This window comes from Cryobacterium sp. Y62 (assembly GCF_002929785.1).
In the GTDB taxonomy this organism is placed as follows: Bacteria; Actinomycetota; Actinomycetes; order Actinomycetales; family Microbacteriaceae; genus Cryobacterium.
Window position 1 is genome coordinate 1 of sequence record NZ_PJJK01000110.1, and the last position, 57,671, is coordinate 57,671.

Annotated in this window: 50 protein-coding genes (1 of these 50 running past the window's edge); 17 read left to right on the forward strand and 33 right to left on the reverse strand. The window is 63.9% G+C overall.

From position 1 onward, the window contains the following. Nucleotides 1-78: 78 nt before the first annotated feature. The 9 genes from CXY71_RS11575 to mvaD form a co-directional block, all read right to left on the reverse strand. On the reverse strand, nt 79-1,494 hold the full coding sequence (locus tag CXY71_RS11575) for a cysteine desulfurase (protein ID WP_104135764.1): 1,416 nt from the start codon (nt 1,492-1,494) through the stop codon (nt 79-81). Next, nucleotides 1,491-2,249 carry a metalloregulator ArsR/SmtB family transcription factor gene (locus tag CXY71_RS11580; protein ID WP_104135765.1) on the reverse strand — a complete coding sequence of 253 codons (759 nt, stop codon included), beginning with the start codon at nt 2,247-2,249 and terminating at the stop codon, nt 1,491-1,493. Before CXY71_RS11580 ends, CXY71_RS11575 begins: the two co-directional genes overlap by 4 nt. Nucleotides 2,250-2,310: 61 nt before the next feature. Next, complete coding sequence (locus CXY71_RS11585; protein WP_104135766.1) at nt 2,311-3,876, reverse strand: ABC transporter ATP-binding protein; 1,566 nt, start codon at nt 3,874-3,876, stop codon at nt 2,311-2,313. Continuing rightward, nucleotides 3,873-4,718: an ABC transporter permease gene (locus tag CXY71_RS11590; RefSeq protein ID WP_104135767.1), complete on the reverse strand. Its 846-nt coding sequence runs from the start codon at nt 4,716-4,718 to the stop codon at nt 3,873-3,875. The genes CXY71_RS11585 and CXY71_RS11590 overlap by 4 nt, the downstream gene beginning before the upstream one ends. Continuing rightward, nucleotides 4,715-5,680: an ABC transporter permease gene (locus CXY71_RS11595; RefSeq protein WP_233198278.1), complete on the reverse strand. Its 966-nt coding sequence runs from the start codon at nt 5,678-5,680 to the stop codon at nt 4,715-4,717. Before CXY71_RS11595 ends, CXY71_RS11590 begins: the two co-directional genes overlap by 4 nt. Further along, nucleotides 5,677-7,329: an ABC transporter substrate-binding protein gene (locus CXY71_RS11600; protein WP_104135768.1), complete on the reverse strand. Its 1,653-nt coding sequence runs from the start codon at nt 7,327-7,329 to the stop codon at nt 5,677-5,679. The genes CXY71_RS11595 and CXY71_RS11600 overlap by 4 nt, the downstream gene beginning before the upstream one ends. Nucleotides 7,330-7,448: 119 nt before the next feature. Continuing rightward, nucleotides 7,449-9,746 carry a hydroxymethylglutaryl-CoA reductase, degradative gene (locus CXY71_RS11605; RefSeq protein WP_104135769.1) on the reverse strand — a complete coding sequence of 766 codons (2,298 nt, stop codon included), beginning with the start codon at nt 9,744-9,746 and terminating at the stop codon, nt 7,449-7,451. After that, complete coding sequence (locus tag CXY71_RS11610) at nt 9,743-10,741, reverse strand: mevalonate kinase (RefSeq protein WP_146071735.1); 999 nt, start codon at nt 10,739-10,741, stop codon at nt 9,743-9,745. Before CXY71_RS11610 ends, CXY71_RS11605 begins: the two co-directional genes overlap by 4 nt. A gap of 1 nt (nt 10,742) precedes the next feature. Beyond that, nucleotides 10,743-11,735: a diphosphomevalonate decarboxylase gene (mvaD, locus tag CXY71_RS11615; protein WP_104135771.1), complete on the reverse strand. Its 993-nt coding sequence runs from the start codon at nt 11,733-11,735 to the stop codon at nt 10,743-10,745. Between the two features lie 150 nt (nt 11,736-11,885). Between mvaD and CXY71_RS11620 the strand changes: the two genes are divergently transcribed. Next, nucleotides 11,886-13,358, forward strand: a complete 1,473-nt coding sequence (locus CXY71_RS11620; RefSeq protein WP_104135772.1) for a hydroxymethylglutaryl-CoA synthase — start codon at nt 11,886-11,888, stop codon at nt 13,356-13,358. 42 nt (nt 13,359-13,400) lie between these two features. On the opposite strand, the gene CXY71_RS11625 is transcribed toward CXY71_RS11620, so the two are convergent. Beyond that, nucleotides 13,401-15,389: an aconitate hydratase gene (locus CXY71_RS11625; RefSeq protein ID WP_104135773.1), complete on the reverse strand. Its 1,989-nt coding sequence runs from the start codon at nt 15,387-15,389 to the stop codon at nt 13,401-13,403. Nucleotides 15,390-15,564: 175 nt separating this feature from the next. Between CXY71_RS11625 and CXY71_RS11630 the strand changes: the two genes are divergently transcribed. Continuing rightward, nucleotides 15,565-16,365, forward strand: a complete 801-nt coding sequence (locus CXY71_RS11630; protein WP_233198277.1) for an ABC transporter permease — start codon at nt 15,565-15,567, stop codon at nt 16,363-16,365. 14 nt (nt 16,366-16,379) lie between these two features. Then, nucleotides 16,380-17,138 carry an ABC transporter ATP-binding protein gene (locus tag CXY71_RS11635; RefSeq protein ID WP_199184291.1) on the forward strand — a complete coding sequence of 253 codons (759 nt, stop codon included), beginning with the start codon at nt 16,380-16,382 and terminating at the stop codon, nt 17,136-17,138. A gap of 12 nt (nt 17,139-17,150) precedes the next feature. Here CXY71_RS11635 and CXY71_RS11640 read toward each other — a convergent pair whose 3' ends face one another. Continuing rightward, a complete protein-coding gene (locus CXY71_RS11640; RefSeq protein WP_104135774.1) occupies nt 17,151-17,429 on the reverse strand; it encodes a helix-turn-helix domain-containing protein in 279 nt (92 codons plus the stop codon). Between the two features lie 174 nt (nt 17,430-17,603). Between CXY71_RS11640 and CXY71_RS11645 the strand changes: the two genes are divergently transcribed. Next, the gene (locus CXY71_RS11645; RefSeq protein ID WP_233198282.1) at nt 17,604-18,458 is read left to right on the forward strand and encodes a hypothetical protein; all 855 of its coding nucleotides are present in this window, start codon (nt 17,604-17,606) and stop codon (nt 18,456-18,458) included. A 174-nt stretch (nt 18,459-18,632) separates the two neighbouring features. Here CXY71_RS11645 and CXY71_RS11650 read toward each other — a convergent pair whose 3' ends face one another. The 5 genes from CXY71_RS11650 to CXY71_RS11670 all read right to left on the reverse strand — a co-directional run bounded on the left by CXY71_RS11650 (nt 18,633) and on the right by CXY71_RS11670 (nt 24,463). Further along, entirely contained in the window at nt 18,633-19,910 is a 1,278-nt protein-coding gene (locus CXY71_RS11650; protein ID WP_104135775.1) for a CDP-glycerol glycerophosphotransferase family protein, read from the reverse strand. 19 nt (nt 19,911-19,929) lie between these two features. Further along, on the reverse strand, nt 19,930-20,823 hold the full coding sequence (locus CXY71_RS11655; protein WP_104135776.1) for a glycosyltransferase family 2 protein: 894 nt from the start codon (nt 20,821-20,823) through the stop codon (nt 19,930-19,932). Beyond that, nucleotides 20,810-21,634, reverse strand: a complete 825-nt coding sequence (locus CXY71_RS11660) for a CDP-alcohol phosphatidyltransferase family protein (protein ID WP_104135777.1) — start codon at nt 21,632-21,634, stop codon at nt 20,810-20,812. Before CXY71_RS11660 ends, CXY71_RS11655 begins: the two co-directional genes overlap by 14 nt. Before the next feature lie 4 nt (nt 21,635-21,638). Further along, the gene (locus tag CXY71_RS11665; RefSeq protein ID WP_104135778.1) at nt 21,639-22,667 is read right to left on the reverse strand and encodes a glycosyltransferase family 2 protein; all 1,029 of its coding nucleotides are present in this window, start codon (nt 22,665-22,667) and stop codon (nt 21,639-21,641) included. A gap of 170 nt (nt 22,668-22,837) precedes the next feature. Next, complete coding sequence (locus CXY71_RS11670) at nt 22,838-24,463, reverse strand: S1C family serine protease (protein ID WP_104135779.1); 1,626 nt, start codon at nt 24,461-24,463, stop codon at nt 22,838-22,840. 117 nt (nt 24,464-24,580) lie between these two features. On the opposite strand from CXY71_RS11670, the gene CXY71_RS11675 reads away from it, so the two are divergent. Next, complete coding sequence (locus CXY71_RS11675) at nt 24,581-25,810, forward strand: aminotransferase class I/II-fold pyridoxal phosphate-dependent enzyme (protein ID WP_104135780.1); 1,230 nt, start codon at nt 24,581-24,583, stop codon at nt 25,808-25,810. 183 nt (nt 25,811-25,993) lie between these two features. On the opposite strand, the gene CXY71_RS11680 is transcribed toward CXY71_RS11675, so the two are convergent. After that, complete coding sequence (locus CXY71_RS11680) at nt 25,994-27,067, reverse strand: alkene reductase (protein WP_104135836.1); 1,074 nt, start codon at nt 27,065-27,067, stop codon at nt 25,994-25,996. A 338-nt stretch (nt 27,068-27,405) separates the two neighbouring features. Between CXY71_RS11680 and CXY71_RS11685 the strand changes: the two genes are divergently transcribed. Further along, complete coding sequence (locus CXY71_RS11685) at nt 27,406-28,443, forward strand: alpha/beta fold hydrolase (RefSeq protein ID WP_233204606.1); 1,038 nt, start codon at nt 27,406-27,408, stop codon at nt 28,441-28,443. 154 nt (nt 28,444-28,597) lie between these two features. Next, a complete protein-coding gene (locus CXY71_RS11690; protein ID WP_233204607.1) occupies nt 28,598-28,990 on the forward strand; it encodes an ATP-dependent DNA ligase in 393 nt (130 codons plus the stop codon). Here the strand turns inward: CXY71_RS11690 and CXY71_RS11695 are convergent. Next, nucleotides 28,977-29,915 carry a carbon-nitrogen hydrolase family protein gene (locus CXY71_RS11695; RefSeq protein ID WP_104135782.1) on the reverse strand — a complete coding sequence of 313 codons (939 nt, stop codon included), beginning with the start codon at nt 29,913-29,915 and terminating at the stop codon, nt 28,977-28,979. The genes CXY71_RS11690 and CXY71_RS11695 overlap by 14 nt on opposite strands. A 117-nt stretch (nt 29,916-30,032) precedes the next feature. On the opposite strand from CXY71_RS11695, the gene CXY71_RS11700 reads away from it, so the two are divergent. From CXY71_RS11700 to CXY71_RS11740, 9 genes are all read left to right on the forward strand, one after another. Continuing rightward, entirely contained in the window at nt 30,033-31,601 is a 1,569-nt protein-coding gene (locus CXY71_RS11700; RefSeq protein WP_146072813.1) for a glycosyltransferase family 39 protein, read from the forward strand. A 4-nt stretch (nt 31,602-31,605) separates the two neighbouring features. Next, nucleotides 31,606-32,373, forward strand: a complete 768-nt coding sequence (locus CXY71_RS11705; RefSeq protein ID WP_104135784.1) for a polyprenol monophosphomannose synthase — start codon at nt 31,606-31,608, stop codon at nt 32,371-32,373. Nucleotides 32,374-32,745: 372 nt separating this feature from the next. After that, a complete protein-coding gene (locus tag CXY71_RS11710; protein ID WP_104135837.1) occupies nt 32,746-33,405 on the forward strand; it encodes an NUDIX domain-containing protein in 660 nt (219 codons plus the stop codon). Between the two features lie 48 nt (nt 33,406-33,453). Further along, on the forward strand, nt 33,454-34,800 hold the full coding sequence (nadA, locus tag CXY71_RS11715) for a quinolinate synthase NadA (RefSeq protein WP_104135785.1): 1,347 nt from the start codon (nt 33,454-33,456) through the stop codon (nt 34,798-34,800). Nucleotide 34,801: 1 nt separating this feature from the next. Then, entirely contained in the window at nt 34,802-36,517 is a 1,716-nt protein-coding gene (nadB, locus tag CXY71_RS11720) for an L-aspartate oxidase (protein WP_104135786.1), read from the forward strand. Further along, complete coding sequence (nadC, locus tag CXY71_RS11725) at nt 36,511-37,389, forward strand: carboxylating nicotinate-nucleotide diphosphorylase (RefSeq protein ID WP_104135787.1); 879 nt, start codon at nt 36,511-36,513, stop codon at nt 37,387-37,389. Before nadB ends, nadC begins: the two co-directional genes overlap by 7 nt. Before the next feature lie 4 nt (nt 37,390-37,393). Beyond that, complete coding sequence (locus tag CXY71_RS11730; protein ID WP_104135788.1) at nt 37,394-38,536, forward strand: cysteine desulfurase family protein; 1,143 nt, start codon at nt 37,394-37,396, stop codon at nt 38,534-38,536. A 713-nt stretch (nt 38,537-39,249) separates the two neighbouring features. Next, complete coding sequence (locus CXY71_RS11735; RefSeq protein ID WP_104135789.1) at nt 39,250-40,470, forward strand: HNH endonuclease signature motif containing protein; 1,221 nt, start codon at nt 39,250-39,252, stop codon at nt 40,468-40,470. Between the two features lie 147 nt (nt 40,471-40,617). Further along, on the forward strand, nt 40,618-41,352 hold the full coding sequence (locus tag CXY71_RS11740) for a GntR family transcriptional regulator (RefSeq protein WP_104135790.1): 735 nt from the start codon (nt 40,618-40,620) through the stop codon (nt 41,350-41,352). Between the two features lie 5 nt (nt 41,353-41,357). Here CXY71_RS11740 and CXY71_RS11745 read toward each other — a convergent pair whose 3' ends face one another. From CXY71_RS11745 to CXY71_RS11775, 7 genes are all read right to left on the reverse strand, one after another. Then, nucleotides 41,358-42,155: an ATP-binding cassette domain-containing protein gene (locus CXY71_RS11745; protein ID WP_104135791.1), complete on the reverse strand. Its 798-nt coding sequence runs from the start codon at nt 42,153-42,155 to the stop codon at nt 41,358-41,360. After that, entirely contained in the window at nt 42,152-43,192 is a 1,041-nt protein-coding gene (locus CXY71_RS11750; RefSeq protein ID WP_104135792.1) for an ABC transporter permease, read from the reverse strand. Before CXY71_RS11750 ends, CXY71_RS11745 begins: the two co-directional genes overlap by 4 nt. Beyond that, entirely contained in the window at nt 43,189-44,148 is a 960-nt protein-coding gene (locus CXY71_RS11755) for a sugar ABC transporter substrate-binding protein (protein WP_104135793.1), read from the reverse strand. The genes CXY71_RS11750 and CXY71_RS11755 overlap by 4 nt, the downstream gene beginning before the upstream one ends. A gap of 141 nt (nt 44,149-44,289) precedes the next feature. Beyond that, on the reverse strand, nt 44,290-45,309 hold the full coding sequence (locus tag CXY71_RS11760) for a sugar phosphate isomerase/epimerase (RefSeq protein ID WP_104135794.1): 1,020 nt from the start codon (nt 45,307-45,309) through the stop codon (nt 44,290-44,292). A 106-nt stretch (nt 45,310-45,415) separates the two neighbouring features. Beyond that, nucleotides 45,416-46,186 carry an ATP-binding cassette domain-containing protein gene (locus tag CXY71_RS11765; RefSeq protein WP_104135795.1) on the reverse strand — a complete coding sequence of 257 codons (771 nt, stop codon included), beginning with the start codon at nt 46,184-46,186 and terminating at the stop codon, nt 45,416-45,418. After that, entirely contained in the window at nt 46,183-47,277 is a 1,095-nt protein-coding gene (locus tag CXY71_RS11770) for an ABC transporter permease (protein WP_104135796.1), read from the reverse strand. The genes CXY71_RS11765 and CXY71_RS11770 overlap by 4 nt, the downstream gene beginning before the upstream one ends. A 162-nt stretch (nt 47,278-47,439) precedes the next feature. Then, complete coding sequence (locus tag CXY71_RS11775; RefSeq protein ID WP_104135797.1) at nt 47,440-48,492, reverse strand: substrate-binding domain-containing protein; 1,053 nt, start codon at nt 48,490-48,492, stop codon at nt 47,440-47,442. Between the two features lie 276 nt (nt 48,493-48,768). Between CXY71_RS11775 and CXY71_RS11780 the strand changes: the two genes are divergently transcribed. Beyond that, nucleotides 48,769-49,794 (forward strand): LacI family DNA-binding transcriptional regulator, encoded by a 1,026-nt coding sequence (locus tag CXY71_RS11780; protein WP_158253071.1) that lies wholly within the window; start codon nt 48,769-48,771, stop codon nt 49,792-49,794. 9 nt (nt 49,795-49,803) lie between these two features. Here the strand turns inward: CXY71_RS11780 and CXY71_RS11785 are convergent, their stop codons facing one another. From CXY71_RS11785 to CXY71_RS11820, 8 genes are all read right to left on the reverse strand, one after another. Then, nucleotides 49,804-50,247 (reverse strand): flavodoxin domain-containing protein, encoded by a 444-nt coding sequence (locus CXY71_RS11785; protein ID WP_104135799.1) that lies wholly within the window; start codon nt 50,245-50,247, stop codon nt 49,804-49,806. 13 nt (nt 50,248-50,260) lie between these two features. Then, nucleotides 50,261-51,538: an FAD-dependent oxidoreductase gene (locus tag CXY71_RS11790; RefSeq protein WP_104135800.1), complete on the reverse strand. Its 1,278-nt coding sequence runs from the start codon at nt 51,536-51,538 to the stop codon at nt 50,261-50,263. Nucleotides 51,539-51,714: 176 nt separating this feature from the next. After that, entirely contained in the window at nt 51,715-52,458 is a 744-nt protein-coding gene (locus CXY71_RS11795) for a creatininase family protein (RefSeq protein WP_104135801.1), read from the reverse strand. Continuing rightward, the gene (locus CXY71_RS11800) at nt 52,455-53,429 is read right to left on the reverse strand and encodes an aldo/keto reductase (RefSeq protein WP_104135802.1); all 975 of its coding nucleotides are present in this window, start codon (nt 53,427-53,429) and stop codon (nt 52,455-52,457) included. Before CXY71_RS11800 ends, CXY71_RS11795 begins: the two co-directional genes overlap by 4 nt. Nucleotides 53,430-53,434: 5 nt before the next feature. Next, on the reverse strand, nt 53,435-54,817 hold the full coding sequence (locus tag CXY71_RS11805) for a cytochrome P450 (RefSeq protein ID WP_104135803.1): 1,383 nt from the start codon (nt 54,815-54,817) through the stop codon (nt 53,435-53,437). Nucleotides 54,818-54,857: 40 nt separating this feature from the next. Continuing rightward, nucleotides 54,858-55,682: an SDR family NAD(P)-dependent oxidoreductase gene (locus tag CXY71_RS11810; protein ID WP_104135804.1), complete on the reverse strand. Its 825-nt coding sequence runs from the start codon at nt 55,680-55,682 to the stop codon at nt 54,858-54,860. Nucleotides 55,683-55,798: 116 nt separating this feature from the next. Next, a complete protein-coding gene (locus CXY71_RS11815) occupies nt 55,799-56,662 on the reverse strand; it encodes a sugar phosphate isomerase/epimerase (RefSeq protein WP_104135805.1) in 864 nt (287 codons plus the stop codon). Between the two features lie 30 nt (nt 56,663-56,692). Continuing rightward, a protein-coding gene (locus CXY71_RS11820) for a Gfo/Idh/MocA family protein (protein WP_104135838.1) crosses the window boundary here: on the reverse strand, nt 56,693-57,671 show its 3' portion. 47 nt of this gene lie beyond the right edge of the window; the window shows 979 of its 1,026 coding nt (coding positions 48-1,026); the start codon falls outside the window, past its right edge; it ends in the stop codon at nt 56,693-56,695.

The following is a 57,671-nucleotide window of genomic DNA, read 5'->3' on the forward strand; positions in this document are numbered from 1 at the left end:
TATTCTTGGTTTGCTAATTCTCGGACCTCGTCAGAGATCCCCGTCGTGGTTGTGGGTGCACTCATCTACTTCTCCTTGTCAATTGGTACAGGTCGCGAGGTGTGCGGGCGCCACCCTAAAAATTTCGGGAACCTGATCGAGAGCACTCAGCAGCGCCTCCACCTCAGCCACCGTGTTGTAAGCCGCGAAGCTTGCTCGTGTCGTGGCCGCAACATCCATGCGCTGATGCAGAGGCCAGGCGCAATGGTGCCCAACCCGAACGGCGACCCCGGCATCATCAAGAATTTGGCCGACATCGTGCGCGTGCACACCATCTACTACGAAGGACACGACACCGGAACGCTCCCGGACATCGACCGGCCCGATGACAGTGACCCACGGGCGTTTCGCCAGGCCGGCCAGGAGCACCTCGGTGAGGGCGTGCTCATGCGAGCTCACCCGCTGCATTCCCAGTCGTCCCAGGTAGTCGCACGCAGCGGCCAGGCCAATGGCCTGCGCAACAACCGGTACACCAGCCTCGAAACGTTGCGGCGGAGCGGCGTAGGTCGAGCTTTCCATTCGCACGTGCTCAATCATTGAACCCCCGGTGAGAAAGGGGGGCATGGCTTCCAACAGGCCGTAGCGGCCCCAGAGAACGCCGACTCCCAGCGGACCAAACATTTTGTGTCCGCTGAAAGCTACGAAATCGACGTCGAGATCGATCACATCAATGGCCAGGTGCGGCACCGATTGGCTGGCGTCCAAGACGGTCAGAGCACCGACAGCCCGAGCCCGAGCCACGATGGCGGCGACGGGATTAATCGTTCCCAAAACGTTCGACACGTGAGTGAATGCCACCACCTTGGTCTGCCCGGTGATGACCGTCTCCAGATCGTCCAGTTCGAGTCGACCGCCGTCGGTGACACCAATCCAGCGCAGGGTGGCACCGGTGCGGCGGGCAAGTTCCTGCCATGGAATGAGATTGGCATGGTGTTCCATCTCTGTGATCACTATTTCGTCGCCGGCACCGAGGGCGAACCGCGCCGCAATATCCGTTTCAACGCCGTTCATAGCCCCCATAGCGACCGCATTGCTGAAGGAATACGCCACGAGGTTCAGTGCCTCTGTAGCATTCTTGGTGAACACCACCTCCCGAGTTTGTGCACCGATGAAATGTGCAACGCTCGCTCGCGCGGACTCGAAGGCGTCGGTAGCTTCCTCGGCCAGTTGATGGGCGCCACGGTGAACCGCAGCATTGTGCTGTTCATAAAACGCACGTTCGGCATTGAGTACCTGGCGCGGCTTTTGCGACGTCGCCCCTGAATCTAAATACACCAAGGGTTTACCGCCACGCACCAGGCGCGTGAGAATGGGAAAATCGGCACGAATGGCGGCCGATTCCGCGGCGGTGAATGCCCCACTCGCGCAAATGTCACGCTGGGTGTTTTCTACGCTAGTGATATCCGAGCTGGCGATTGCCTGCACTTCGGAAATTAACTCAGCATTGCTGCTCATGCAATAGACCCTTCACTCGCATTGTTTGTTGTGGACGTCGTCGGCCGGGCCAGTGCGTCGATGGGAATAAACGTCGTACAGACGTGCTGACCGGCGCCCAATGTTGTTCGTCGTTCAACCGGCACTCCAAGCAGTCGGGAGAATACTTCGGTCTCGGCATCGCAGAACACTGGGAACTCCGCTGCAACATGCAGAACTGGGCAATGCCCCTGACAGAGCTGCACGCCGGCCACGGGCAGGCCAGTTTCGCCCGGGCGAATTGACGCTGCAAAACCGTCAGCGCTCAGTGCCGACGCCAGTGCCTCTGCCCGGTCGCGCACATTATTGCCCGTCGAGGGTAGCTGTGTAGCATACCGTCGCTCAAGCGCTGCGCTGCGCTCACGGGCGAACTCAGCCACGGCATCCACACCGGTGTGTTCTGCGAGAAAACGCAAGGCTGCGGTAGCCACATCGGCGTAATCGCTACTCATCCCGGCATGACCGGCTTGAGAGAGAACGTACGCCCGAGCCGGCCGCCCACGACCACCTGCCACCACCGGTTCACGTTCCTCGATGGAACCTTCTGCGGCGAGCTGGTCGAGGTGGCGGCGTACCGCAGCGGGCGTTAGTCCCAGACGTGAGGCGAGGTCGGCAGCGGTCAGTGGTCCATCCGCGGCGAGCAGCTGCTGCACCCGGTCCCAGGTGCGGGCCTCATCATTGCGTCCGGGAGTTGACCCGTCTAGATTCGCAGTTCCACGGCGATGAGTGATTAACATGACATAAGCATGTCCTAATTCAGCGCGACTGGCAACTTGCGCGTAACTCTGGGTGTTCCGGCTACGCCGTGGCCTGCGCGGCGAGCAGCTCGCGGGTGAACGGATGCTGCGGCGCCAGAAATAGCTCCGCCGCCGGCCCCTGTTCCACGACAATGCCATTTTTCATCACGAGGATGTCGTGGCTGAGTGCGCGCACCGCCGCGAGGTCGTGTGAGATGAACACCATCGCCAGCCCCGTCGTTTGCTGCAGGGAGGCCAGCAGTCCCAGCACCTGGGTCTGTATAGGCGCATCCAGCGCCGACACTGGCTCGTCGCAGACCAGGAGCCTCGGCTGCCGGGCCAACGCCCTGGCGATCGCCACGCGCTGCCGCTGCCCGCCGGAGAGCTGATGCGCACGCCGCCCCAATAGGGAATCGTTCAGCGCCACCAGCTCCAGAAGCCGAGTCGCCTGCTCCCGGCGTTCGCGCCGCACGCTCCGCGAACCGTCGAGAGCAATCGCCTCAGAGAGAATCTGCAGCACGCTAGCCCGCGGGTCGAAGGCGCTCAGGGAATCCTGGTGAATGATCTGAATGCCACCGCGCCTCGCTCGCCGCCGCGATTCCGGTACCCGGCTCCAGGGTTCGCCGTTCAATAGAACATCGCCAGAGTCCGGGGTTTCGGTGCCCAACAGCATCCGTGCCACGGTACTCTTGCCCGACCCCGACTCGCCAACGATGCCAACGGTGTGGCCGGCACGCAGCTCGAATGAAACTCCGTTTACAGCGCGCAACGGTGCGCTTGCGGGGCCGTAGGTCTTGGTGAGATCTCGCGCGGCGAGCACCACTGGGGCGGCTTTCGGCGGAGCTGGTACCAGGCTCTGAGATATCGAGGCTAGAAGCTCGCGAGTATACGGATGCTGCGGTGCGGCGAACAGAGCGGCCGTAGGCTGCAACTCCACGAACCGTCCGTCTTTCATCACGGCAATGTCGTCGGCGAGCTTGCGGATAATTGCGAGGTCGTGGCTGATCAGCAGCAGCGCGATGCCCGACTCCTTCAGCTGGCGCAGCAGCAGCACAATCTGCGCCTGAACGGTGACGTCGAGGGCCGTGGTCGGTTCGTCAGCGATCAATGCGGCCGGCGAAGCCGCGAGGGCCGAGGCGATGAGTGCGCGCTGACGCAGGCCACCGGACAGTTCGTGCGGGTATTGTCGGGCGCGAAAAGCGGGCTCCGGCACAGCAACCTGCCCGAGCAATTGCAACACGCGGCGCGAACGATCGGCGCGACCGAGCCCGGGTTCGTGCACCGCGAGGGGCTCGGCCACCTCGGCGCCCACTCGGCGCAGTGGGTCAAGGGAGACTAGAGCGTCCTGGCTCACGAGGGCGACGCGGGCGCCGCGCAGACGTCGCCAAGCTGGTTCAGTCAAGTCCCGAGCGTCCACTCCTGCCACGGTCAGTTCCTCGGCGGTGACGCGTGCACCGGCCGGGGTGAGTCCAATCAGGCTGCGGCCGGTTATCGTCTTACCGGCACCGGACTCCCCCACTATGCCCAGGCACTTCCCGGCGGCAATGCTGAACGAGACGCCGTCGACCACGGCGGCCTTCGAGCCCGGCAGAACCACGCGCAGGTTGCGCACCGTGATGGCGCTCATCGCTGCCGCCCTGCGCTTCGGGCCTGCAGGTGTCGACCGAGGATGCTCGTCGACACCACGGTGGAGGTGATCACGAGCCCGGGGAATACGGCGATCCACCAGGCGCTTGCAAGAAAATTACGCCCCTCCGAGAGAATGAGTCCCCACTCCGGCGTTGGCGGCTTCGGCCCGAGGCCGAGAAAGCTCAGGCCGGCCGCGGCAGTGATGGCGGTGCCAACTCCCATGGTGGCCATGACCAGCAGCGGGCCGAGGGTGTTGGGCACGACATGACGCAGCACGGCCAGCGCTGGCGACACACCCAGCGTGCGCGCCGCCTCTACGTAGCCAGCACGCTTGATCACGAGCGTCTGCACCCGGGCGACGCGCGCGTAGGACGGGATCACCGCGAGAGCAACGGCCATCAGCAGGCTCGCCTCGCCCGGGCCGATGATCGCGATCACTATCAGGGCCAGCAGAAACTCCGGAAAGGCCATCACTATCTCGATCGCCCGGCTCAGCACACCGTCGCCCACCCGGCGCACGAGCCCAGCGCACGAGCCGATCGCGAGACCAGCAACGAGAGCGATAAGCGTGGCGCCGAAGCCAATAGCGAGCGAGTACCGCGAACCATAGATCACCCGTGCGAACACGTCGCGGCCGGCCTGATCTGTTCCAAACGGATGCCCCGGGCCGGGCGCCAGCAGCGCCTCGCCAATGTTCGTACGGAGTGGGTCAGCGGCGGTGAACACGCCCGGCAGAAGGGCCGACAGCACGAGAAGCAGGAGGAACCCGACGGCGGCCCAGACGGCCGGGGTGGGCATCCGCTTGATTCGACGTGATGGGGCGGCTGCGAGCAGGCTCATGCGTAGGCCTGCTCGGTCGCCAGGCGCGGATCGATGCGCTCGAAGACCAGGTCGACGAACAGGTTGACCATGGAGAAAGCCGCCGCGGCGAGCACGATAATGCCGAGCACCACGGGTACGTCGCGGTCGACGATGGCGTTCAGAGCAACGCGGCCGAGTCCGGGGCGGGCAAAGACAGTCTCGACCAGCACCGAGCCGCCGAGCAGGGATCCGACCATATATCCGGTGAGCGTGATGCTGCTGGCGGCAGCGTGGCGCAGGGTGTGGCGCAGCACGAGGCGGGTGTGGCTGGCACCACGAGCACGCACTGTGTCAACGAAGGGCAGCGCCTCCGCGTCGTCGAGGCCCTGCCGCAGCACCTGGCTGATGATGCCGGCCACCGGAATGGCGAGGGTCACTGCGGGCAGGATGAGAGCGCCGAACCCGGCCGTGGCGACGACCGGAAACCAGCCTAGGCCGAAACCGAAGACACTGATCAGCACGAGACCGATCCAGAAATTAGGCGACGAGACAGCGACCAGCTCGAGTAGGCCAGCCAGGGGCGCTGTGCGCCGACCGCGGCCAAGCAACGCCGACCCGAGCGCGAGCAAGAGGGCGAACACCAGGGCCAGGGACATCAGCTGCACGGTGGGCGGGAATTGTTGGCCGATCACGTCAGCGACGGGTTGCTGCCGGCGGTACGAGGTGCCGAGGTCGCCCTGCACGAGACGGCCGAGGTATCCGAGGTATTGCACGAGCAACGGATCGGCGAGCCCCCAGTCTTCGCGGATCTGGTCGCGCACCTGTGCCGAGACGCTCCCGAGCCCAATCAGTGCGTCTACCGGGTCACCAGGGATCAGCCGCAGCGCGAAGAACCCTACCGTGGCAGCGCCCCAGACTACGAGTACCATGCCGCCGAGCCGGCCGAACAGGCGAGCACCGGGTCGGTCGGCGCCGCGTACCTGCCCGTAGTGCAGGGTCACGGAGCGGTCGTGAGCGACGCCCCGTAGAAGAGGGGTTGTCCGTACAGGTCGAAGCTGAGGTTTTTGATGGCCGAGCTATAGGCGGTGATCGCCGAGGGTACGGTGATCGGAATCATGGCCACGTGGGTCGCATTCCACTGCTGTAGCTGCTGGTAGAGGACCTCGCGTCCGGCTGGGTCGCTCGTGGCGATAGCGTCGTCGAGCAACGAGTCGACAATCGGGTCTGCGGTCGATGAGCCGTTCTTGTAGCCGCCGCTGTGCAGATGGGCGCGCAGCACGTCGGCGTCAACGCTAGGAAAGCTCCAGTCTGATAGGTCATAGTCGCGCGCGTTAAAATCTTCGTAGTATTGGGCAACTTCGAGGTTATCCCGCACGATTTCGAAGCCGAGTTCGCGCAGGTCGGACTGCACGACGTCGCCCAGGCTTGCGTTCGCGTCGGAAACCGGGTTGTAGGCGAGCCAACGGGCGCTCAGCCTGGCACCATCTTTGGTTCGGTAGCCGTCAGCGTCGCGCTCGGTCCAGCCGGACGCATCGAGCAGGGCATTGGCCTGGTCTGGGTCGTACTGCCAGCTGTCTTCGAGGCTCGGGTCGTAGGAGTTCGGCGTTGCCGGAGAGAGGATGCTCCACGCGCGCGCGGCCTGCCCCTGGTAGATGCTCTCAACGGCCGGGCCGATGTCGATGCCGAGCGCAAAGGCCTGGCGAACGTTTTGGTCGGCGAACACGCCGTGCGCCTCGTTGAGAAACAGCGTGTATGGCAGACCAGGCATCGTCACGTTTTCGATGGTGAACTCGTCACCGATCTGGCCAACGGTGTTCGGAGCAATGTCGCTGGCGATCTGCGCTTCCCCACTCGTGAGTGCGCCGGTGCGTACCGACGATTCAGGCAGAATACGAAACTCAAGCGTGTCGATGGCCGGCGCGCCCTGGTGGGTGCTGCCTTCGGGTGCCCAGTTATAGTTTTGGTTCGCGGTGAAGACGATGCTCTGATCTGGCGTGTAGTCGCTCAGCACGTACGGGCCGGTGCCGACCGAGATGCCCGGTCCCCCGGCGGGGAGCTGGGCGGCATTCTCACGAAGCGTCGCGGGCGAGTAGAAGCCCAGCTTAGCGGTGCTCACGGCTTGCAAGAACGGGGCGTATGGCTGACTGAAATCGACCCGAACGGTGTACTCGTCAACGACCGTGGTGCCCGCATAGAAGCCGCCGGTTTCGGCGTAACCGATGAGGCTGGCGGCATCCGCTGACGCCGTTTCGGGAGCGACGACGTGCTCGAAGTTGACTTTGACGGCCTCGGCGTTGAAGGGCTCGCCGTCATGGAAGGTGACGTCATTGCGCAGGGTGAAGGTGTACTGCAGGCCGTCGTCGGAGATCTGCCACGATGTGGCGAGCCACGGCACGAACGAGCCGTCAGTCTTCTGGTAAACGAGCGAATCGAAGGAGTTGCGCATCACAAGGGCGGTGGCTTGAAAGGCCGACGAGTGGATGTCCATCTTGCCGCCGCTGAGCGTGCCACCGTTGATGGCGTAGGTCAGGGTACTGGAATCGGTCGTGGTGTTTTGCGCGGTGGCACTGCACCCCGTGACCACAGCGACGGTGGCAATGATGGCTGCTGCTGCGCGCAGCCAGGATGTTGAATGGGCGCGAGAGCGCATAACTGGGGTCTCTTTCTCCGGCGCGGATCAAACTGACAACTCAGTACACTGCCCATCTAACGTACCGTGCGGTACATAACGCAGTAGAGCGCCGGCCCCGACCGCCTCACGGCGATCCACTACCGGATCTCGGTCAGGTAGGTGGTGTAACCGGCTTGGTGCAAGGCTGTTCGGATCGGATCGGTACCGGCGGGTCCAGCCAGAGCGATCATCGCGCCGCCTCCTCCTCCCCCGGTCAGCTTCGCGCCGAGCGCACCGGCCCCGCGAGCGATGGCGACCATCTGTTCGAGCTCGGGGCCCGACACCTGCAGGGCATTGAGCAAACCCTGGTTGATGTTCATCAGCTCGCCTAGTTCGGCCAGGTCGCCGCGGCGCAGGGCGTCGGCTCCATCCACAACTAGGGAGTCAATCTGGTCGAAGATCGCGTTGTAGCGCCCGGGATTCTTCTGCCAGGCCGCGCGCACTGAGGCCACGGTGTGTGCGGTCAGCGCGTGCACGGCGCTAAGACCGATCACGATCGGGATCGGGTTGGGGGTGACGATGTCGCGGATTTCATGACCGCTCGCGGCATCCGTTTTTCGAAACAGGATGGGCCGACCGAACGTGGCGACGGTATTGTCGATGCCCGATGGTGTGCCGTGCACGATCTTTTCGCACTCAAAGGCCAGGCTCGACACCTGCTCATCACTGAGCCGAATTTCGAAGCAGTCGGCGGTCGCTCGGATCAGCGCGACGGCGAACGCGGCCGAGGCTCCCAAGCCGCTCGCTCGCGGCAGTTCGGAAAACACGCCGACTCGTACGCCGGATTGGGGCAGCCCGAGACGCGCGGCGATCAACGTGGCAACCCGATGGGAGACATCGGGGCTGATCGGTTCCTGCGCCGAACCATCCACGTTCCAGTCGGTGATGACCGGCACCTGACCCGGCTCGCCGCGAACGACTTCAGCGCGCACGGTGAGGCCGATGGGCGCGGCGATGGCGCGGCGGCCGTAGACCACGGAGTGCTCACCGAGCAGGATGATCTTTCCGTAGCCGACCTGCGCGTGGGCACCGAGCGGCGCACGCGCCGGGAGCACGGTCGTCGTTGCGGCCGGCATCGCTACGGCCGGGGGCACCAAGACGCACGTTGGCGGAACCTCGAGCTCGGCCAGAATTTGCCGTGCCTTCCACACTTTGATCTCGCCGTCGACGATGAGTCGCTCGACGACCTCGTCGAATCGCGCAGGGCTGGTGCCGGCGGCCACCGCGACCGCTCGGGCGTGCAGGCGCATGTGGCCGTGTTGGATCCCCGTGGTCGAGAGCGCTTTGAGCGCGGCCAGGTTTTGGGCCAGACCAACGGCCACCATCACCTCGGCTAGTTCTCGCGCCGATCCGACACCCAAAATAGTGTGGGCGATGCGCACGGCTGGGTTTGATTCCACCTGACCGCCGACCGTGCCGACCTTCAACGGCATCGTGAGTTCGCCGACCAGATCGCCGGCCGCGTTGGCGCTCCAGGTCGACAACGGTGCGTAGCGTTCTCCGCGGGCGGCGTAGGCGTGGGCGGCGGCCTCGATGGCGCGCCAGTCGTTGCCGGTCGCGATCGCGACGGCGTCGATGCCGTTCATGATGCCCTTGTTATGGGTGGTGGCACGAAAGGGATCCATGGTGGCGAATTCGCTGGCCAAGATAATCCCGTCGCGCACCCGCTCGCCGGGATAGTCCTCGGTTGCCAGCAGGGCCCGTGGGATGACCGCGTGGGCACGTACAAGGGCGTGGTCAGTCAAATTTGAGAGGATGCGCAGGAATACCCGACCGGAGCTGATCTGCTCGATCAGGGGTGCGATGCGTTCGCACATGGAGTTGACCAGGTTCGCGCCCATCGCATCACGGGTGTCCACGAGCAGATGCACGACCAGCAGCTCGCCGTTCTGCGCCGTCGCTCCGCGCAGGTACACCGCAACACCGCGCGCGCCGCCGCCGCGGGCGACCATGTTCGCGTGGCCGCTGTTGGCCAGCTGCAGAATTTTCTCAGTCTGGGCGAGCAGCGCGCGGCGCGCCTCTGCCGGGTCGGAAAGGTCAACGACCTGCACCTGACCGATTAGCAGCGGCTCGTCGGAGGTGCTGCTAAAACCCCCAGCTTGCCTCACCAGAATCGCCATGGAACTGACCGCAGCCACGACGGACGGCTCCTCCACCACCATGGGAATCAGATAGTCCCGACCGTTGATCTGAAAGTTCAGTCCGAGCCCCAGCGGCATCGAGAAGACGCCGATCACGTTTTCGGTGAGTCGATCAGCGGTCTCGGCGTCGAGCAGACCGATACCGGGCTGCAGCATTGCATAGTCGGCATCGTTCAATGTTCCGCGTTCGTGTAGCAGCTCCAGTCGTTCCTGCACCGACTTCTGATAGAACTTCGCGATGCGCGAGCCGCTCATGATTCGACTCCGGCTGCGCCGAATTCCAGCGCCACAACGGATGCCCCGGCGTTAGTCAGAGCCGATTCGAGTCGCTCGGCGGACTCGCCGCTCGCGCTGAAGGCGAGTCCGACGTCGCCGCCGCCGGCACCGGAGGTCTTGAACACGCCGCCCCCTCGTTGAGCTACCGCGCGCAGCTCCCGGTGTCGTTCGGTAACGATACCGGCCTCGGCATGGGCGTCGAGCAAAGCCAGCGCGGTGAAGTAGTCGTCGATCAGGCGCAGAAAGCTAGCGCGGTCGGCGAGTGCTGATTGCGCCATGTGCGCGAGCCGGGTCAGCCTGGCCAGGTCCTCATCGTGTTGCAGTGGATGCTCAGCACCAAAGTCGTTCACCCGGCCGACCAGGTCGGTTGTCGCCGACCCTTCACCGGTGACCACGGCCAGCATGGTGAGATCGTTCGGCCAGCGCAGCGCCACGGGTGATGCCCCGACGGTAAAGGAAAGCAGACCGCCATAGACACTCGCGGCGACATCTCCGCCGCTGCCCGTGCCGTTTTGAGTGGCCCGATGGGCTGACTGGGCTAGCGCAAAGAGCGCCGCGCGATCGAGGTGAAGCCTCGAAGCCTCGGCCAGGGCAGCCGTGAGCGCGCTGGCCACCGCCGCGCTCGACCCGAGTCCCAATTTGTGGCCGTCGCGCGTGAACTCAGCGCTGTCGATGCTGATCTCGAACGGACCGCCGCCGCTGGCTCGAGCGCGCACTGCCACTCGCACCGTGTCGAACAGGCGCAGGGTCGACCGGGTCTGGGCGTTGAGGGCGGCCGGCAGTTGCCCTTCATCGTCGAGGTCGAGGTGCTGGATACCAATGCTCGGGGCGTGCAGCCGCCAGGACCCGGCCGGTGCGACCGTGACGGTGACTCGGCGATCGACGGCCGACAGCAGCGCCGGTGCGCCCTGCAGAACCGCGTATTCACCGAGCAGAAACAGTTTTCCGGGTGCCGACGTCGCTGTGAATGTCACGTCAACCCAGCCGGTAGGCGTCGGGGCCGAGCGCGCTCTGGCGTACCTCGAGCACGCCAGTCACACTCAACAGTGCGGCGTGCACCCTGGACGCGTCGGTCGGCAGGCAGAGCACCTTCACCTGCGGTCCAGCGTCAATGGTGAAGTAGGCCGGCACGCCGTTCGCGCGCAGTTCGCGAACGGCGTGCATCGTCGCGACCGTCGCGGCATTCCAATAGATCAAAGCTGGCCGGGTGGTGAGCATCAGCGCGTGCAGCTTGAGGCAGTTATACTCGGCGAGTTCGCCGAGACGCACGAAGTCGCGAGCGGCGATCGCGGCCCGCATATCGGTGAGATCCCCAGGGGCCGTCGCCAGCCATGCCGGGTAGAAAGGCGAACTGACCGCGGTAGCGCCCATGCCGACGGTCGAATTGATCGGCTTCGCACCGTGCTCGGTGATAGCGACCATAATGGCGAGCGGCCAATCCGCGACAGGCAGCAACTGCTCGGCGTAGGAATCTGAGCCGTCGGCGACACTGCCTGCGTGCATCTCGGCGAAACCGCCGAAGATGGAACGGGCGGCCGAACCGGAACCGTGCCTGGCCAGGATGGACAGCTCCCGCGCGGTCGGCATGAGACCTGCCGCGCCGGTCGCGGCGACGGTAAGGGCGGCGAAACCGGACGCCGACGAGGCCAGCCCGGCTCCGGTCGGGAAATTATTCGCGGACTCCACGATCGCACACAAGGTCGCACCTCGGTAGTGACGCACCAGGTCGAGAACACGGCTGACCCCGGTAGCGTCGTGCTGGCGTCCGTTCAGCCATAACTCATCGGTCGCCAGCTGCGGCTGAAAGGTCACTCGGGTGTCGGTGTGGAGGGCGTCGAGGGTGATCGAGATCGACCCGACCGCCGGGGTGTTGAGAACGGCATCGTTCTTGCCCCAATATTTGACCAGCGCAATATTGCTATGTGCGCGGGCGCGGGCCGTAGCGCCGGCCTCAAGGGTCTGTGACACAGGACTGCTCCGATCGGTTCTGCCTCTATTTTAGCCGAGCCCCCGACGCCATCTGGCCGAATCGGGCCGCGCCCTGACTCGCAGCCTGGCCGACTAAAGTAATGTGACCGTCGCGGACCCGCAAACACCTGAAAAGTGAAGTAGACACAGTTGGCTCCTGGAATTAGTGGTTTCTCCCTGTACCTCCCGCCGTATCGCGTTCAGCTCGAATCGTGGTGCGAGTGGAATGACCAACCGTGGGAGAAATTCCGTTCGGTGGTCGGACGCAGTTTTCGCATGCGCGCACCCCGACAGAGTGTCTATACCTTCGCGGCCACCGCGGTCTGGCGGCTGATTCGGGACTACGACATCGACCCGACCCAGGTCGGGCTGCTCGCCCTCGGAACCGAATCAAGCACCGATAATTCGGCCGGTGCTGTCATCGTGAAGGGCATGGTCAATGAGGCCCTCGCTGCGGCCGGCTTACCCCTGTTGGCCAGAGACTGCGAAGTGCCGGAATTCAAGCAGGCCTGCCTCGGCGGCGTGTACGGCATAAAAGCTGCGCTGCGCTACTTGGCAACGGATGGTCGTGGTCGCCAGGCCATCGTCGTCTGCGCCGACATCGCCGAGTATGCGCGCGGTGGCAGCGGCGAGCCCACCCAGGGTGCGGGCGCCGTCGCCATGCTGCTGGAGAGCGATGCCCGGCTGCTGGAGGTGGACCTTACCGGGGCCGGCAGCGATTCCGACTATCGGGTGGCCGACTTTCGCAAACCGTTTGCCCGTTTTCGCAATCAGCCCGCGCGCGACGACGGCCAGCTGCAGGACCTGCCCATATTCAACGGGCATTACTCCACCAGCTGCTATATCGATGCCACCCACCACGCTATGACGGCGATGCTCGACAAACGCCCCGGCCGAAACCTTGACTATTTTCACGACATCGACGCGGTGTTCATGCACCGCCCGTATCACCAGATGCCCACCACCGGGTGGGTCATGGCCTATCTCTTCACCCTCGCGCATGACACCGACGGTCATGACGAGCTGCGCGCACTCGCCGCCGATGCCGGTGTCGACGCCGAACTCCTGATCGCCGAGCTGCTGGAGCCAACACCATTCGGCGTCATCGGTGCACAACTGGCCGAAAACACCGGCGACGTCTTTCCCCTGGCGCGCCGGGCGCGCAACCAACTGCGCAAAACTCCGCTCTGGAACACCCTCGTTCAAGAAAAGCTCGGACTTGGCTCCGAAGCCATGCGCGACCTCGGCAATCTCTACACCGCGGCCCTGCCGGCTTGGCTCGCCGCCGGCCTGCACCAGGCCCTGACCAGCGACCTCGACCTCGCCGATCAGGACTGGCTGGCCCTCGGCTATGGCAGTGGCGATGCGGCGGAGGCCCTACCGCTACGCGTCGTAACCGGCTGGCACGACGCGGCGGCGCGGATCAATTTCGACCGTGCGCTACTCGGAGCGGTCGATCTGAACGAAACACAATACATCGACGTGCACGCGGGACGCCTGATCGACATCGCCCCGCCCGCCCACGACGAGTTCGTGGTCGATCATGTCGGAACGTCGAACGGCCCTGACTTCTTCGACGATGGTGTCGAGTATTACCGCTACGTCGGTAGCCGCAGCGAGTAAACAGAACGGGGCCGATTAGAGCCAGCCCCGTTCCTCATACCGTTATTCGGCTGCGCCGATCAGCGGCTCGCCCTGCGCGTGCCGGGCGCGCAGCCAGGGGATCAGACCGCCGACCAGGAGCATCTCAATCTGGCGGGTGGAGAGTTCATGCCGCACCGCATAGGTCTCATTGCGGGTGGTATTGCGAACGAGAATCTCCGTGCCGTTGGTGAGCGCCTCCCGAATGCCATCCAGAACCAGAACGTCGTCACGCGCAATGCGATCGTGATCGGCGGCATCCGTGAATTGCAGCGCGAGTGCACCGAAGTTCGCGAGGTTCTGCCAATGAATGCGCGCAAACGAGACCGCCAGTACCACCCGCAGACCGAGGAACCGGGGCGTGATCGCGGCGTGCTCGCGGGATGATCCCTGCCCGTAGTTGGCGCCAGCGACAATCATGTGGCCGGTCGTGTCCCGGCTGAGGGCCGCGCGCGTCGGGTAGGTCGGGTCGACCTGGTCAAAGGTGAATTCGGCAAGCTTGGGCACGTTGCTGCGAAACGGCAAGACACGCGCACCGGCCGGAAGAATCTCATCCGTTGAGATATCGTCGCCGACGATCAGGGCAACGGGTGCCTCGATGCGCTCGGCGAGCGGGCCGAAGACCGGCAGGGACGAAATATTCTCGCCCTTGACCAGCTTGATGGTGAGCGATTCCTCCGCCGGCAGCGGCGCCTCGAGCATGGTCAGATTCACACTGGAGAATTCGGGCAGGACGATCTCGGGGTAGTCCATGCCGAACAGGTCGGCGAGGTCTCGCGGATCGGTTATTTTTCCGGTCAACGCGGCCGCAGCCCCGGTTTCCGGCGAGCAGAGGTAAACCGAGTCCTCCTGGGTGCCGGAGCGGCCCGGAAAGTTGCGCGGCATGGTGCGCAGGCTGATGCTGCCATTGGCAGGTGCCTGCCCCATGCCGATGCAGCCCATACAACCCGACTGGTGCAGCCGTGCTCCGGCCCCGATCAGGGCCAGGGTGGATCCCCTCTTGGTCAGGTCCTGGAGAATCTGACGCGAGCTCGGGTTGACGTCCAGGCTCAGTCCGGGGAAAGACTGTCGTCCCTTGGTTATCGCCGCAACGATCGCAAAGTCGCGCAGACCCGGGTTAGCGGATGACCCGATCACCACCTGCTCGACCGGCCGGCCGGCAACCTCGCTCACCGGAACGACATTGCCCGGAGAACTGGGCAGGGCGATCAACGGAACGATCGTGGCGAGGTCGATCTCCTCGGTCACATCGTAGGTAGCGTCCGCGTCGGCGAGCAGTTCAACGAAGTCGGCCTCGCGCGCTTCCGCGCGCAGAAAAGTGCGTACCTGATCGTCGGCCGGGAACACGGTCGAGGTGGCACCGAGCTCGGCACCCATATTCGCGATCACGTGGCGGTCCATGGCTGTTAGACCGGCCAGGCCCGGTCCGTAGTACTCGACGATGCGATTGACGCCGCCCTTAACACCGTGCCGACGGAGCATTTCGAGGATGACGTCCTTGGCGCTCGTCCACGGCGGAAGCTGGCCGGTCAGGCGCACACCCCAAATCTGAGGCATACGAATATAAAGCGGTTCACCGGCGATCGCAAGCGCCACCTCGGTGCCGCCGACGCCGATGGCGAGCATGCCGAGCGAACCGGCCGCCGGGGTGTGGCTGTCGGAGCCGACCATTGTCTTACCCGGAATACCGAAGCGCTGCATGTGGGTGGGGTGCGAGACCCCGTTACCGGCTTTGGAAAACCAGATACCGAAGCGCTGGCAGGCTGAGCGCAGAAAGTCATGGTCTTCGGCATTCTTACTATCCGCCTGAAGCAGGTTGTGGTCGACATATTGTACGGACACCTCCGTGCGGGCGTAATCCAGGCCGAGCGCCTCAAGCTCGAGCATGACCAGGGTGCCCGTTGCGTCCTGGGTGAGGGTCTGGTCGATCCGGATGCCGATTTCAGTACCCGGCACCATCTCCCCGACTACCAGGTGCGAGGCGATCAGTTTCTGAGCGACGTTGTACGCCATGTGGGCTCCTTTTCCGTGTGTGATCACCGCGTAGACGAACGTCTATCGACGCAGTGCGCGGATCTTCAATCTAAGCGATCACGAGACTGACGGCCACTATTTGGGCGTGATTGGGCCGGAGACAAGTAGCCCCGGCTGGCACGGGGCGAAGCCAGGCTCCCATACGATAGACGGCGTGAGTAGTTACGCGCTGGTGCGCCCCGAACAGCGCACGCCGACCGCCCGGTATCGGCATTCCCTCTGGCTGCTGACGCAGCGCGACCTGCGCGTTCGCTACTCCACCACGGTTCTCGGCTACTTCTGGTCTATTCTCGATCCGCTCGTCATGGCGGGCATCTACTGGTTCGTCTTCACCCAGGTATTTGACAAAAACGTCGGCAACGAGCCCTATATCGTGTTCCTCCTGGCCGCCCTGCTGCCCTGGATGTGGTTCAACGGAGCTGTCTCCGATTGCACGAGGGCATTTCTGCGCGAGGCTAAGCTCATCCGCTCCACCCGCATCCCCCGCACGATCTGGGTGAACCGCCTCGTGCTCTCCAAGGGCATCGAATTTCTCGCCTCGGTACCGGTACTCGTTCTGTTCGCCATTGTCTACGGCGCGCAACTGCACATCGACGCGCTGTTCTTTCCCCTCGCCATCGTGATTCAGGCCGCGCTGACCGCGGGCGTCGGCTTGCTCGTCGCACCGCTCGTCGTGTTCTTTCGCGACCTGGAACGGGCCGTCAAGCTCATCCTGCGATTTCTGTTCTACGCCTCCCCCATCATCTACAGCACCACCGACCTCCCGCCCGTACTGCATTTCTGGGCTGCTTTCAATCCACTGACCGGCATCTTCAGCCTCTACCGTTCAGCTTTTTTTCCGGAGCAACTCGACTGGTTCGCCGTTGCGATCAGCGTTGCCATGTCCTTGGTCTTCCTCGCCCTGGGGCTGCTGGTCTTCCGCCGCACCGAACGCGCCGTTTTGAAGGAGATCTAGTGGCCGTGGACCCAATGTCGCTCGGGGTGCTGCCGGTGATTTCGCTAGTGGATGTCGGCATCCGCTTTCGCAGGAATCGTCGCGGTCGTCGCAATTTCAAGGACCTCTTCGGTGCCAGAAACCGGCGCAGCCGTCCGGGCGAATTCTGGGCCCTGCAGCACGTGAGCTTCACTGTGCAGCCAGGGGAAGCCATCGGTGTCGTCGGCCGCAACGGCCAGGGCAAGTCCACCCTGCTCAAACTCGTCACCGGAGTCGTGCTTCCCGATACCGGAACGGTGCACGTGACCGAGGGCGTCGCACCGCTGATCGAGATCACCGGCGGATTCGTCGATGACCTCAGCGTGCGCGACAACGTCTACCTCACCGCTGGCCTGCACGGCATGACCCGCAAGCAGATCGCCGCACGCTTTGATGAGATCATTGAATTCGCCGAGATCGCCGACTTCATCGACACGCCGTACAAGCATTTATCGAGCGGGATGAAGGTGCGCATCGCTTTCGCCGTGATCTCCCGGTTGGAAGAACCCATTTTGCTGGTCGACGAGGTACTAGCCGTGGGCGATAAGGCCTTTCGGGAGAAGTGCTACCAGCGCATCGAAGAGCTTCTGGCCGGCGGCCGAACGCTGTTCATCGTGTCGCACAATGAGCGAGACCTGCATCGGTTCTGCACGCGCGGCCTCTACCTCGACCGAGGCGATCTCGTGCTCGATGCCCCGATCACCGACGTGCTTGAGCGCTACAACGCGGACTACGTCGTCAAGCCCAAGGCCTGACCATAACCATCCTCAGCGAAAGTTAATGGCCAGGTAAGCGTCACGGGTTGGCGGAAGCTGTTCGACCTCCAGGCCAATCACCAGCTCACTGAGTTCAAGTTGTAGAACGGCGGCGAGTCGAATGAGCGTGTACATCGTCGGGTTTCCGTAACCCCGATCAATCCGCGCATAATTCGACACGTTGAGTCCGGCGAGCAGGGCGACCGACTCCTGATTGAATCCAAGAGTCAGGCGTCGTTCGCGCAGACGGCGGCCAAGCAGTCTGGACGCTTCTGATTTCGGCTTGGGCATTCCTCAGTTGTAGCCGCCCACCCCGGTCTTGACTAGCGGCTGGACAATTGCCCAGACGTGGTATTTGATGTCGTGCCGGAGTCGACGCGCGGTACAGCGTGTGCCCGGGGGCACCACGTACACTCGACAAGATGGGCGAGGAGAGGGTGATCAATGGCCAGGAAAAGCACACCGATGCTGTCATCGACCGGCGGAAATCCGCAGGGCGGCGCTCTACCGACCGGGTTTGTAAAGGGTTTCGATCGGGTTCTGGCCATTCACCGGCCGGTCGTCCTGGCCCATATCCGCAGCATCCGTCGCCGTAATCCATACGCCTCGCCGGAGCAGATCGTGCGCATCCTGGAGAAGCGCTATCTGGCAGCAGTCACGGCCGGAGGTGCAGCAGTGGGCGCGACCGCCGTCATTCCCGGGGTCGGCACTGGCGTCACCCTCGCCCTGTCTGGCGTGGAGACCGCCGGCTTTCTCGAGGCGACGGCGCTGTTCACCCAGTCGGTCAGCGAGGTACACGGTATTGCCGTGGAGGATCCAGAGCGGGCTCGCGCCCTCGTCATGACCATGATGCTGGGCCGGGAGGGCAGTGATCTGGTACGCCAGCTCGCCGGGCAGATCACCGGTTCGGGCACGGCGCGCACCACCTACTGGGGCGAACTCATCACGAACAACCTCCCCCGGGCAGTTCTGGGCCCCCTGACCGACCGGCTCAAGAGCGCTTTTCTGCGTCAGTTCGCCACCCGTGGCAGCGCCAGCGTGCTCGGCAAAGTCCTCCCGTTTGGCATCGGAGCGGTCATCGGCGGTGTTGGTAATCACATTCTGGGCAATAAGGTCATGCACGCGTCACAGTTCGCTTTCGGCCCGCCGCCCACCGGGTTTCAGCCGGATCTGGAGCCACGAGTACGCGAGATCCGAGTGCGAGAAGCGCGCCGGGGCAAGTCGGTGGCGGCGGGACAGACCGAGCCTTGGGCATCCAATTCGAGGCCGACTGCCCCGCCGCAGTCGCTCGAATCGCGGTCCAACCCCGCACGGGACTAACGCGTCGGGCGTACTAACGCTGCTCGCGCAACCCCAAGCTGCTCGCGCGCGTGGCCTGCCCGGCGCGCGAGCCACAATCGGGTGCCCGTGCAGCACAGTACCAAGGCAGCACAGTACCCGCAGCACAGCGGCGCAAGCTCGCCCGAACGCGCAACGCCCGGTCAGAACCCGACGCTATAGCTCATCTTCGGGAATCGTGGCGGGATCGCGCACGATGGGCACATCGTAGTCGTGCACGGCGGCGAACCGATCCCATTCGTCCATGAGGTGCTGCACGGCCGCGTGCAGGCGGACCGTCGCAACGCCGGGGGCGGTGTCACCGAAGTACCGGTGCACCCAGCCCTGCAGTCGTTCGACCGCTGCGTCATCGTGGGTGAGCCGGTCGACGACGGCCGCGATGTCCCCGGCTTGCTCGTCGGAAAGCCATTCGCAGTCGGAGAGGTAGCCACTCGTGTCGATCACGGCCATCGGGTTCACCGGGCGGGTAATGATGAGCGGCTTTCCAGTGGCGAGGCGGTCATACACCATCGCCGAAATGTCGACGATCGCGAGATCTGCGGCGGCCAGCTGCCAGCCGAGGTTTGGACCGGAGTCGTAGACGTGCTGAGCGCTGGGATCGCGGGCATTCGCGGCGGCGATAGCGCTGATGATGGTCTTATTTGCGGCACCATAGTGGTGGTCGGCGACGCCGCTGCGTGGGTGCGGACGGTAGATGACCCGATGCGTTCCGGTGTCCAGCAGGGCGCTGACCAGCGCGACGCCGTGAGTCGCGGCGGAGCCATAGGCGGCGGCGGCCCGATCGCCCTCCCAGGTTGGGGCGTAGAGCACGACCTGACGTTCGTCGGGCGTGTAAGGCAGCTCGCCGCTAAAGTAGTCCGCCTGCGGGCGCCCGATTTTGATGGCACGCTTGTCGAAGTCGTAGTCCCAGAGAACCTGGTCCAGTCGGGCCAGCGCAGCATCGCCGGCGACGAACGAGTAATCGTAAGCCTTGAACTGGTTGGTGATCATGTACATCTTGTCGCTCTCACCGTGGTTGATGAAAACGTGCCAGCAGCGCCCGTAGCGCATCATTTGAAAGTTGCGCGGGTTCTGGTTGACGTAGAACACGATGCGAATGTCCTGCTCGGCGACAATCTGCTCGAGCTGCGACACCGTGCGCGCGTAGGCGACCGGAACCGGCGACTCGTCCATGAGTTTGAGGGTGCCTCCGCCGGTGCGGCTGAGCACGAGCACCGGCCAGGTCTTGGCGAGGGTAGCGAGCGGCCGATACCATTGCCGCATTTGGTACATGTTGACCGGCCCGTCAGCAAAGTAGACGGCGATCTTGAAGTGGTTATCCTCGCGTAATTCCCGCGATTTCAGCGGGCCGCGCAGCGCGTGTTGCGCCTTGCGGGATGCCACAACATCCTTGACCAGCTTGACGGCGCGCCTGAGGTCTTTCCGAATTACCACCAAACCAGCCTACCGTCCCTCAGATAATCGGCGGTCGACCGGCGACGGTCATGCGCCAGATCGTGCGTGCTCGAAGCGGATGCCGCGGCCCCGGATCGCTGCGCCAGCCCTCGCGCCAGCCACCGAACCAGGCGCGTAGGGCCGGCCTGTTGCGCGGGGCCCAGCGCAGCACCTGAATCGCGGTCCAGGCGCCGACGTAGAGCGGCACCAACGGGGCTGGCAGGTTGCGACGGGCGAGCCAAACCCGATTGCGGGCGTTCAGACGATAGTAGTCGGCGTGCCGGGTCTGCAGGATCACCGGATGGTTGGCCACGAGATCGCCGGCGTACCAGGTAACGAAGCCCTGGTCCCAGACCCGCCAGGCGAGTTCGATGCCCTCGTGGGCGTAGAAGAACGGCTCGGCCCAGCCGCCGGTCGCGTCGAAGACGGCCCGCGGCAGCAGTACGGCACCCTCCCAGACCGAGAACACCGGTCCGGGTGTGGCGGCCTCACCCTTGCGGATGCGCGGAATCCACCGACGGGGCGATTCGACGCCGGTCGGGTCCTCGATCCGTGGCTGCAGCAGGCCGATCCGAGGGTCGCCGCGCAGCTTGCCGATCGCGGTGATCAGAAATTTCGGGTCGGGAATGCTCGCATCGTCGTCGAGAAAGAACAGGTATTCCCCAGTGACAAGCGACACCCCGCGGTTGCGTCCAGCCGGAATGCCGAGGTTCGTCGGCAACCCGAGCGATTGCACGTCGGTCGGCAGGCCGGTCGGCTGCCAGCCGTTGCCGACACAGATCACGTCGAGCGTGACCCCTTGCTGAGCCAGCACTGAACGGATGCCGCGGTCGAGGTCATCCGGCCGGGTGCCCTGGGTCAGCACCACGACACCAACCGTCGGGGTACCGGAGCCGAACCTAGGAACGGACACGCTTGGACGCCATGATGGCCACGAAATGGCCGATGAGCGAGAGCAACGCGAGTGGAACCAAGATACTCAGCACGGCCCGGTCCACGATGGGCTGCCCGATGACGAGGCCCACGACGGCCGCGGCGAAGATCACCATGGTCAGTTCGACCGAGTGGTATAGCCGGTGGAAAGGCACGAAACGGGCGAGACGGCGTACGCGGGCGATCAGGCTCGACGTCGGGGTCTTCTCGCCGTGGGTGTCGGCGAGCTTGGTCAGGCCGGCGTTGGCACGGGCGACGTGCACCATGTCATTGAGCGCTTTGTTCAGCACGATGATCAGGGCGAGCAGCAGCGCGAGGCTGGTCCAGAGAAAATCCTCGGGCGACTCAAACGGGTAGGCGGCTGCCCGAAAGCCGAGGGCAATGGGAATGAGTGACTCGGTCGAGTAGTGTCCGACTTTGTCGAGAAACACCCCTGCGGGCGAGGACGTGCCGCGCCAGCGGGCGACTTCCCCGTCGCAGCAGTCGATCAGCATTTGCACCTGGCTGAGCACGAGCGCGAGCAGGGCGCCCCAGATTCCCGGAATCAAAAGGGCCGCCGCGGTCGACCAGCCGGCCAGAATCATCAGTGCGGTCACACCGTTGGCCGAGATGCGAGTCTTCAGGAGCATCCAGGTCAAGTACGGCGACAGATCGCGCAGGTACAGGCTCGCGGTCCAATGCTCGGCGTTGGCGCGTAGGCGCACCTCGGGCGGCTGCGCCACCGCGCGCAACTGGGCGATCGACTCCGGCCGGGCTTTGCCTGAACGCGCGATATTGGGCGAACTGGTCATGCGCTCACCTTCCCGTGTGTGCCGTGATGTTGTTGGTGAGCTTGAGGTACCCGAGGACGAAGCCGATTCCCCAGCAAAAGTGAATGCATGGCAAGACTATGAGAAAGTGCAGGCTCGCACGAAATCCGTCTGGTCGTGCCACCGCGAGAGTCGCGGCGACGACGATGAGCAGATACCCAGCCGGAACGATCAGGCCGAGGAGCAGCCACGGCGCTGAGTCGAGAGCCAGCTGCAGGAGCCCCCCGAGCCCGAGGAGCATCCCGAGAGTCACTCCGAGCACCATAATTGGCGGCACAAAATAACGGATGCCGTTGGCCGCTGGGTAGCGCCGAGCGAGTTCTCCGCGCCACAGCCCGGTCGACAACATCTGCCGCGCCAATTGGGCGAGGGTCGGCCGGGGCCGGTAGAGCACTCGGAGCTTTGGCGTGAACCAGACCAGGCCACCGGCCTCGCGCAGCCGCCGATTAAGGTCCCAGTCCTGGCCGCGCTTCACACCCTCGTCGAAGAGGCCGACGTTGAGGATGCTCTGGGTGCGAAAACAGCCCAGATAGACCGTTTCGGCGGCCCCTTCCGCTCCACCCACGTGGTGCGGTGTCCCGCCCAGGCCGATCCGGGTGCCGTAGGCGCGGGCCACGGCCCGTTCAAAGGCGCTGATCCCGCGAGCATCCATGATGCCGCCGACATTGTCGGCGCCGGTGCGTTCGAGCGTCTCAACCGCGACACGGGCGTACTCGGGGGGCAACACCGAGTGCGCGTCCACGCGAATGACGACCGCATATTGGGAGGAGCCAATGGCAGTGTTCAGGCCGGCCGGAGTCGACCCCACCTCGTTGGCCACGACACGAATGCGTGAGTCAACGGAGGCCATTTCTTCGACCAGTTCGGTCGTTCCGTCGATGCTCGGTCCGAGCGCCAGGGTGACCTCGAACGGTCCCTGGTAGTCCTGGCCCAGCAGGCTCTCGACTGCGGCTCGCACGTGTGTCGCCTCGTTCAGCACGGGCATCACGTACGAGACCCCGGGCAGAAATCTCATACTACCTTGGTGCACCTGGCTGGCCGGCTTTCCGCTAATGGGGTAGGACGATCGAGCCTACCAGCCCGGCAATTCGCCACGCGCCGGTGCCGAACGCGTAAATTGCGCCGCCGGCTTACCGGCGGCGCAATTTACGGGAAGGTGTGAGAAGCGGTAGGAAGGAGCGGGGCTCAGCTGGTGAGCTCGCCGACCGTGACGGAGATGGTGAACGACTTTCCATCCCGCACATAGGTCAGGTCAGCGGTTCCACCAGCAGGGAGCACCCGCACCTGAGCGGTGAGGTCGATCGCGTCGGTGATCGGTACACCGTTGAAGTTGGTAACCACGTCGCCCTCGGTCAGGCCGGCCTTCTCGGCGGCACCACCGGGGCTGGCTTCGACGATGACGGCACCCACCGTGTTGCTGGTCGAGCTCGACGCGTCTCTGACGCTCGCACCGAGCAGGCCGTGCGTGGCCGTTCCATTGGCGATGATCTCATCGGAGATGCGCTGGGCGAAGTTCGACGGGATCGAGAATCCCACGCCGATGCTTCCGGTCGCTGACGACGCGGTCGTGCTGCCAGCGCTGGCAATGGCCACGTTGATGCCGATCAGCTCACCGGCGTCATTCAGCAGGGCGCCACCGGAGTTGCCGGGGTTGATGGCGGCATCCGTTTGGATCACGGGAAGGGAGATACTCGCGGTGGCGCTCTGGGAACCCGGCGACTGTTCGCCGTTCTGGTCGGGGAAATCGAAGAAGAACGGGTTCTGGCTGTCTCCCTCATCGGGCACCGTCTGGTCGGGCGAGGTCGGTGCGGCCGAGCTTGCGACCGTGATGCTGCGGTTGAGCGCGCTGACGATGCCGTCGGTAACCGTGCCGGAGAGCCCCAGTGGGGCACCGATGGCGATGGCGCTGTCGCCGACGTTGAGCTCGGAGGAGTCGCCCCAGGTGATTGGGGTCAGTCCGCTGGCATCGGTCAGTTTGATGACGGCGAGGTCGGAGATGGGGTCGGTGCCAACGAGCGTGGCGGTGTACAGCTTGCCATCATTGCTCTTGACCTCGATCGTGACGTCCGAGGCTGCCCCGTCGAGGGTGACGACGTGGGTGTTGGTGAGAACGTACCCGTCTTCGGTGAGGATGACCCCTGAACCGGTACCTCCCGAGGAGCCGTTGGCGACATCAATGGTTACGACGCTCGGCGAGGCCTTCGCGGCGACGGCGGTGATCTGATTGACGCTCGTGGAGTCATTGACGACGACATTGTTCGGGCCGGAGGCTTCGCTGACCCGGACGCTGTTGTTCTGGTTGCTCATCATGAGAGCGGTGATGCCGGCGCCCGACGATCCGCCGACCAGGGCGCCAATAGCGAGGGCGGCGATCAGTGCGACGCTGCCCTTGCGGCGACCGGATTCCTTGGTCTTGCCGGCTGGGAACGGCTGCCCGGGGTAGGAATCCGTGGGATAGGAATTCGCAGTGGCGTAGTCCTGCGAAGCGGCGCTTGGAGCGTGGGCCGCGGGAGACGCGGCGGCGGTCGGCGCAGGGCGACCGAAGGCATCCGTCGGGTGAGCGGAGGTCTGATTCGTGACGGGCTCAGCTGAAACGGACGCTGCCGGCTGGGTCGGTGCGTAAACGACCGGCACTGCGGGCTCGGAATTCGCCGGTGTGGTGGTCGGGGCCGAGGGGGCGGCCGGCGCTTCGGTGGGTAGCACCGGCGGTGCAGTGGGCGCAGTGGCCTCTCCGGACTCATTCACGGCAAAGGCTGCTGCATCATCAGCCGGGTCGGGGTTGGTGCCAGAATCTTTATTGTTGTCGGTCATCGGGTGCTCCTTCCAAGCGTTGCCAGCTTTGCGCCCGAACCTGAACGTTCGGTCTGTACGGCCTGAGAGCATTCAATGATCGAGCCGAGACCTTGCCGAGGCGATAGTTTGGAGCGTATGCAGGACTCTTTCCACACAGAACATACCCCGATCGTCTCGGGTGCCTGGCGACGCACAGCCCGCGGGGCCGGGCTCCTCACCGAGGACGGCAGCGTCGCTGCGAGTATTTTCGCCGAGATGAGCGCGCTCGCCGCGCGTACCGGTGCCATCAACCTCGGGCAGGGCTTTCCGGATGAAGACGGACCGGCCGAGGTTCTCGAGGCCGCCCGCCAGGCGATCAGCGACGGGATGAACCAGTATCCGCCTGGACGCGGCCAGCCGACCCTCCTCGACGCGATTGCCAGACACCAACAGCGTTTCTACGGACTAACCCTCGACCCTGGCAGTGAAATTCTGGTCACGGCCGGCGCGACCGAAGCGCTCGCGGCGACCATTCTGGCCCTGATCGAACCGGGCGACGAGGTCGTCACCTTCGAGCCGTTCTACGATGCCTACGGTGGACTGATCGGCCTGGGTGGAGGCATCCACCGAACGGTGCCGCTACGCGCTCCCGACTTTCAGCCCGACCTCGACGCTCTGCGCACCGCTGTGACCGACCGCACCCGATTGATCATCGTGAACGATCCGCACAACCCGACCGGGGCGGTTTTTCCCCGGGAGACGCTCGAGCTCATCGTGCAGCTTGCACACCAGCACGACGCGTTGATCGTCACAGATGAGGTCTACGAACACCTCACTTTCGGGGTGCCGCACATTCCGATCGCGACGCTGCCGGGGGCGTGGGAGCGCACGGTCACCATTTCATCCGGGGGCAAGACGTTCAGCCTGACCGGCTGGAAGGTAGGGTGGCTGAGTGCGCCCGCCGCGATCGTGACCGCCATTCTCGCGGTCAAACAGTTTCTCACCTTCGTGAACGCGGCGCCGTTTCAGCCGGCCATCGCGGTAGGGCTCGACCTGCCGGACTCGTATTTTTCGGGTAGCGCCGCCGCGATGAAGGGCAAGCGCGATGTTCTGGCCACGGGGCTTCGTGCGGCCGGATTCGCCATCAGCGTGCCGCAGGGCTCGTATTTCATCGTGGCGGACGCGACACCGCTCGGTTTCACCGACGGTGCCGACTTCTGCCGCCGACTCCCCGAGCTGGCCGGGGTTGTCGCGGTGCCGATTGCGGCGTTTTGCTCCCCCGCGCACCGGGCCGAATATGCGCCGCTCGTGCGGTTCGCTTACTGCAAGAAGGTCGGCCTGCTCGAGCGAGCATCCGCGCAACTCGCGGCGCTGTCTCGGCGGTAAAACCCCGCTGTCAAGGGGACCAAGGGGCTTCGCAACCAATACCGGTGCATAACTCCTGCAATTTCTGCGGCAGCGCGTTCTCGCCCGCGAAATGACGCGGAACTTTCGCCGACAGCCTAAGAATTGCAGGAGTTACGCACCCGACCCGAGCAAGAGTGGAGTTTAGAAGCCAGGGCCGGGTAGTTAGGAAGCTAAAGCGGGGTAGTCGGTGTAGCCGCGGGCGCCGTCGGCGTAGTAGGTGAGCGGGTTGGGCTCGTTCACGGGCAGGTCCTCCTGCCAGCGCCGCAGCAGGTCGGGGTTGGCGATGGCCGCGCGACCCACCACGACGGCATCCGCGACGTCGTCACGAACCAGGGCGAGGGCTTCGTCGCGCGAGGTGATCACGCCGAATCCGCTGTTCACCAGAAGGTTGCCACCGAAACGCGCCCGCAGGTGTTGCACGAACTCCCCGGCCGGGTCGGCGTGCAGCACGCTCAGGTACGCCAGGCCCAGCGGGGCGATCCCGCCGAGGAGGGCACCGTAGGTGGCCGCGACGTCATCGGCATCCGTTTCGAGGGCATCTTGAATGTTGTGCTCGGGCGAGATGCGCAGGCCCACCTTGCCGGCGCCGATCACCGCGGCAACCGCCGTGACGACGTCGATGACGAAACGGGCGCGATTCTCGGGTGACCCGCCGAAGGCGTCGTCGCGCACGTTGGAGGTCGGCGAGAGGAATTCGTGCAGCAGGTAGCCGTTCGCGCCGTGCACCTCGACGCCGTCGAATCCGGCCGCGATGGCATTCTTCGCCCCGCGCACAAACTCGGCGATGATGCCGGGAAGTTCGTCTATGGTCAGCGCGTGCGGCACCGGAAAGTCCTGCTTGCCGTCATAGGTGCGGGTACTACCGGTGATGGCGATCGCGCTCGGAGCCACGACCGGGTATCCGCCGTTCGTGGCTTCGTGTGTGACCCGACCGGCGTGCATGACCTGGGCGACGATGCGTCCGCCGGCGGCGTGCACGGAGTCGGTCACGGCCTGCCAACCGGCGAGTTGCTCCGGCTCGACCAGGCCGGGCTGGCCCGGAAAACCCTGACCGGCGTGGCTCGGGTAGGTGCCCTCGCTCACGATCAAGCCGAGAGTGGCTCGCTGCGTATAGTGCAGGGCCACCAGCTCACCGGGGACCCCAGACTGTCCAGAACGGATGCGAGTCAGCGGTGCCATCACGAGGCGGTTGGGCAGCTGAAGGTCGCCGAGGGCCAGCGGGGAAAAGAGGTTCACGGGTACTTCTTTCTGAAAATAACGAGTCAGCCGGTCAGTCAGATCGACGGGTTCTGGGAGGACGGGGCGAGCGGTCGTCGCTTTTCGTCCGTAGGCGGTAACGGACGCGGCGTACTCGATATTCCGGCCTGTCAATTGGCTCAACGCGTTCGCTTCCTGCGCGTTGTGTTTCGTGCCCCGTATTTGTCACGGCTGGGAGCAATCCGGCGCGGTTCCGGCACCGAACTATCCATATGAGCATCTTGATGACCCGACCAACGAGCAGAAGCCTCTCCGTCGCGACCGGCCTTGATACTCCGGCGCCGCGGCCGAAGCCAGGCCCGCGCCCGGCGCAACCCGTGCAGGAACCATCCTGTGAGCCCGACTCCCAGCCCCGACCGGCACCCCCGGCAACCGTGCTCGGTTATAACCCCTTCGCGCTCGACCCGGCTGCCCACCATTTCGGGCTGACGACCAGTTCAATGCGCCTGCGCGGCGGCACAGTCGTGGTGCGCCATGGTCGCCGCACCGCAAGCCAGACCGCGACCATTCTGCTGCACGGCGCTGCCGGATCCTGGACGACCTGGACGCCCCTGCTGCAGGCGGCCCACGCGACCGAGCGTGATCTGCCCGACCTGATCCTTCCCGACCTGCCCGGGTGGGGCGACTCGCCGCTTCCCGCGGATGAAGTGAACCTGACCGTCGAGTCGATGGCCGAGACAGTCGCCGAAATCGCGCGAGCCCTCGGCTACGAGCGCTGGAACGTCGTGGGTCATTCCATGGGAGGAATCATCGCGTTGCAGCTGGCGGCGAGCGAGACGCGGGCGACAGCATCCGTCGGTCTGGTCTCCGCCACGTCGTTTTCTATCATTGACAGCGTGCGTCACCCAATTCGCCACTTCTTCGTGTTGCCAGCGTTCACCGCGCTGCTGCTGACGATGCGGATGCTGCGGCTCGGCGGCGGGGTTAGTCGTGGCCTGATCAAGGCTCTGGCTCGCCTGAACCTGCTGCGCGGCCTCGTTGCACCGCTATTTCGACACCCAGGAATCATTGACTCGACCGTGGTCGCCGCGCTCGGAGCCGAGGTGCGTCCGGCCGGGTTCGTGCTCGCCACTGACCGCGCCGGAGCCTACGACGCAACACGGCGCTGGGCTCAGATCGTGTGCCCGGTGCGCGCCGTGCACGGTGACGACGACGTGTTCGTCACGGCCGCCGATGACGCGAAATTGTGCGAGGTCGTGCCCCAGTGCGTGATCAGTACGATTGCGAGGTCCGGGCACTTCGGTCAGATCGAACGCCCACTCGAAGTACTGCTCCGGCTCGAATTCACCGCTCCGCCGCCGATGGAGCAGGCGCTCGGTGCAGATCAATGTGACAAGGCGTTGGGCACTTGCTGAATTGCTTGTGTTTGTCCCCTGAACGGAGGACAGTTGTCGGGAGTACCCGGTTCCACGCTAAAGTGCAGGCTTTGCTTTCAATCGTTCCGGCTCCAGTGTTTCAACACCCTCTGCTTCTCGCTGGGGGCAGCACGACCGACCGAAGGTAGCACTCATGGGTTCGCTCACGTATGACCGTGTCGTCGTGGAATTCGAAGACCGAATGTTGGCGCATCTGCAACTCGTGATCGTTCAGAAACTGCGCCACGGTGAGAGCTTTCTGCTGTCTTGGCGCGATGCCACCGTGGTCGGCGACGGGCGCAGTGCGGCGTGGCTGCACCCGGCAATTCCGCTCTATTTCAAGTTCGCCGGCGGCCACGCTCCGACCATCAATCCGAACTGGGTGGCGCAGCTCACGCGTGCGGCGAACAGCTGCCAGGGGCTTGTCGTAACCGCCGAAGAGGGTGCGGTCGTCAACGCCAACCAGGCACCTAGGGTCGAACCGGCCATCGGCATTCGGGCGGCCGCCCAGACCCATACGACCAAGGCGACCGTCAGCGAACGGTAGCCGGGTCAGCGCCGTCAGAATCAGCGCCGTCAGAATCAGGGCCGTAAGAATCAGGGCGCGGCACGACGGCGAACCGGCGCAGCGCCAGGGCCGGGTTGATCGCGCGCACCGCTNACCGGCGCAGCGCCAGGGCCGGGTTGATCGCGCGCACCGCTTCAACGCGCGCCGGTTCCAGGAAGGCGATGGCGACATCCGCTGCCTCACCGAGACTGATCAACGCGACGCCCATCGGATCGATGATCATGCTCATGCCAACGCCGATCGGCGGCGTGTGATCGGCCGCGGCCACAAACACTGTGTTCTCGAGCGCCCGAGCAGTCAGTAATGTGCGCCAGTGGTGTTCCTTGAGGGGGCCGCGCACCCACTCGGCCGGCACCAGCACCAGGGTTGCGCCGGCATCGACGAGGCGACGGGTTACTTCGGGAAAACGGATGTCATAACAGGTCTGCAGGCCCACCCGCAGGCTGCCGACTTCGAACGTTTCGGGAACGTCCATGTCACCCGGCAGCACCCAGTCGGATTCGCGGTCGCCGAAGGCGTCGTAGAGGTGCAGCTTGCGATAGCTCGCGACGAGGCGGCCGGTCGGATCGACGGCGACCAGGGTGTTCGAAAACCGGGCCGGGTCCTCCGTCGTCTCGAGCATGCCGCCCACAATGTGGATGCCCAATTCGGCTGCGAGCGCGGCGAGCGCCGTCACGAACAGGCCATCGAGCGGCTCCGCGGCGGCGACGAACGCCGGGCCGAGTTTGGGCTCGAAGAAGGCCGAGTACTCCGGGAACACCACCAGGTGGGCACCGCGTCGGGCGGCTGTCGTGGCCAGCTGGCAAATCACGGCCCGGTTCTGCGCTTTATCGGGCCCCGGCGCGAACTGGGCGATGGCAACGCCCACCGCGGCTGGTTGGTCTCGCTGCGCTTCTGGGCTCATGGCAAAAGCCTAGCTGGCAGCCGATGACGACGTCGTGCGGCAAAGGGATTGGGCTTTGCGACAAGTTCGGGGGGGGTTCGGTAGTTACCGGTAACAATTATTGGGTAAATTGACCGAGTGACCTTCGTTACAGCGATTCATTCCCTTGCTCCTCGACCGATGCACCGACCCGATTACACCGTCAGATCAACCGGATGGTCGGCTCTGCTCGTGGGACTCGTCGGCTTTATCGTGTCGGTCGCTTGGTCCTGGCAGCCGTCGTATTGGGGCGATGAAGCGGCCAGTGTGATGTCGGGCGAGCGGTCGCTGCCCTCACTGTTCGCCATGCTCGGCAACATCGATGCGGTGCACGGCGCCTACTACTTGTTTCTGCACGGCTGGATCGACCTGTTTGGTGCCTCCGAGTTCTCCACCCGGCTGCCGAGCGCGATCGCGATCGGGTCTGCCGCTGCTGGCACGGTCGTTCTGGCCGAAAAATTCACATCGCGCCCGGCGGCGATCGGCGCCGGCCTGATCTTCGCCGTGCTGCCCCGGGTGACCTATATGGGGTCAGAGGCGCGATCGACGGCGATCGCGACGGCCATCGGCGTGTGGCTGACCGTGCTGCTCGTGCACGCGGTGCGCAGCCGCAGCGCGAGTCGCCGCCGACAAACCGCCCTGTGGGGTGGCTACGCCGTGCTGCTCGCGGTCGGATTGTACGTCTTTCTGTACCTGGCCCTGCTGCTTCCGGTACATGCCGTCGCAGTCGTGGCGCTGGCTCACCGGCATCCGCTTCGCCGACCCACTGCCCGACTGTGGTGGAGCCTGGCCGTCTGGCTGGGGGCGAGCCTCCTCGGGCTATTGCTGGCCCTGCCCATTCTGCTCGCGGGCTCAGCCCAGCGGGAGCAGATCGCGTTCATCGGCCGCCGACCGCGGGTCACCGTCTCCGAAGCTGCGGTCATGCAGTGGTTCGACACCGTTCCGGTCGCGATCATGGCCTGGGCGCTCATTGTCGTGGCCGTCATGGCAGTATTTTTTCGGCGCCGCGGCACGCATTATCAGGCCGGTCTGCCCAGCCGCGGTGCGCTGAGTATTTTCCTGGCCTGGATGCTGCTGCCGAGCGGTATCCTCTTGCTCGGCAACGAGTTAGTCACCCCGATGTACTCGACGCGCTACCTGTCGATCTGCGCTCCGGCGGTGGGCGTCGTGATCGCCGTGGGGGTTGCTGCCCTGGCCAATAATTGGCTGCGCGCCGCAAGCGTTGCCCTGCTCGTGGCCACCATCGTGCCCGCCTACGCCGTGCAACGCGGTGACTTCGGCAAGAACGAGGGCAGCGACTGGCGTCAGGCGGCAGCCGTGCTGGCAACCGAGGCCCTGCCCGGCGACGGCATCATCTTCGACCAGAGCGTTCGCCCGTCGCGCGTTCCGCGCCTGGCGATGCACCTCTACCCCGAGGCGTTCGCCGGCCTGCACGACGTGACGCTGACTCGTGCCTACAGCGACACGGCTTGGCTCTGGGACGAAGTAGCTCCGCTGACCGACGCGCTTCCGGCCCTGGCGAACCTCAACACGGTCTGGCTGCTGCAATACTCGGGGAGTGCGGAATGGCGAAATGAAACGGATGTCCGCACGCTGCAATTGCAAGGATTCCGCGTCGACGAGACGACGCTGGTCAACCGCACCATCATTATTGAAATGACGAGGTAAGCCAGTGCCCCAGAACTTCGCAGTTATCACGCTGGTCATCATTCCTACCTACAACGAGGCCGAGAACGTGGCCAGCATTGTTGAACGCGTACGCTCTAGCGTTCCCGAGGCGCACATTTTGGTCGTCGATGATGCCTCCCCCGACGGTACAGGCAGCCTCGCCGATCAGATTGCCGCGGCGGATTCGGCCGTACACGTTCTACATCGCACCGCCAAGACCGGCCTTGGCGCCGCCTACCTCGAGGGCTTCGGCTGGGCTCTCGGCCACGGCTATACCCAGCTTGTGCAGCTCGACGCCGACGGATCCCACCAGCCGGAGCAACTCGCCAGCCTGCTGACCGCGGCCGAAACGGCCGACGTCGTGCTGGGATCACGCTGGGTGCCGGGTGGGGCCATCGAGAATTGGCCCTGGCATCGACGGGCGCTCTCCCGCGGCGGGTCCTTCTACTCCCGGATGCTGCTGCGGCTGCCTCAGCGCGACGCCACCGGCGGCTACCGGGTGTATTCGGCCCGCGCCCTGTCACGCATGGACCTCTCCAGCGTCGACAGCCTCGGCTACTGCTTTCAGATCGAGATGCTGCTGCACGCCGTGCGCGCCGACCTGCGCGTCGTCGAAGTGCCGATCACCTTCGTCGAGCGGGTGCGCGGGTCGTCGAAGATGAGCCCGCGCATCGCGATCGAGGCGATGGCCCGGGTGACTCTCTGGAGCGTGACGGGCATGGGCATCAGCCGGGCCGGCGCGCGCGCAGCTGCCGCAACCCGCGGAGCCTGACTCCTCTGGCCTGACTCCTCTGGCTTGGGTTGCGATTCTACAACCCGATTGATCCGAGATCAGCGTTTCCCGCACGAAGTTCGACTTACGGGCGACCGCCTATGGATGAATTGCGCCAACCGAAGAACGACGGGGTTTCGTCACCTTCGGGTGTTTGAGTCAGTTTGACTATATGATGGGTGCAGCAGTTAGAGTCAAATCGACCTTTACGACTGGATCCCCGTGCTGGAGCATTCCGTACAGACCCCCCTGAGCGCCCTACAGAGCCCGCTCGTCGTCGAAGGCGTCCCGGCGAGCACTGCGGGAGCGAGCGCTGCGGGAGCGAGCACTGCGGGAGCGAGCACTGCGGGAGCGAGCACTGCGGGTTCAAGTCTGGCCGTGTCGACCGTGATCTTCGCCCTGCGCCCCGACGACGAGTCCGGACTCAAGACCCTGTGGCTACCCCTCGTTCGGCGCACCCGCGACCCACACCGCGATCTTTGGGCGCTGCCCGGTGGGTGGCTGCCCGCAGACGAAGAACTCGCCGCCGCCGCCGCCCGCACCCTGCGCGAGACCACGGAGCTGTCCCCGCGCTACCTCGAGCAGCTCTATACCTTCGGACGTCTCGACCGCTCCCCCGGGCTGCGCGTGGTCTCCGTCGTGTACTGGGCGCTGGTGCGCTCGGAGGTGGCGGAACGGGCATCCGTTGGTGAAAACGTGCGGTGGTTCGCTGCCGATTCGCTGCCCCCGCTCGCCTTCGACCACAACAGCGTGGTCGAATACGCGCTCTGGCGACTGCGCACCAAGGTCGAATACGCGCGAATCGCACACGCCTTTCTCGGTGACACGTTCACCCTCGCCCAGCTGCGGGAGGTATACGAGGCCGTGCTGCACAAGGCGCTCGACCCGGCCAATTTTCGGCGGTCGATCGAGGCGAGCGGCACTCTGATCAGCACCGATCAGCACGTGGCCGGGGCCCGGCATCGACCGGCGCGGCTCTACCGCTATGACGATCGTGCCAACGAGCACGACCCACCGCTGCCGCTGCTCTGACCCAGGTTTCTCACTTCTCACTCTCATTATCTTGCAAGGAGCACGACCATGACTATTCCCTCGGTCGAGACCACCATTCGTCTCATCGGCACCGGCAAAGCCGCCGGCAGCACGTGCAGCCCCGATCTGGCGACAGATCCGTGGGAGTTCGACACCGGCACCCCCGGTTATGGCCCCGGATCGTCGATGGGTGACGTCATTCCGGCCGGCTCTCCCCGCCAGGGTGCACTGCCCGAGCGGTACCGCACCGCCTCACCGGAGGAACTCAGCGCGCGCATCGTCGAGGCCAAGAACGTGCTCGGCGACTCGGTGGTCATTCTCGGTCACTTCTACCAGCGCGATGAGGTGCTGCGGCACGCCGATTTCGTCGGCGACAGCTTTCAGCTCGCCCAGGCTACCCAGAGCCGCCCCGACGCCGCCGCGATCGTGTTCTGTGGCGTGCACTTCATGGCAGAAACCGCCGACCTGCTCTCCGGGCCCGATCAGGCCGTGATCCTGCCGAACCTGGCCGCCGGCTGCTCGATGGCCGACATGGCCGACATCGACTCGGTCACTGAGTGTTGGGAGCAGCTCGAGGTCCTCTACGGCACCGAAGCGGATGCCTCCGGCCGGGTTCCGGTGATTCCGGTCACCTACATGAATTCCTCCGCCGCGCTCAAGGGCTTCTGCGGCGAGCACGGCGGCATTGTCTGCACCTCGTCGAACGCGCAGACCGTGCTCGAGTGGGCCTTCGAACGCGGCCAGCGCGTCTTGTTCTTCCCCGACCAGCACCTCGGCCGCAACACTGCCAAGGCGATGGGGGTGCCACTCGATGCGATGCCGATGTGGAACCCGACCAGGCCGCTCGGCGGCAACACGGCCGAGCAACTCGACACCGCCCGCGTCGTGCTCTGGCACGGTTTCTGCAGCGTGCACCGCCGCTTCACCGTGCCGCAGATCGACGCCGCCCGCGCCGAGCACCCCGGTGTGCAGATCATCGTGCATCCGGAATGCCCGATGGCGGTCGTCGACGCCGCTGACTCGGCCGGATCCACCGACTTCATCGCTAAAACCATCGCCGCTGCCCCGGCCGGTACGACCTTCGCCATCGGCACCGAGATCAACCTCGTAAACCGGCTAGCCGCCCAGCACCCAGAGCATGAGATCTTCTGCCTCGACCCGGTGATCTGCCCCTGCTCCACCATGTACCGCATCCACGCCGGCTACCTGGCTTGGGTGCTCGAAGCGCTCATCGGTGGCGGCGAACAACCGGGCCAGGTGCTCAACCAGATCACAGTGTCGGCCGATATCGCCGAACACGCTCGCGTCGCCCTTGAGCGGATGCTGGCGGCCCGGCCGCCGGCATCCTTTGCTCCAGAATCCACCGTGCCGACGGCCCTCCTGGCCGGCGTCTGACATGGCGTCGATTCTCGTCATCGGCAGCGGCCTCGGCGGCTTACTCGCGGCCGTGCGGGCAGCGGATGCCGGCCACCGCGTCGTGCTCGTCACGAAGTCGGTGCTGCCGGAGAGCAACACCCGTTATGCGCAGGGCGGCATTGCCGCCGCCCTGTTTCGCGACGACTCGGTCGACGCCCACGTACTCGACACCCTGCGCGCCGGCGCCGGCCTGTGCGACCCGGCGGCCGTGCGCGTGCTCTGTGAGGAGGGTCCGGCACGGGTGCGCGACCTCATTCGCTTCGGCGTGGACTTCGACCGGGATGAATCCGGCGTGGCCCGCGGCCTCGAAGCCGCCCACTCCCGTTCCCGGGTCGTGCACGCCGGCGGCGACGCCACCGGTGCCGCGGTCGAAGCAGCGCTCGTGGCGACCGTGCGGCGCCGCGCTGCGATCGAGGTGCGGGAGCACACCATGCTCGTCGACCTGATACTTGACCGGGGCGACGTGGTCGGCGCTCGGGTGCTCGGCCCAGACGGCGTGCAGCTTTCGCTGACCGCTGACGCCCTGATCCTGGCCACCGGCGGCGCCGGCGCGCTGTACACGCACACCACCAATCCCTCGGTCGCAACCGGGGACGGGGTGGCGGCGGCGTGGCGAGCGGGGGCATCCGTTACCGATCTGGAATTTTATCAATTTCACCCGACCGCCCTCGCCGTGCCCGGAACGCCGCTGGTATCGGAGGCGGTGCGCGGCGAAGGCGCCGTGCTGCGCGATCAGCTCGGCGGTCGTTTTATGCTCGGCGAGCACCCCGACGCCGAACTCGCGCCGCGCGACGTCGTCGCCCGGGCCATCGCGCGCCAAATGGAGCGGCAGGGCGGCACTCCGGTGCTGCTCGACGCCACCGCGCTCGGACGCACATTGCTCGAAACCCGATTTCCCACCATCACAACGGCCTGCCGGGGAGCGGGTCTGGACTGGGCCGTCGATCCGCTTCCGGTGGCCCCGGCCGCGCATTATTGGATGGGCGGCGTCGAAACGGATGCCTGGGGTCGAACCAGCCTGCCCGGGCTCTTCGCCGTCGGCGAGGTTGCCCGCACCGGAGCGCACGGCGCCAACCGGCTCGCCTCAAACTCCCTGCTCGAGGCGGCAGTGTTCGCCGACCGAGCCGTGCGCGCCCTCGGCGAGCCTTGGCGGATGAGCACGACCGTGACGCCGCTGGCCGTACACTCCCCCGCCGGGGCTACCCAGGTCGACCCTGCCAACGCTACCCAACCAGCATATTTACTCCATTTGCGAGTCCAGGGCGTTGACGCCGTCGGTGACGCAACCCGACCTGCGAAAACAAACCATCCACGAGTCGAGCTGGTCGAGACCGCCAGAACATCACCGTCAACCGATCTCGGCACGCTGGTCAACCGCCAAACCCTGCAGCAACTCCTCTGGGACTCCGCCGGAGTGCACCGCTCCGGCGTCGGCCTCACTGCAGCAGCAGCAGCCCTCGCCGAATGGACGGCCTCCGACGCTACCAGCAGCTCCGTCGCCGCCCTCGAAGACCGCAACCTGCTCGACCTGGCGCGCCTGCTCGTGACCGCCGCCCTGGCCCGCGAAGAGTCGCGCGGCGCACACTACCGCTCGGACTTCACCGACACCCGGCCCGAACTGGCCCGCTCAGTGTCACACGTACGACGCTCGCAATCCCGCACTCTCATTCCGGCCAAGGAGGCCATCGCATGCTGACCACTCACTCCATCGACGTTGTCGTGCAGGCCGCCCTCGACGAGGATGCGCCCTGGGGTGACCTCACCTCGACCGTGCTCATCCCCGAGGACGCCGTCGCGACGGCCAGGCTCGAGGCCCGCGAACCCGGCGTGTTCAGCGGCGGCGGCGTCTTCACCGCCGCCTTTCGCCTGACCGACCCCCGCATCGAGGTTCGCCAGTTCGTCAAAGACGGCGATCGGTTCGAACCCGGCGCCACGCTCGCCGAGGTGGCCGGCCCGGCCCGCGGCATCCTGCAGGCGGAGCGCATCGGTCTGAACTTCGTGCAGCGGATGAGCGGAATCGCCACCCTGACCGCCCGGTACGTCACCGAGACGGCCGGCACCAAGGCCCGCATCGTCGACACCCGTAAGACTACGCCAGGGCTGCGCGCCCTCGAGCGCCAGGCCGTGCGCGACGGCGGCGGCCACAACCACCGGTTCAGCCTCTCCGACACGGTGATGGCCAAGGACAACCACCTCGCCATCCTCGCGGCCGGCCCGCTCGGACTGACCGAGGCGCTGCGCGCGGTGCGCGCGAAGCTCTCGCACACCACCCACTTCGAGGTGGAGGTCGACCGCCTCGACCAGATCGACGACGTGCTCGCGGCCGGCATCGACACGATTATGCTCGACAATTTCAGCCCGGAGGACTTGCTTACAGGCGTGCAGCAGATCGCCGGCCGGGCCATCGTCGAGGCCAGCGGCGGAGTCTCGCTCGACACGGTACGCGACATCGCGGCATGCGGCGTCGACGTCATCTCGGTCGGTGCTCTCACCCACAGCGTGAACTCGCTAGACCTCGGACTCGACATTGCCATTCGAGTCAGCGCGCCGGCCGGATTCGCGCTCTGAGCCCATGATTTACCTGGACAATGCTGCGACGACCCCGGTACGCCGTGAAGCGCTTACGGCCATGTGGCCGCACCTCACGAGCGGCTTCGGCAACCCGTCGAGCCATCACCAGGTCGGCGAAGCGGCCGCTGCCGCGCTGCTGGAGGCGCGCCGCAGCGTCGCCCGGTTCCTTGGCTGCCGCCCCGGCGAAGTGACGTTCACCAGCGGCGGCACCGAAAGCGACAACCTCGCCATCAAGGGAGTCTCCCTCGGCGCCCCGCGCGGCCGCCACATCGTCACCACTCCGATCGAGCACGAGGCCGTGCTCGACTCCTGCGACTATTTGCGCCGACTGCACGGTTTCGAGATCACCCTGCTGCCAGTGGATGCTGCCGGCCGCGTCGATCCCGCTGGCCTCGCCCGCGCGCTCCGCGCCGACACCACCCTGGTCTCGGTGCACTACGCCAACAACGAGGTCGGCACCGTGCAGCCTATTGCGGACCTCGCTCACGTTGCCCGTGACGCTGGCGTACCATTTCACACCGACGCGGTACAGGCCGGTGGCTGGCTCGACCTGAACGTGACGACACTCGGCGTGGACGCGCTGAGCCTGTCCGGCCATAAAATCGGCGCTCCCCCCGGCATCGGAGCGGTTTTTCTGCGCGGCCGCCTCGTGATCGAACCGCTGCTGCACGGTGGCGGCCAGGAGCGCGGCAAACGCAGTGGCACCGAGAACGTCGCCGGAGCGCTAGCCCTGGCGGTGGCGCTGCGCCTGGCCAGCGACGAACGCGCTCTCGCCGCCCAGCGCACCAGCGCCCTCCGCGACGAGTTCATCGCCACGGTGCTGCGCGTGACGCCGTCGGCCCGGCTCACCGGGCACCCAACCGAACGACTGCCGGGCACTGCGTCCTTCGTCTTTCCCGGCACGAGCGGTGAGGCGGTGTTGCTGGAGCTCGAAGCGCGCGGCATCGTCTGTTCGAGTGGGTCCGCCTGCGCGGCCGGAAGCAGCGAGCCGTCGCACGTGCTCACCGCCATGGGCCTGTCGAATGACCTGGCGTTGACCGCGGTGCGGTTCACGCTGGGTGCTGGCACATCGGCGGCGGAGGCGGCCGAGGCGGCGGCATCCGTTGGTGAAGCAGTCGCCGCGGTGGCAAGCCTCGGCGTCTAGGCCGCCCACTAGTGTCCTGACGGGCCACGCGAAACAGCCATTGCTCAGCGCAAAGCGGTCTCGAAAACGCTTTTCTGAGCCGAACGTGACTTCGTACGAAAATCTAAATGTATCTGAGAATCTCTCGACTTTGAGTGGTGGTTTTGATACTATGGAGGCATGAGCCAGCATGGCGATATTCCCCAGCAGGGCCTCGTCGATCCTTTCTTCGCAGCTTACGGCGCGTGGCCGGTAACAGCCAGGGACAGCCTCGATTTCGCGGCGTTTCAGGCCCAGTACGACGCCGACTGGCGGGCCGAAGTGGCGGCTGGAGCCGGACAATACGGCGAGCTCATTGCGCCTGAATGCTTCATTACGGAGGTCGTCGCTCCCGATGCCGGTGTTTCCGAGTTCGCCGACTGCCCGACGATTCCAGCCGGTCTTGACCTGAACGAGGTGTTTCGGGCGGTGTTGCCGACGCATGTGTTCGACGAGGACGTGCGCGAGGAGTTCCTTTACGCCGAGTACCTCCGCACCGAGGGCACCACCGGCGAGCCCGAGGCCGACCCGATTGACCCTGGTGACCCTGGTGACAGTGACACCGCCGACGGTAGCCCGGCGGAGCAGTTGAGTCCGTTTCAGCGTCGGCAGGCGCAGTTCGTGAACCGTGTCCTCTACCTCGAGAAAGTCATCTCGTGGGCGCAAGCCAGTAAGGCGGAGGTTCTCACTGAGGCGTGGCGTGGGATTACACCACCAACACCGCCGAGACCGGCCGGCCCCAGGCCGGGCCGCAACACGAGCACGACTGGGACGCCACCTTTGCCGCCCAGCAAGGACTCGTCGCAGAAATGGCGTGCGCGCTGCGTATCCCCGCCGGTACCGCCTCCGGCCTCCTCCACGAGAGCCGCGTGCTGGTGGAGTCTCGCCCGCAGACCCTGGATGCGCTTCGCAGCGGGAAAATCTCCCTGCGCCACGTGCGGCGGGTCCTCGAACAGCTCGACTCCGTGCCCCGGGCTGCCCGGGCCGAAATGGAGGCACTGCTGCTGCCGCACGCCCATAAACTCACCGCGTCCCAGTTCGACGGCAGGGCCCGCAAACTGCGCGAACGGTTCCACCCCGACAGCATCACCGTTCGCCGTGCCAAGTGTCTGGCCGACCGCAACGTCGCGTTCTACCCGGATAAGGACGGCATGGCCACGCTCTGGTTGCGTGCGGCTGGAGAAGACCTTGAAGGTATCTATACCCGGGTTACCGATGCTGCCATCAGCTTGCAGGGCCCGGGCGAACCTCGCACCCTCAGCCAGCTGCGAACAGATGTCGCCATCGACCTACTGGAGTGCGGCGTCACCAGCACCGGCCTCGGCGCCGGACTCACCGCCAATGTCAACGTCACCGTCCCCGTCCTCACCCTCATGGGCACGAGCGACGAACCCGCCGAACTCGAAGGCTACGGCCCCATCGACCCGGAGACCGCCCGCCGCCTCGCCGGGACCGCCACGAGTTTCCTGCGCATCCTCACCCACCCGCACACCGGCATCGTCCTCGACGTCAGCACAGAACCGTTCCGGGTGCCCATCGCGCTGAAAAAATACCTACGATTACGCGATGGAACCTGCCGGTTCCCCGGCTGCAACCGCTCTGCCGGCCACAGCGACCTCGACCACACCGTGGATAAACAATTCGGCGGCCCCACCACCGCCACCAACCTGCACTTCCTCTCTCCCGCCCACCACAACCTGAAGCACTTCTCCGACTGGAAGCCCATCGCTGACCCCGACGGCACCCTCCACTGGACCAGCCCCGCTGGCAAGCACTACGCCACCGACCCCGCCGCCCGCATCAGCCCCCACCTTGAACAAACCAGCTCACCCGCACCAACCACGCCCGCCGAACCACTAAGCGATCCATGGAACTACGTCTGGAATACCGACGATCCCAACCCGCGGCCGTTCTAGCGTCGTGCGCCCTTCCTTCGATCGTTAAGTGGTTGTCTGATACCTGACGATCGACAGCATGACCTGATATTGTCATGACAATTGGCCAAACCGATTGGCTTGTCAGTGAGGTATCAGTTGAGCGCGAAGGAAGAAAATACCCTCCCGATGGGAATGTTCATGGATCTGAACCGGTCGGGCCCGATTCCGCTGTATTTTCAAGTCTCCCAGCGCATCGAGAAGGCCATTCTCAGCGGCGAGCTGCCGGCCGGATCACGCCTGGAGAACGAGGTCGCCCTCGGCCAACGGCTGGGCCTCAGCCGTCCAACCGTGCGCCGCGCCATCCAGGAAATCGTCGACAAGGGTCTACTGGTACGCCGCCGCGGCATCGGCACCCAGGTCGTGCACGGCCAGGTGACGCGCAAGGTCGAACTGACCAGCCTCTACGACGACCTCACCAACACGCATAAGGTGCCCTCGACGCATCTTCTCGCGCTCGAAACCCGGACAGCAGATGCGAAAACGGCCGAGCGTCTCGGCGTGGCCGAGGGCAGTCCTACCCTGTACATTCGGCGCGTTCGCCTGGCCGATGCCGTACCCGTCGCCGTGATGGAGAACTGGCTTCCCGAGGAGTTCATCGGCATCGAGCCCAATGATCTCGTCGCGCACGGCCTCTATCAGGTGCTGCGCTCGCGCGGAGTGACGATGCGCGTCGCCCGCCAGCACATCGGAGCCCGCAAGTCCACCAACGAAGAGTCCATGCTGCTGGAGATTGAGAAGAACGCTGCGCTCCTCACGATGGACCGTACGGCGTTTGACAACTCGGGTCGCGCGGTCGAGTTCGGCCAGCATTGCTACCGCCCCGACCTGTACTCCTTCGAAGTGACGCTGGTCGAGAAATAGCACGGCTAGGAGCGAGCGAGCTCGTGCGCTAGCGCGTCGAGTTCTGCTCCGCCAGCCATGAGCTTGGTCATCTCCTCGATAGTGATCTCGCTCTTCTTGAAATCGCCAAGGCTGGTTCCGCGCTTGAGCAGCAGAAATCGGTCGCCGACGGGATACGCGTGGTGCGGGTTATGCGTGATGAACACCACGCCCAGACCGCGATCCCGAGCCTGCGCGATGTACTTGAGCACCATACCGGCCTGCTTGACGCCCAGGGCTGAGGTCGGCTCGTCGAGAATGACGACCTTGGCGCCGAAGTACACGGCTCGCGCGATGGCCACCGACTGGCGTTCACCACCCGACAAAGTTCCAATCAGCTGGTCGACATCCCGCAGGTCGATGCCCATCTTGGCAAGCTCTTCCCTGGTGATCCGGCGCATGCCCTTGACGTCCAAATGGCTGAAAGGACCAATCCCACGAGTCACCTCCGACCCCAGAAAGAAGTTGCGCCAGACCGGCATCAGCGGAACCACGGCGAGATCCTGGTAGACCGTCGCGATCCCCAAATCCAGGGCCTCACGCGGGCTGCCGAAGGTGCGCTCGACCCCGTAGGCGAGAAGCTTCCCCTGGGTGTGCGCGTGTGCTCCGGACAGAATTTTGATGAGCGTCGACTTACCGGCACCATTATCCCCCAGCACACAGAGGACTTCACCGACCCCGACCGAGGCCGACACACCCTGCAGCGCCAAAATGGAGCCGTAGGTTTTTCCGATGTCTCGAACTTCAAGAATGGGCAGGGCAGCGGATACCTCTGCGTGCGTCATGAGCGAACTCCTGCCTGGCGGCGAACATAAAGGTTGACCAGCACAGCGAGCAGCAGCATCCCACCGAGGAAGGCCTTGAGCCAGTTGTTATCCCACTGGGCGAACACGATGCCCTGCAGGGTCATGCCGTAGATGAGGGCGCCGAGCGCCGCACCGATGGCCGAACCGTAGCCGCCGGTCAGCAGGCATCCGCCGACCACCGCGCAGATGATATAGATGAACTCCTGGCCGATGCCGGTGGTGGCCTGAACGGTCGATACATCGAAGAGCTGCAGCATTCCGACTAGCCAGCCGGCACCGGCCGTGGTCATGAACAGGCCCATTTTGACCTTCATCACCGGCACGCCGACCTGGCGGGAGCTGGTGATCTGTCCACCGACCGCGAAGATCCAGTTTCCCGACCGGGTGCGCAGCAGAATCCAGGTGGCGAGAGCGGTTATAGCGAGCCACCACACGATAGAGATCTTCACGTCCATGCCGAACAGGCTAAACAAGGAGCCGAAGAACACTCTGACGGCGTCGAAGCCGGGCACTGCGCCCATACCCTGAATCGACACGGTGCCGGTGATGATCTTCGTGACGGCGAGGTTCACCCCCTGCAGAATGAAGAACGTGGCGAGCGTCACGATGAAACTCGGCAGACCCGTCTTCATCACCACGAAAGCGTTTGCCGCACCGATGGCCAGGGCAATCGCCAAGGCAATTACGAGGGCGAGCCAGATATTGACGCCCCACTCGGTCGTAACGATTCCAACGATCAGTCCCGTCGTGCCGACCATGGCACCGGCGGAGAGATCGAACTCTCCGCCGATCATGAGCAGGGCCACCGCGACGGCCATGATGCCGAACAGGGATGCGGAGTAGAGCCAGGTGGCTACGCCCGCCGGCGTCAGAAACGCCTGCGTCGAGACCGAAAAGAACATGAAAATGGCAAGGGCGGCAACTGCTGCGCCGACCTCGGGTCGGCGCAGCAGCGTTTGGATCAAACCGGCGGGCTTGATCCGTTCATCGGTCACCGCGGGTGCGGTGAGTGTCATCGCGTTCCATTCTTCGCGAACTTCGCGACCTGATCTGCATTGTCCTTCGTGACGAAGCCCGGGCCGGAATAGACCGGTAGACCACCGCCGACAACGTCGCCGTTGCGCGCCTGCAGGGTGAGGAAGGCCACGGGGAGATAGCCCTGGGAGTATGGCTGCTGATCAACGGCAAATAAGATCTTGCCGTCGAGGATGAGCTGGGTAACGTCGGAGGATACATCGAAGGTCGCCAATTGAGCCGTGCTGGCAGCTTCTTCGATGGCCTGGCTGGCCGCGACGGCGATGCCCGGGTTCAGGGTGAGCACACCATCAATGGACGAGTCGGCAAGAAGGCTGCTCTTAATCGTGTTCTGGGCGTCCGCGATGTTCGCGACGTCGACCTGAACGTTGCTGACCGTGCCTCCGAGGGTATCAGCTGCTCCGTCGCAGCGTTCTTCCAGTCCGGTGTTGCCGGCTTCATGAATGATGCAGATGACGTTGCTGACGCCGGCTACGGCGAGTTGCTCGCCCGCGCCCTGGCCGGCGATGAACTCACTCTGACCGATGTGAGTCTGAGCACCGAATTCCTTGGACTGGTCGAGGCCGGAGTTGATGGTAATTACCGGAATTCCGGCGGCGACCGCCTTTTCAACTGCATTCTGGACACCGTCGGGGTTGGCCATCGAAACGATAAGGCCGTCCGGATTCGTGGCGATGGCTGCGTCGATCAGCTGGCTCTGCTTCACCGGGTCGCCATCGCCCTGGTACGTGACAGTCACCCCGAGGTCGGTGCCGGCCTGCTCGGCGCCGCTTTTGACCACGTCCCAAAAGGTATCCCCCGGGGAGCCGTGGGTGACCAGGGCGATGACAATCTCAGCGGATGCGGCGGTCATCGTGTCTCCTGAGGTGGCCGTGCATCCAGCCAGAGCCAAGGGAACGACGATGAATGCGGCGAGCCAATTTCTGTTCTTCTTCATATCTGCAACCTTCGTTGCATTTATTCTCGCCTGTCGATCATGAAATCGACGCACTCAATCCAAATCACAACCTCCGGTCCGATACTTTCTCGACAGAGCCGACGCCTGTTCCTCGGCACGCGACTCGTATTTTGGCGACCACTACCGTGTCCCGCGCTCCTCTGCAACCGGCACCCCGGCGAGGGCGACGCTCAACGTACCGACCGCGACGCGAAGCCCTTCGAGCTGGCCCAGGGACGCGTCCTCGTGCTCGATGGCGAGGTCGGTCTCGGGAGCAACCCGGGCGAGCGTCGCGACGAAACGATTCCAAAAATCCTGGTCGTGTCCGAGGCCAACGGCCACGAAATCCCACGCTGAGTCTTTCGGCCATTCGCACAGCGTGTATTTACCGCCGAGAGACAGCGGATGCTCCGCTGCGGGTACCCGACGAAACCGGTCGTCGAGCACACCGTGAATACTGACCGCCTCATTGATTCGAATGTCTTTGGCGGCAGCACAGTAGACCAGCTCACCGAGGTATTCCATAGCCTTGATCGGATCGATCTGTTGCCAGAACAAGTGTGAGGGGTCCATTTCGGCCCCCACGTGGGTCGCATCGATGGCATCGACCAGGCGCATGAGTGTCGAGGGGTTGAACACGACGTTTTGCGGGTGCATTTCGATGGCTACCTTCACGTCGTGCGCTGCGGCAAACTCGTTAACGCGGCGCCAATAGGGAATCACCACGTCGTGCCACTGATAGTCGAGGGTGTCCATATCAACGCTGTTCCACGGGTTGACCGCCCAGGCCGGGCGCAGTCCCTCGTCGTGCGCCGCTGGCAGCCCCGACATCGTGATCACGCGTTTCACTCCGAGTCGGTGCGCCACCGAGATGGAGGTGAAGACATCCTGCCCCTGAACCAGGCCGACCTCAGGATCGGGATGGAGGGGGTTTCCGTTGCAGTTCAGAGCGGTGAGCTTGATGTTTCGTTCGGCGAACAAGCCGAGATAGTTGTCTCGGGCGCTGTCACTGGACATGACAGCATCGATTGGTAGATGCCGCGACGGGAGAAATCCGCCGGAGTTGATCTCAGCACCGTTCAAGCCGAGGTCAACCAGGGCATCGAGAGCCTCCGGCAGTTCGCGGTCGTGCAGGATTGCTGTGTATACGCCGAGTTTCATGTTCATCTCCAGGAGTGATAGTTCGCAGTAGGTCTGAAATCTGTTGCCGCACAACTGACAAAGGCCCCGACGTTTCCGCAGGGGCCGCTGTCAGCAAATTCTTTTCCTAGAACGATCCCTCACGGAATCGCGCTAGACCCACTGCGCCCTCGACAACGGCGGCGGTCAGTTCCTCGACGCTCGTGTCTTCGCGACGGGCGTCCAAGATCTTCTTGCCGTGGTTCATCACGATGTGACGGTCACACACCTGGAAGGCGTGGTGCAGGTTGTGGGTGACGAGCACGGAGCTCACCCCTTCGCCCTTCAGCTGGGTCAGGTAGCCCAGCAGCGCCTCGGTGGCACGAACGGCCAGAGCCGAGGTGGGCTCATCGAGAATGAGCAGACTGCGCTTGAAGTGCACCGCCCGGGCAATGGCGACGGCCTGCGCCTGACCTCCCGAGAGTGAACTCACCAGCTGCTTGGGGCTCTTGATTCCCTCGATGGTGACGACGCTGTCGAGAACTTCGGCAGCAACGGCATCCATTTCTTTCATCTTCATGAAGCCGAACCGGTTGGTGACTTCACGGCCCATGAAGATATTGCGGGTAATCGTCATCTGGGGAACGAGGGCGGAATCCTGAAAGATGGTTTCCACACCCAACTTCTCGGTGACGTTTCGGTTCATTTTTTCGATCTTCTGGCCGTCCCAGAAGAAATCGCCGACGGTCGAATCCACGACGCCCGACATGATCTTGACCAGGGTGGACTTTCCAGCACCGTTATCACCGAGCAGGCCGACAACTTCGCCCTTGCCAATTTCAAACGACACGTCCTTGAGTACCGTATTGGGACCGTATTTCTTGGATACGCCCTCGATTCGAAGCAGTGCCTCGCTCATCGCGCTTTCCCTTCCATGAGCTTGTTGAAGATCGCCGCGATAACGATGGTGACGCCGACGAACAGGGTGATGTAAAAGCCAGGTGCCTTGGCGAGCAGAAGTCCGTTACGGATGAGTTCGATCAGCGCAGCACCAACGATAATGCCGATAACACTGCCGCGCCCACCCGTCAGCGATGTGCCACCGACGACTGCGGCGGCGATCGCAAAGAGCGTGAAGTCTTCGGTGGCGGTACCACCGGGCTGAATCGACGAGGTGCGCACGGCAATCAGGATGGCTGCGAAGCCGACCAGCCCGCCAAAAATGGCGAACGACATGAGCTTGACGCGTTTGGTCTTGATCGAGATGGCCTCGGCCGCGGCCGGGTTGCCACCAACGGCGAAGATGTGGTTGCCGAGTTTGTGGCGGTGCATGAAGAACCAGGCCAGAACACCGATGATCAGCAGCCACACCAGCTGGGACCGGAACGAACCGAAGTTGTGTGCGAACAGGTACTCCATGGTGCCTTCGCGCGAGGTCGTCAACGCGGCGGGTGAGGTGCCGTTGATGAAGATGCCGGCACCCATCCAGAAGAAGCTCATGCCCAGCGTGGCGATGAAGGAAGGGATCTTCGTGTAGACAACGATAATGCCGTTGACGAGCGCTACGGCGACACCCGTGGCAATGCCAGCAGCAATGCCGAGCCACAGTCCGGCGGCTTCCGAGGTCTTAATGAACACGATGGCGCTGAGCGTGATGTTCGCGCCCAGCGAGAGGTCGAATTCTCCGGCAATCATCAGGATGCCAGCGGCGAGCCCGAGGATAGCCAGCACTGGCACACTCTGCGAGATCACACCCGATAAGTTGTTCGGGTTGAGAAAGGCGAAGCCGGTCGGGGAGATCAGGCTTGCGGTGACATATCCCGCAAGGAGCACGATCAAAACGATGCTGATTTCGAGTGCGCCACGACCGCGAATGAACTGTAGGTTGTAGTTCATCCGGCCGAAAAGCGAATCTGGCTCACCGGACGGCTTGCGCTTGAGCGAGATAGCCTCGGTCGGAAGCGGCACTTCGAGGATGGGGCCTCTACGGCCGGGGGTTTTGTCTGACATGGCTTCTTTCCTTTGAGCACACGAGATGAAGGTGCCGGGAAGTTTTTGAGGTGTGGGGTGGAACCAGGGCCGATCGACGAGCTGACGATCGGCCCTGGCCTCTGTGATTGAACTACAACCGCGTGGAGCTACTGACTAATGCCAGCCATGCCGCGCCACTAACTACCAGCGGATGCCCTGAAGGTCCTTAGCTTCGATGTTGTCGACGTTATCCGTGGTGATCAGACCGGTACCACCGGAGTTGATGTTCGCCGGCGAGAAACCGAAGTCCAGCGAGAGGACACCCTGCATGGTGGACTGGAAGCCCTGAACGTAGCCCTGCTGGTCAGCCGTTGCGAGGATGACGCCATCCTTCAAACCCTGAACGATCTGCGGAGCGGTATCAAAGCCAATGATCGACACATCGGAGAGACCGGCTGCTTCAAGAGCGGCGGGCAGGTTACGGTGCGGGGTGCCACCGACGGGGATAACAGCCTTAACATCGGGGTTTGCAACGAGCCAGGAGGTCAGCGCGTCGAGAGCACCGGCATCGTCGCCACCCACTCGAAGCCACTGCTCCTGCGGAAGAACGCCTATGCCAGCCGCGTCGAGAACGTCGAAGGCTCCGCCACCACGCTGCAGTGCGTAGGGCTGGTCGGGCTCTTCAGCCGTGATGAGCACCTTGTCACCGGTCGAGACCTTGCCGGAGTCGAGAAGCGCCTGGCCGACGATGCCGCCGACTTCATAGAAGTCCTGGCCGACAAAGCCGGAGACGCATTCACCGGCAGTATCGGGTGCTGGAACATTGTACGAGATGACGGTGATTCCGGCATCGTGTGCCTGGCAGGCAACGTCAACCCAGGCTTCGCCCTCGTTGAAGGGCATGAAAATCACCGCCGGGTCAGTGGCGATTGCGGTCTGAACCAGGGTCACCATGGTGGCGGGGTCGGCGTCAGCCGTCTGGTGGGTGAGGTTGAGGTTACCGAGCTTGGCGGCATCCTCTGCACCGGCAAGGATCTGTGCCCAGAAGGCGTCTGATGCCGGGTTGTAGTAGGTGATGAAGTACGCGTCGCGGTTTTCGCCGCGGGCTCCGAATCCGGACTCGAGGCCGGAAGCGCTGGAGTCGGCCGCTTTTGTTTCAGTTCCACTTGCGGTACAGGCTGCCAAGCCGAGCATTGCCGTGCTCGCGATAGCCACGGCGACCAGGCCGCGCTTGGTGTTGAGAGTGAGTTTCACGTCGTTGTGTCCCTTTCAAAAGAACGGATTGTGAGTTGTGCGCTCCTGCCGGGGGAAGGGCAGCTGCACTGCAAATGACTGGCGGTAGCGGGGGACCGAGTGACGACAGATTCTTTGTTAGGACATTCTTACGTCATAAACTCGAGCGGCACAAGTCCTGAAATTATCGAGTTGGGCATCCGTTATCAAACGGTGACAAATGGAGCGGTGATTTGTGCAGACACGCGGCGTAGCGACCGGGACGTTACGATGACCTTTGCGTCGAAAGGAACCACAGTGACCGACCAATCATCGCCGACCGCAGGTCTGCGCCCGGCGACCATGGCCGATGTCGCGCAGCGGGTCGGAGTGTCTCGCCAGCTCGTAGGGCTCGTGTTTCAAAATGCCACGGGAGTCGGTGCCGATACCCGGGAAAGAATCCTGGAAGCCGCTCGGATTCTTGGCTACAGTCCAAACACGGCGGCCCGCGCCTTGCGCGCCGGTTCGACCAAATACATCGGGGTCATCTTCGATCCCGCTCACTCGGCCCCGGTCGAGATCATCGAATGGCTCTACGCCGTCGCTCACGAATCCGGCTACCGGCTTGTGGTCAGTGCGCTCACGCCGATTAGGGACGAAAGCGAGGCGATAACCGAGATCGTCGGCCATCGATGTGAGGCGCTCATCCTGATTGCCCCGCGTTCCTCACCGGAGCTACTGCGCCGCGCCGCCGGACAGATTCCCATTGTGGTCATCGGCCGGGGCATCCCCGACTGTGACTTCGACCTCGTCCGTTCGCAGGGCGACAGCGGAATCGAATCCGCCGTTATGCACTTGGCCGGCCTCGGCCATACCGAAATCGTGTACGTGCACGGCGTCGACATGCTTGACGGCACGCTGCGGCTCTCCGGCTACCGTGCGGCCGTGCAGCGACTCGCCCTCACCGAGCAGATTCTCGAAGTTCGGGGCGACTACACCGAAGAATGCGGGGCTAGCGCCGCACGCATCCTCCTTGCCGGCGCGGTGCTCCCGACCGCCATTGTCTGCAGTAACGACCAAGCCGCCCTCGGCCTCAGTTACACCCTTGCGGCCGCCGGCGTGCGCATTCCAGCTGATGTCTCGATCACGGGATTTGATGACAACCGCGTCGCCCGGTTGTCGTTCATGAACCTCACGACGGTGCGTCAAGACCCCCGAGAGGTCGGCGCGGCTGCCATGGCCGCGGCCATTACTCGAATCACCGACACGGGTGCCGCAGGCTCGCAAGTCTTCACGAGTGCCCGGCTCGTCGTCCGCGGCAGCACGGCCGTGCCGTCTCGGTAGCCCGCGCGGTTACACCAGCACAAGTAGTTCGCGAGCCCATTCGACCGCGCCGTCATTCGGAAGTGATCCGTCGCAGGCGTCATGACGACCGTATACTCCTACCCGTTTCGCCCCGAGTTCGGTGAGTCGGCGGTCAATGATTTCGCTGCCTTGACTGTAGGTCTCATACGTGCTGTTGCCGAGACCGAACATGGCGTAGCGGATACCCGACAAATTCGGCCGCTCGCTGTTGAGCGCTTCGAACAGGGGCGTCGCCCCGCCTGGGAGTTCTCCGTCGCCGTGCGTGGAGCACACGACGAGGTAGAAATTTTCGGCATCGAAATCGGCGACGTCGAAATCTGACATGTCGTAGACGGAGACCTCCCGCTCTCCCTCCAGCTCGGCGGCCAGGTCTTCGGCGACCAATTCGGCATTGCCGGATTCGGTTCCGTACAAGATGACAGTTGTGCTCATGAGCGTTCCTATGTTAAAGGTCGTGCGGGCGAGGGCGATGCGGGCAGTTCAGAGTCGGGAGGTTCAGTCCGGAAAACCCGGGCTTTCCCGGGAAAAATTCGCCAGCGTCGGCAGCTGCACCGATGACATCAGCCACCATCTTCGCGTCAGTGCGGTTGGCAGGAATGGTGCCCTGCGGCCCGCGACGGAGCCAACCGACGCAAAACAACCCCGGTCCGAGGCGTCCGATATCGAGGTCGCTATCGTGCGACTCGTGGGCCTGGCGACGCACTGGGGCATCTTCTGCTTCGAAGAAGCCAATGGCGGTCAACACTGAGTCGACGGCGAGCCGGAGCGAGGACTGGATACCATCGGCACTGCGAAAGATAAGGGCCTCAACGGTGTCGTCGCCTTCGATCCGCTCCGGCACCCAACCAAAATGAAATTGTACCGTGCGGTCAGAGCCCGCGGCAGCATCCGTATTTTGAGCGCCGTCAACGGCCGATGCGGCCGCGAGCAGGTTAAGAAGCGCGTCACATTTAGCCGAGTCCCGAGGCTCCGTGTCGGCGTCGTGGAGTTCACTGGGATCGGCCAGAAAACGCACGTTGGGAATTCTCGCCAACTCGCGGATCATCGCAGGATCGAATTGTGCTCGTGAGAGGCTGGATCGTCCCACGATGTCGATGTGCCGCACCGGCCCGGCAGCGATGGCATTGACGACTTCATCGGCCACGCCATGGCCACGAAGTTCCTCCGGCGACATCAGGAACATTCGGAGCAGGTCAACGGCCACATTGCCCTGCCCGACGATCGCGATACGCGAGCCGAATACCACACCGTTGGCACTCTCGTCGGGGTGACCATTGATCAGGCGGGTGACTCGTCCCGAACCGTATATTCCAGCCAGAGCCGCACCGGTGACGTCGGCGCCGGCCGGTAGAGTCGTGGCCCGGGGAGCGTTGCTGGTGGCACCGGGGATTTCGAGGGCTCGGTCGGCAGAGAGGCCGGTCGCGAGCACGGTAACGTCAAAGGCTTCACGCAGCTGGTCCACCGTGATGTGCCGACCGATTTCGGTCCCGCCGACAAAGCGCACCCCACTCTGCTCAAACAGGCGGTCGAACTGCCGGGCCACCGCTTTCGTGCCGGTGTGATCGGGCGCCACGCCGTAACGCACGAGTCCGTAGGGAAGATCCAAACGATCGAAGATCACGATTTCGGAAGTGGGCCAGCGCTTGCGCAGGAAATGCGCGACGTAACAACCCGACGGTCCACTGCCGACGATGGCGATGGAGTGCGTCGCGGGGGCAAACACGGCTAACTCCCCGTTAACGGTCGAGAGTTCACTCCTGTGCATACGTGCTGCCCCTTGCAGTGTTCGTAGGCTAAATAGAACTTTGTCAGGTCAACATAGCATGATTTATTAGCACGTGCTAGTGTTTGATGAAATCGCCGGTACAGAGCCGACGCGAATCGTGACAGTTGCACCCATCAAGCCGTGAGCTTGAGAACTTGACCACTGAGCCACCCGACCAGAAACTCGCGCAGAAGACCGCTGCTGGATAGATCCAGACGTCGCGGGTCCGGGCCAAAAATTCCCCACAACGGATGGGCGGAGTCATGCCGGTGCCGACCCTGATCGTCACCGGCCGGGTCAACTGCCGGATGCATGTCTGCGGGCGGCAGTCGGTCGAGGTGTACTAAATCGGGCCAGAACGAGTGCAGCAGAGTGGTTTCGAACACCCCGGCATGGTCGGGAGCGAGAGGCGCCTCGGTACACCGGTTGACACCGGTAGCCAAAACCCGCATGGTGTGAGTTCCCTGCGTGTTCCACTCGGCTGCCAGCCCGTCGATGAGATCGAGCTGTTCGTCGGGAAAATGACCGGTGAACAGAACAGTTTTCCGCACACCGAAATCAGACAATCGTTGCAGGGTGTGGTGCACGTTTGATCGGATTGCTGTAGCTGTTGGCATCATGATCGTCCACGGGTAGGCGGAATGCCCTCCTCCCGTGCCTTGGTACAGCGGAGGGAGGACCAGACCACCAGTCCGTTGAGCAGCGTCAATACACAGCCCGTGGGCCGTTAGAGCGTCCAGACCGACCGGCAGATGCGAACCATGAAATTCAATCGTCCCCAGCGGTAAATACACGATGGACGCAGCAGCCAAAGCTGCGTCAAGTTCGGCGGGCGAGAGGTACTCGACTTGAACTTGTCGAAGTTTCGCATCTCTCATTTGTAGTAGTTTCTGGGCCAGTTGTGCTCCGCAAGCTGGTCGAGCAGTTCCGGGGGGAACGCCTGGCCATCGGAGTACGAGGCGTTGCGCTCGACGTTTTTCTGCGTGCTCATGCCCGCGATCACGGTCGAGACGTCGGGTGAACTCAGGGTGTATCGCATAGCAGCCTCCGCCAGGGTGAGGTAATACGGCGCGCAGATCGCTTTCAACGCTTCGACGCGTTTCAAAGTTTCGGTGAACCGTTCACCGCGAAACATCTGGTGCTGCTGCGAGCCGACCTCCCACGAGTCATAGGTTGAGGGAGTCCACGCACCGCTGAGGGAGCCCGAGTCGAAGGCGACCCGGTCAATGAACGCGGTCTTCGTTCGCGCTCCTGCCCGAAATAAATTGGTCACTGGACGTTGTTCGAATAAGTTGAAAATGACCTGGATGGAGTCAACTAGTCCGAGATTCGCAAGATTCACTCCTTCATCGGGGCGGTAGTCGCGAATGGAAACCCCGATTTTGTCTATCTTGCCCTCAACCCGCAGGGCATTGAGGGTTTCCAGCCAATCCAGGTTGTTCAGTCCGTCGGTGACCCAGCAATGCAGTTGAAGGAGATCAAGCCGTTCAACGCCAAGCCGGGTCAACGCGAGCTCGACGCCGTTGCGCAGATGCCACTCGGGGTAGCGGCCACGCATCTTGGGGTTGTCTTCGTCGGCGTTCGGCCAGCGAGTTGGCTGAATTTTGGTGGCAACGTAGATGCGGTCCCCGTCCCAGCGGCGAAGAGATTCGCCGATCACTTCTTCGCTGTGGCCAGCTCCATAGAACTCAGCGGTGTCGACAAAGTTGATGCCAAGGGTGTACGCGGCCAGAAGGGTCGCAATCGACTCTTCATCGTCGACCTGGCCCCATTGGCCGCCGAGCTGCCATGCGCCGAAGGAGATCTCGCTAACATCCCATCCTGTTCTACCAAAAGAGCGATATTGCATGGGGTTTACCGTCCAATTCCTAGAGTGAAGTGCTGATGGACGACGCCGCTGCCGGGCGCGGCGAATTCGACAGGGAGAGCGGAGAATCCGCGCACCAACTGCTTCACCCAGCGTTCAGGGGAGCCGACAATGCGAATATCAGGTCCGGCCAGCAGCTCCTCGACCATGATTTTTGCTGCCATGCGAGCGAACGGCGCGCCCATACAAGCGTGAATACCTTCACCGAACGACATGATGCGGTTCTTCGGCGTGAACTCCCGACTGATGTCGAAAACGTCCGGATCTGGATACACGCGTTCGTCCCGGTTCGCTGACCCCTGCAAAAACATCACTCGGGAATCGGCCGGAATCGTGACCCCGGCGATCACGATCTGCTCCGTGGTTTGTCGCGACACATTTTGTCCCGGCGTTTCGTAACGTAAGGTCTCCTCAACAAACGCTGTGATCAACTCTGGGTGAGAGCGCAAATGTCCTTGCAGGCGCGGAAATTTATCCAAGACATAAACCAGGTTGGTGAGCAGGGCTGCCGGGGCATCGCTGGCGGCAGAGAGGAGGAGATGGGCTAAACCGTCCTGCTCAGCTTCAAGTACTTTCCCCTTCTGGGAGGCCAGCAAAATCTGGGTGTACGCATCGGAGCCAGTTGTCTCGGCGCCAGCCTCGATTGCGTCACGACGTTGGGCGAAACGACGCGCTAGAAGCTCTTCGGTTTCGCCATTCGCTACCGCCGCGTCAACCGGGATGCCGTACTTGCCCACCGTTCGTTCCATCGCCCGCCACAGGTGTTCCACGAACGCGGTGTTGTCCTCTGCCGGTGAGCCGAGCAAGGAGATACCCATACCAATGGACATGGGCAGGGCGAAATCGGTGGCAAAATCGCCGCCACCCTTGGCCTGCATGTCGGCGAGAAGGCTCTGCGTGAACGCACGAATGCCGTCTTCTTTGGCCAAGATTTCGCGGGCTGCAAAGGTACGGCGAATGGCCGCCCGCAAGTTCGTGTGGCGGGGAGGGTCTTCGGCGACGAGCATTCCGGCCCCATAGGAGTCGTGTGTTCCATCGATATCGTTCCCGAGACCGTTGACCAGCTGGACATTGTTGGCCAAGCCGGCACGAACGTCGTCGTATCGGGAGACAACATAAATTTCCCGGTCCCGATTGAAATACACGGGGGCGGCATCCCGCAGCCGCTTGTAGGTGTCGTAGGGGTAGTCATACACCGCGTAGGACAACGGGTCGTAATCCACCGTGAAATCCAACGGCCCAACACCGCCTTGTTTAGTGACCGTCTCTGTTTCCAGCGACCTGGCCGGATCATCAATTGCTTCAGAAAGACTGAGTTCGAGATGCGAACAGCCGGGCCTGGCGACTCGTAGCTGCGGATTTTCTGTCATGGCGCTCCTTCGCGACAATGTTGGGTGACGGCGTGATCAATCACACTTGGGTGAGAGGAACGCTGCGGTTGGCCAGCGAACCGTAGTCGGGAGGGCGTGGAGTCCCACTCGAAGCCGTCGTGCCGCCGTCGACGGGCAGTATGACACCCGTGATATAGGCGGCGTCGGGACTTGCCAGAAACAAGGCGGCCCTGGCGATGTCATTCGGTGTCGCGGGTCGTTCCAGTGCCAGACGGTCGCGCAGCGCTGACCAGAAAACCGAGTCATCCAGTCGTTCCTGCGTCTGCTGAGTCGATGTGAAAGCCGGCGCAATGGCGTTGACTCGCACACCGTCACGACCCAGATCGAGTGCCAGGCTTTGCACAAAGGCATTGACAGCTCCTTTCGTTGCGTTGTAGCCCACCTGTCGCCAGTCACCACCCATGCCGGCGATTGACGAGATCGCTGTGAACGACCCACGGGACTTGCGCAGCGCCGGTACAGCGGCTCGAGCCAGGTGGATCATTCCGTCAATGTTGATCGACCGCATTCGCTCCCACGATTCATTCGTGAGTTCGTCAATGGTTCCAGGCTCACACAGGCCGGCGTTGGCAATAACGGTATCCAGTCCGCCCCAGATCTCCGTGGCGGCGCGCACTGCCATTTCGACATCGGCGCGTACCGCCATGTCGCCCTCGATGATCAGGGAACAGTCGGAGGTGAAGTCCTTCACCGTCTCGCGGAGCGCCTCCGCGCGGCGACCCGCAACAGTTACTCGTGCGCCCTGTTCGAGAAATGCCCGCGCAATCGCGCGTCCAATCCCCGACCCCGCGCCGGTGACCAGAAGACGAGTTTCGTCATAGGGATACCTGGCCCACGCGATCATAATGCATCCGTTTTAAGATAGAGATTCATTTGGTAAAGCAATGGTTTCACCAGCGCGCGTGAAGGACATTTGCCATTCATGACTTCCTCGGATTCCCTTTAAACCGGCGCATGCATCTAGGCGATCGAATCCGTCATCACTTCGCGCTGGTAGATAGCGGTCGCGGCGGCGGTTTCGTCCTCGGCGAAGACACTTGAGACCATGACCGTGTCTGCACGGTCGAGGAATCCAATTTCCTTCAGTCCACCGAAGAATTCGCTCCAGTTCACGTCGCCGTCGCCGATTTTCAGGTGTTGGTGCACCCGCACGGCATTGCCGGGCGGATTGGTGATGTAGCGCAGGCTGTGCGACGCCGTGTGATCCATGGTGTCGGAGACATGCACCAGGCCGAGCTTATCGCCGGCGGCGCGCATGATTTCGAGTGGGCTATTGCCGTAGTGAAACGTGTGCGAGGCCACGTAGACAAACCCGAAGTTTTTCGAGTTGATGCCGCGAATCACGCGCAGCGCGGCAAGGCCGTCTTCGACGAAATCATCGGGATGCGGATCGATCAGTACCCGGATCCCTTCCTTCTCGATCGTCGGAACGAGCTCCTCCATCGAGCGATAGAAGGCCCGCTCCGACTGTTCCGCCAGTTCAGGCCGACCGTTGAACTCGGTGTTCATTGTGTCGACCCCGAGTTCGACCGTGATCTCGATGGCGCGTTTCCAGTAACGCACCGCCGCTTCCCTGGCATCTTCGTCGGGACCCGACCACCGCAAGACCGGCAGAACGGATGCCACGCCCACTCCGACATCCGTGCACGCCTTTTTGAACGCCTGAACAAGGTCGTCGTCCGCCTTCGGATGGTTGAAGAACGGGATGAAGTCAGCGTGCGGCGTCAGCTGCAGCCACTCATAGCCGAGGTCAGCCGCGAGACGGGGAAACTCCAGCAGGGAGTGCGAGTGGTGGAACGGGGTGGGGTCGAGTGCGATCTTCACGGTGGCCTTTCGAAAACGGGTAGGTGAAGGCTAGTTGTAGAAGGCGGGTCGCTCGACGTACACAACGTCGACCAGTTCGCTCGTAGTCAGGGCTGTCACGCCGGCCGCGCAGGCTGCGGAGGCGAGGTAGCCGTCCCAGGCGCTCGGTCCGTCGATCTCGCCGCGTTTGGTGGCGTTTACCCAGCGCTGGATCTGGTTGTCGTAGGCGGCGGCGAACCGGGTTTTGAAGCTCGCGTTCTCGACTCCACCGTAACGGCCGTCCTGCCACAGGGTCATTCCGGCGGTGCGGCCGATCTCGGCGATTCCCTTTTGGAAGACGGCCTCGGTCTTTACTTGGTAGCCGAATTGCACGCTGACGTTCATCTCGACATTGGCCAGCACACCGCTCTCCGTGTACAGCAGCACGAAGATTGGTTCGTTGAGGTGATCGGGCGAGAGCGTGTTGCGCTTGCCGTGCTTGACCTCGATCGCGACAATCGGCGAGTCGGTGAGAAAGCGCACCACGTCGATCTCATGCACGACGGAGTCTTCGATGAGCATGCTGTTGGTGTAAGAGTCGGGCACCATCCCGTTGCGGTGAGCGCAGTTGAGAGCCAGCAGCTCCCCCGCCGTGCCGGCGACGATCAAGTCGCGCAGCTCAATGTACTCCGCGTCGAACCGACGCATGAAGCCCACCTGGATCAGCTTGTGACCAACTACAGCACCGGCCGCCTGCTCCGCTTCGAGGATGCGCAGTGATGCCTCCGGAGTTGGCGTCAGCGGCTTCTCGCACAGAATCGGGATGCCCGCCGCGAGGGCGGGAAAAAGGACCGGCTCGTGAAACTGGCCCGGGGTGGCGATCAGTACGGCATCGACGACACCGGCAGCGAGGGCGTCTTCCAGCTTTGTGAAGTGCATAGCACCGGGAGCGTGCGCGAGGGCGGCCTGAGCTCGACTCTCATCGGGTTCGACGATAACGCTGACGCGAGCGCCGGCGATACGCTCGGTGATGCGGATGACGTGGTCGGCC

Excerpts from the sequence above, each read along its gene's own strand:
- CXY71_RS11575 (WP_104135764.1), bottom strand. The coding sequence starts at position 1,494 with ATGAGCAGCAATGCTGAGTTAATTTCCGAAGTGCAGGCAATCGCCAGC.
- CXY71_RS11580 (WP_104135765.1), bottom strand. The coding sequence starts at position 2,249 with ATGTTAATCACTCATCGCCGTGGAACTGCGAATCTAGACGGGTCAACT.
- CXY71_RS11585 (WP_104135766.1), bottom strand. The coding sequence starts at position 3,876 with ATGAGCGCCATCACGGTGCGCAACCTGCGCGTGGTTCTGCCGGGCTCG.
- CXY71_RS11590 (WP_104135767.1), bottom strand. The coding sequence starts at position 4,718 with ATGAGCCTGCTCGCAGCCGCCCCATCACGTCGAATCAAGCGGATGCCC.
- CXY71_RS11600 (WP_104135768.1), bottom strand. The coding sequence starts at position 7,329 with ATGCGCTCTCGCGCCCATTCAACATCCTGGCTGCGCGCAGCAGCAGCC.
- CXY71_RS11605 (WP_104135769.1), bottom strand. The coding sequence starts at position 9,746 with ATGAGCGGCTCGCGCATCGCGAAGTTCTATCAGAAGTCGGTGCAGGAA.
- CXY71_RS11625 (WP_104135773.1), bottom strand. The coding sequence starts at position 15,389 with ATGGCGTACAACGTCGCTCAGAAACTGATCGCCTCGCACCTGGTAGTC.
- CXY71_RS11635 (WP_199184291.1), top strand. The coding sequence starts at position 16,380 with ATGTCGCTCGGGGTGCTGCCGGTGATTTCGCTAGTGGATGTCGGCATC.
- CXY71_RS11640 (WP_104135774.1), bottom strand. The coding sequence starts at position 17,429 with ATGCCCAAGCCGAAATCAGAAGCGTCCAGACTGCTTGGCCGCCGTCTG.
- CXY71_RS11645 (WP_233198282.1), top strand. The coding sequence starts at position 17,604 with ATGCTGTCATCGACCGGCGGAAATCCGCAGGGCGGCGCTCTACCGACC.
- CXY71_RS11660 (WP_104135777.1), bottom strand. The coding sequence starts at position 21,634 with ATGACCAGTTCGCCCAATATCGCGCGTTCAGGCAAAGCCCGGCCGGAG.
- CXY71_RS11665 (WP_104135778.1), bottom strand. The coding sequence starts at position 22,667 with ATGAGATTTCTGCCCGGGGTCTCGTACGTGATGCCCGTGCTGAACGAG.
- CXY71_RS11670 (WP_104135779.1), bottom strand. The coding sequence starts at position 24,463 with ATGACCGACAACAATAAAGATTCTGGCACCAACCCCGACCCGGCTGAT.
- CXY71_RS11675 (WP_104135780.1), top strand. The coding sequence starts at position 24,581 with ATGCAGGACTCTTTCCACACAGAACATACCCCGATCGTCTCGGGTGCC.
- CXY71_RS11690 (WP_233204607.1), top strand. The coding sequence starts at position 28,598 with ATGGGTTCGCTCACGTATGACCGTGTCGTCGTGGAATTCGAAGACCGA.
- nadA (WP_104135785.1), top strand. The coding sequence starts at position 33,454 with ATGACTATTCCCTCGGTCGAGACCACCATTCGTCTCATCGGCACCGGC.
- nadB (WP_104135786.1), top strand. The coding sequence starts at position 34,802 with ATGGCGTCGATTCTCGTCATCGGCAGCGGCCTCGGCGGCTTACTCGCG.
- nadC (WP_104135787.1), top strand. The coding sequence starts at position 36,511 with ATGCTGACCACTCACTCCATCGACGTTGTCGTGCAGGCCGCCCTCGAC.
- CXY71_RS11730 (WP_104135788.1), top strand. The coding sequence starts at position 37,394 with ATGATTTACCTGGACAATGCTGCGACGACCCCGGTACGCCGTGAAGCG.
- CXY71_RS11740 (WP_104135790.1), top strand. The coding sequence starts at position 40,618 with ATGGGAATGTTCATGGATCTGAACCGGTCGGGCCCGATTCCGCTGTAT.
- CXY71_RS11745 (WP_104135791.1), bottom strand. The coding sequence starts at position 42,155 with ATGACGCACGCAGAGGTATCCGCTGCCCTGCCCATTCTTGAAGTTCGA.
- CXY71_RS11750 (WP_104135792.1), bottom strand. The coding sequence starts at position 43,192 with ATGACACTCACCGCACCCGCGGTGACCGATGAACGGATCAAGCCCGCC.
- CXY71_RS11755 (WP_104135793.1), bottom strand. The coding sequence starts at position 44,148 with ATGAAGAAGAACAGAAATTGGCTCGCCGCATTCATCGTCGTTCCCTTG.
- CXY71_RS11760 (WP_104135794.1), bottom strand. The coding sequence starts at position 45,309 with ATGAAACTCGGCGTATACACAGCAATCCTGCACGACCGCGAACTGCCG.
- CXY71_RS11765 (WP_104135795.1), bottom strand. The coding sequence starts at position 46,186 with ATGAGCGAGGCACTGCTTCGAATCGAGGGCGTATCCAAGAAATACGGT.
- CXY71_RS11770 (WP_104135796.1), bottom strand. The coding sequence starts at position 47,277 with ATGTCAGACAAAACCCCCGGCCGTAGAGGCCCCATCCTCGAAGTGCCG.
- CXY71_RS11785 (WP_104135799.1), bottom strand. The coding sequence starts at position 50,247 with ATGAGCACAACTGTCATCTTGTACGGAACCGAATCCGGCAATGCCGAA.
- CXY71_RS11795 (WP_104135801.1), bottom strand. The coding sequence starts at position 52,458 with ATGAGAGATGCGAAACTTCGACAAGTTCAAGTCGAGTACCTCTCGCCC.
- CXY71_RS11800 (WP_104135802.1), bottom strand. The coding sequence starts at position 53,429 with ATGCAATATCGCTCTTTTGGTAGAACAGGATGGGATGTTAGCGAGATC.
- CXY71_RS11805 (WP_104135803.1), bottom strand. The coding sequence starts at position 54,817 with ATGACAGAAAATCCGCAGCTACGAGTCGCCAGGCCCGGCTGTTCGCAT.
- CXY71_RS11810 (WP_104135804.1), bottom strand. The coding sequence starts at position 55,682 with ATGATCGCGTGGGCCAGGTATCCCTATGACGAAACTCGTCTTCTGGTC.